We start from the raw sequence: 54,368 nt of genomic DNA on the forward strand, positions 1-54,368 counted from the left end.
GGTGGTCTTCGTCTTGCGTGGCATTCATGCTCCTTGTTGACATGCTATGCCTCACACACAAACTTTCTGACAGGCTCGTGCCTGGGCCAGTTCGTAGGTGCGCTGGGGGTCGTTCTTCAGATAGGTATCCACATCAATGGACATCACCATCGTGCGGGGTGGGTCGCTGACGGCGCCCAGGATGGAGAGCGAGCCAACGATCACGAAGTCTGTGTGGTGAACGATGGCTTTGGCCTGCGTCAGCAGTGCATGAAGCTGTTCGCGGTTCAACGCAATTCCCGCAGCAAGAACGAAAAGGGCGTGTTCTGCATCATTCCCAGCGAGCGGCGCTCCGACGCTTCCAGCACTTTCTGCTTGTAAACAGCACTGTCGCCCGAGCTCACCACACCAGACCAAAACCGGATGTAGTAATCGCTGCACAGGCGGCCCTGTTTCCACAGCCCGATGCGCTGGCGCGCATGTTGCAGGATCTCATCCTTGCGGTCTGACTGCAGCTGCTCGTAGACATAGCGGTGCAAGGACCGCAGCGCTTCGTCCTGCGCTTGCTTGCCTTGGCGTGCTTGCATGTTGGGCGCTTGCATGAAAAACCTTGGGTGAGGGACCGTCTGGAAATGAGATGACTGAATGGTAGCAGGAGGGCTGTCAGAGGGCGTTTGCGTGGAGGCGCCTTGCTGGACAGCGCCCGCAGAACTTGGCGTCGGCGTTGCGCCCGAACAATCGGGGGGAATTTTCAGCGCCAGGAAATTTTTCTCAGAAATGCGGGGATGGGCGATTTATTTCTCAGTTTCCTGGCCGCCGGTTCACTACCCATCTGCCCATGCAAGGGCGCTATGGCGGTCCGTTCTGTTTGTTGCTCATAAGGCGACGATGGTTGCCTTGAAGGCTTCATGCGGCAAGGGGATAGGGTGGGTTTGAAGCAAAATTGGCCTCAAGCGCTTGCTGGATAAGCGCTGGCAGCTACTGAATCAGGAGCATTTGCGCTGCCCGCCAGCCCGCGCACGTCGATCTGGCCGGTGACGGCGGCGGAGATCAGGGCGGTGCGGCGTTCTTGCAGGAGGGTGATGGCAGAGCGGGCTTCGGCGGTCAGGGTGTCGAGCTTGGCGGTTTCTTGCTCCAAAAACACTGTGATCGTCGCTTGCTCTGCCAGTGGCGGCACCGCCATTGCAAAAGTCAGCAAGCTCGACTGGGGCAGGTTGTTCGCCATGCCATTGCCACCGCTCAGAGCGTTCTCGATCTGAATCCGCAATGGGCGCGAGTTGAGTGCCGCAACAAAAAAAGCTGCGTTGACGAACTCTTTCAACTTGAGTCGAAAGATCTTGTCCGAAAGCATGAGCCGCTCTCGGGTGGCTTTGACCAAAGCAGTGGACCCCACCAACTCAGGAGAGCCACTGGCGCGGGACATGAGCACATCGCCAACTCGGACTTCGTATGCCTCTTCTGGAGGCAACTCCGGCGGCAGGGCCTTGTTTTCAGATGGCCGAAAATTTCCGCCATTCAAACAACCGGCCTTGAGCACGCCCCATTCCTGCTCTTCAGCTTCGCGGGCATAGCATTCCGGACTCCAACCTTGTTCGATTGCGGCGATCACGCGGCGCAATGCACAAACCTCCCAGTGCCCCGGCACCTCCCCCAGCCACTCCACGCCCGAGTCCTTCATCGGCACGTTCGGGTCCAGCCCCTTGGTCACGGCGTGGGAGATGACGGCCTGGCGCTTTTCCTGCAGCAGGGCGATCAGCTTTTCCTGCTCGGCCACCAGCGCGTCGATCTTGGCGGTTTCGCGGTCGAGGAAGGTGGCGATGGCGGTTTGTTCCTCTATAGGTGGAAACGGTGCCCGAAACGAGCGCAAATCATCCATGTTCAGCACGCGCTGTGCAGAACCAACGCAGACAAGGTCAACGAACCGTGTGAAGTTGTCAGACGAGAAGACCCACACCAGCCACTGGGGTAGTAGATCTACATTTGGAAGCAGGCGTGCCAGCGCTCTCGATAAATTGATTCCGTCTAGAGCTTCAGGGATGACAAGTGCGGTCCCAATCGTTCCAACGACCGATAGAACAACGTCCCCGCGACGAACGATGGTGCGTTGGAACTCATCGGAAAGGCGTTCGCTGATCGTGGCGAGAGCTGACCTATCGGGAGTCCCATTCGCGAGGTCCATGATCTTGAGCATGGGCACGCCATCTGGATCAAAGTCTGGGACCAAAACTCCGTAGCAAGGAGGTGACTGGAGTCGATGGCCTGTCCCGCAGATGGTCCAATGCGACGGCACCTCCCCCAGCCACGCTACCCCGCTGTCCTTGTACTCCGGGTATCGCGGAAAGCTCATGCCGACAGCCCCTTGATCATGTCCAGGATGCGGTCGGTGGTCTGCTTCAGTTCTGCATCAATCTCGGCCAGCGGGCGCGGGGGCTTGAAGACGTAGAAATGCCGGTTGAACGGGATTTCGTAGCCCACCTTGGTTTTTTCGGGGTCGATCCAGGCGTCGGGGGCGTGGGGCAGCACTTCGCGCCGGAAGTATTCGCCCACGTCTTCGGTGTAGGGCACGTTTTCGGTGTCGCGCAGGCTGGCGTCGGGCTGGGGCTTGCCCTTTTGCTTGCCCTTGACGCCCAGTACCACGTTGCCCGCTTCATCGCGCAGCGGGCGCTCGACGGTGATGGCGTGGTAGCCAAAGGCTTCGTTGTCGAAGATGCGGCTGATGGGGGTGCCGTCGTGCTCGGCCTCGGCAAAGTCGCCAAACAGGCGGGTGATGCGCTCGATGTGGGCGTCGCTGAGTTCTTTGCGCTTGGAGCCGAGGCTCTTGCGCATCTTCTGCCACATGCCGCTGGCGTCGATCAGCTGCACCTTGCCCTTGCGGGCCTCGGGCTTGCGGTTGCTGATGATCCAGACGTAGGTGCTGATGCCGGTGTTGTAGAACATATCGGTGGGCAGACCCACGATGGCTTCACACAGATCGTTCTCCAGCACGTAGCGGCGGATTTCGCTCTCGCCACTGCCCGCGCCGCCCGTGAACAGCGGCGAGCCGTTGAGCACGATGCCGAAGCGGCTGCCGCCCTCTGATGTGGGGCGCATCTTGCTGAGCAGGTGCAGCAAAAACAGCATGGAGCCATCGGACACGCGGGGCAGGCCGGGGCCGAAGCGGCCGTTGTAGCCCTGGCTTTCGTGCTCTTTGCGCACTTCCTTCTCGACCTTCTTCCACTCCACGCCAAAGGGCGGGTTGGACAGCATGTAGTCGAATTTCTTGTTGCCATGGCCGTCGTCGCTGAGGGTGTTGCCAAAAGCGATGTTGCCCACGTCCTGGCCCTTGATCAGCATGTCGGCCTTGCAGATGGCGTAGGACTCGGGGTTGAGCTCCTGGCCAAAGACGGTGAGGCGCGCCTGGGGGTTGTGCTCGGCCAGGTATTCGCCCGCCACGCTGAGCATGCCGCCGGTGCCTGCTGTGGGGTCGTAAATGGTGCGCACCACGCCGGGCTTGCTGAGGATGGCGTCGTCTTCAATGAAGATGAGGTTGACCATGAGCCGGATGACTTCACGCGGGGTGAAGTGCTCCCCGGCGGTCTCGTTGCTGATTTCAGCGAACTTGCGGATCAGCTCTTCAAACACCAGGCCCATCTGCATGTTGCTGACCACCTCGGGGTGCAGGTCGATCTGGGCGAACTTTTCAGCCACCTGGTACAGCAGCCCGGCCTTGGCCAGGCGCTCGACCTGGGTGTGGAATTCAAAGCGCTCGAACACATCGCGCACCGCGGGCGAGAACGCCTGCACGTAGCTGAACAGGTTCTGCGCGATGTGGTCCGGGTCGCCCCGCAGCTTTTGGAGGTCGAGCGTGGAGGTGTTGTAGAAGCTCTGGCCCGCCTTGCGCAGCAGGAAGGGCTCGGGGTTGACGCCCTGTGCCTGCTTGGCGACCAGCTCGGTCAACACGGCGGGCTTGGTCGATTCGAGCACGCAGTCGAGGCGGCGCAGCACGGTGAAGGGCAGGATGACCTTGCCGTAGTCGGATTGCTTGTAGTCGCCGCGCAGCAGGTCGGCCACGGACCAGATGAAGGCGGAGAGGGTTTGTTGGTTCATTGATGGTGGTTATACGCAGATCTCTGAGGCAACTTCGTGTTGTGCCGCAGGGGACGGGTTGTCATTCTTGGTCCGACGTACTGTCTGGGACGTATTCGAACAATTCACCTACCGGAACGCTGAAGTAGCCACACAAGGTGTTGATCGCATCCAGATCAACTCGTGTAGCCGTCTCCTGGTAGAGCAGCGTGATGGTGTTCCTATGGAGACCAGTGTCCCGCGCAAGGTCGCTGATCTTGAGCTTTCGTTCTCCCATAAGCCTGGACAGGTGACACTTGATCAAGACATTCTCCATGTAGAAATATCGCTCAGAACGACAAAAAGTCATTGACAAGGGCGATTTCGCGCTCATAATGCCATCCAGGATGACAAAAAAACGCAGTGCGTGACTTTTTTGAATCCTGATTGTCCACCATTGCAAGGAGAGAGAAATGACATCGTGTACCTATCTGACCACTGACGAGTTGTCAGACCGCATCAAGTACGACGCACGGACCATCCGGGACAGGCTCAAGGACAGCGTCCTACTTGAGGGTCGGCATTACATCCGCCCTTTCGGTGGACGCAAAACTCTCTATATCTGGGAGCACATCGAAACAGACATGACTCAGTATTCGGCCGTATGTGCAGAGGGCATACCGCTGGCCAATGGAGGTGTGATTCATGGGTAGTATCCGCCGCCTGGAAAGTAAAGGGACGCTGTTCCTGGACTTCCGATATGCGGGGCAGCGGCTGCGGGAATACACCACGTTGCCCGACACCTCAGCCAACCGCAAGCGCTTACTGAAGGTGCTGGAGCGCATCGAAGGAGAAATCGCCCTGGGCGCCTTCGATTACCAAAAAACCTTCGGCAAACCCTTGCCTGCCGTGGAGACAGACCCCCCGCAGGAGCCCATGCTTGCCGGGCCTGCACCAGGCGCGTTGAAGCAGCCTCCCAGCACAACCCCGCTGTTTAGCGACTTCGCCGAGGTGTGGTTCGTAGAGGCCGAGGTGACATGGCGGCGCAGCTACAGCATCACGCAACGCGGTGCACTGGACAAATACCTGATCCCCTTTTTCGGGGACAAGGAGGTCGGCCAGATCACCAAGGCAGACGTACTGGCATTTCGGGCTTCACTCGCCAAAGTTCCCGCCCGAAAGTCCAGCAACACCCTATCCAACCGACGCATCAACTCCATCATGAAGCCTTTGCGACAGATCCTTAACGAAGCGGCCGACCGGTTCGAGTTTACGTCCGCCTTCCGCAATATCAAACCCTTGAAGATGAAGCGCAGCGATGTCATGCCCTTCACGCTGGAGGACGTGCAGCGCATCCTGTCCACCGCGAGGGCGGACTATCGCAACTACTTCACCGTGCGCTTTTTCACAGGAATGCGAACCGGAGAGGTGCATGGTCTCAAATGGAAGTACATCGATTTCGAGCGTCGGCTCATCCTGGTGCGTGAAACGATCGTGCTCAACGAGGAAGACGAGCTCAAGACGGATGGCAGCATGCGCGACATCCAGATGAACGAGATGGTGTTCGATGCCCTGCAGGCGCAGTTCAAGACTCGGCACCCTGACTCGGAGTATGTATTCAGCTTGCGCAGTGGCAAGCCCATTGATAACCAGAACTTCCTCAACCGGGTCTGGGCGCCGCTGCTACGTCACCTGGGGTTGGAGCACCGCAGGGCCTACCAGATGCGGCATACGGCGGCAACGCTGTGGCTTGCTGCCGGGGAAGCGCCGGAATGGATTGCGCGACAGTTGGGTCACACCAGCACCGAAATGCTGTTCCGTGTCTACAGCCGGTATGTGCCCAACCTGACGCGCCGGGACGGCTCTGCCATGGAGCGCTTGCTCAAGCAGCACATCTCGTTAGCGTCCGTCACGGGGAACGTGACCCCCGTGATCCTGGCGCTTGAGGCTTCACCGGCAGTGGCAACCACTACCTAACCACATCGCTTTTTTGAACCTACGCCAAGTGCCCGACGCGCAGGGCAGGGCGGAGCCTTGCCTGCGCCCACCCTGTAAGCCCGATTGGCCGAATCTGCACTTCGAGTGCCAAGGAGTTTCATATGACCGCATCACTTCACTTGCATCGAAACCGTAACCGCATCTCCCTCCGCACGCTCATGTCGGAGCGCGTGCAGCAACATGACTGTGACGTGATCACGCAATATCGCGACGAGATCTACGCTCGTATGCCCGATGCTGCACAGGGCGCGCTGAACGCATTCATTCGCAATCTTTTTGGCGATGATGGCCTGGTGCGTGCCTATCTTCATCCCGTGGCAACTCCTGCGGGAGAGCCGGCGACCATGCCTCTGGACCTTTGCGAACGCGCCGCAAACCAAGCGAGCCGTTACCCGAGACTGTTGCACCGCCACGAAAGAGAGTTGGCAGCAGTCGCCGCCTTTGTGCAATCCTGTGGCTACTATTGGTGTGCCTACCAACAAGTCCTGGGGCGGCCTGCTGCCCAGAATGCCGAAACCATGCGCTTCTATCGCAGCCGCATAGCCTCGGCACACAAAGCGTTACTGGAAGAGCCCCTCAGGCAACTGCGACGCTGCCACGCGGATCTGGGATACACACTTGCTCAAGTGCTGGGGATGGAACATGACGACACGGCTGACCCGCAGCAGGTAGCGCGTATACAGGCTGCGCTTGGCAGTGTGATGATGCAGATGCCTTAGCTATCAATCAAGGTGCACAAAATGAGAGTTCATGAATTGATGTCGACACCGTTCGTCGCGGAACTCATTTGCGACCGCTGTGGAACGCAGGCGCGACACGATGAGGGCGATGGCCTGAACAACTTCCTGCAGCTGGGGTTCGACGCGGGCTGGGGATCGCCCCTGGGCGATGGAACGCGGGTGGATATCGATCTTTGCCACAGTTGTTTGAAGGAAACACTGGGTCCCTGGCTGCGCCTGTCGACGTCTGCCTGGGCCTTAGCACCCAAGGGTTGACCAAGGAATCCACATGAGAAATCCGCATTATGAGTATTTGGGTAGGCGCATGCGTGAGTATCACCGCATGCAACAGTGGCGTCTTTCAGATGGCGGTCTGTTCATCCCGCACGCCTACTGGAACATGGGGCCTGAAAGTCTGTCGTATTGGGATGACGTGGGTTTCATCCTCAACGGGCGGCGCATCATCGTCTGGTGGCATCACCCTCGACACATCTATGGGGAGGCTATTTCTTCCATGGCTTGGGACGAGGCGGGTGACGGCCCACGGGATGACTGGCTCTTTGAGGGCGGGACCAAAGGCTACAAGATGGTTGGCAAGTCGAGCAAGCGGAAAAAACTGAGCAGCTTCACCAGCCGCGCACCTTCCGAGGCCCAGACACAGCACTACGCAAAGCTTCAGAAAATTGAAGAACGGCTGACCCGGGATGGGATTGACTTGGAGGTTCGGCCCTCATGGAAATGGGAGCGTCTCAGTTGGGCGATGGGTGTCAGCCTTGTGGCACCGTTTGAAGTAAGAAATGAAAAGGAGCTGGCAGAAGTGGCGCACTTGGCCCGAGAACTCATCTTGCAGAAAACCACCTTGACCCAAGAGTTTCCGGACTTTGTATACGACAAAGCAAGCTGGCTGCGCGAGCGGGCCGTACTGGCTCCCGCCCACCACACTGCCCCTGAAGTGAAGGCCTGAAGAGGCTTGAATGGACAGGGCAGTACCGGCTGTATGGCGAAGTAGTACGCAAGGAATTGATATGACGATTGACCGTGCCAGCTATCCAGGCGTGCCGGATGATTTCCCGGTGACTGCGGTTCCCTCTGCCATTGGAGGCGCCCAGCCGAAGATGAGCCTCGTTGAGGAAGATGGAAAGTTCTATGCGCCAGGTACTTCGCCCTCAGAAGTCGTGGCAGCCTTTCAGATGTGTGACGACCTGGTCTCGCAGATGGTTCCGTACTGCCAGCGAAAGCTGCCCACCTTTGAAGGGGGCCAGGAAGCGACGGTGAAGACTGCGTTAAAAGGTCTTCTGGCCAAGCGATGGTGCACAGATGCGCAGTGCGTATGGATCATGCGCAGGGTTGCGCGAGAGCTGCAGTGGCCAGTGGACGAAAGCGCTTTGGGCGTCTGAACGCTTTGGCTCGTTACCCCGGCGCTGTTGATCGAAGACCATGTGTTGACGCAAGGTGCGCTTCGCGCTGGCACGCTCATGGGATTTACCGACGAAGTGCTCTCCAATGCCATTGGACTGTAGCTCAAGACGATTTTAAGGTTGGACGCAAGACTGCAGGATCTTTGTGCGGGCACTGCAAGTGGGCTCACTTGAAGTCGGCTGTGCAGCGGAGGACTAAACCGCTCGCGCGGTAGACCGCCGCGAAGGCCCTGACGCAAAGTACACATCGCGCCCCTGTCTATGTTGGCGAGTGAGGCAACCCATGCTGGTGCGCAGGCGTTGATCGGTATCGCATGAGATCTGCTTGGCAGTTCTCTACAAGATGAAAGGAATATGCGCCATGGTGGGCTTAATTACCCTATGCCTTATCGGCGGCGTGATTACCTGGTTCGGCATATATGTGGCCACGAGCCAAACGCAACCTTCTGGCCCCTGCGCCGCCAACTACACGTTGGAGTGCATGCGTGACAACGACGGACGGTTTCTGGCCGAGGTTGTCCCGGAGCTGCCGGGAGCACGTGCCTTGGGAGCCACGGCTGAAGATGCCATGGCGAAGGCCCAGGCCGTAGCGTTGCGCGTTCTGGCCGAGCGGTTGGAGCAAGGCGAGGTCACGCCGCGCGCCATCCGCATCGAACTCCGCGTACCCGCAATGACGGTGGATGCCCCTGCCACCCCAACGTAAACATTACCCGAAGGCAAAGGCACAGATTCGAGCGCTCCTCATGTATGTCAACAGTCATCCGGCGATTCAATCATCCTAAGAAAAGACAAATTGACGGTTTGGCCTATCCGATTGACATAGCGGCATGCGTCAACCTCAACGAGTGCTCGTGACTCCATGGATTCCAGGAGAATTTCATACAGAAATGGATGCTCCAGCGGAAGCCAGTGAAGCTGGATCTGCTTGCTCTTGGTCTTCAGTTGTGATCGATGTTCCTTGGTCGGCTCAATAACAGCTTTCTCGCGACCTACCATGTCTACACGAAAGCGAACGGAGACGGGGTCGGGAAGCATTGTTCTTCGCGATTGGTAGATTGAATCCACAGAGATAGTCACGCCATCGCTGGTCCGGAAGCTCGTGGTTTCTTCCCGGTCCGTAAGCAGGCGGATCAATGCTGGCGCAGTGGTGCGTATGGCATCAATGAAGTCATCAGGGCTCAAGCCCGTCGAGGTAGACAATGTTCTCAGGTGCTTCAATGCGTTAGTCGCTTGCATGACTGTTCCAGCGAGAAGCGGATCCTCGGTGGAGGATGCTGAGTAAGGCGCCTTTCTGTCCTCAAAGAGCCTGCGCTGAAGACTGTCACAGCAGGAAACCACTAACCACTGGTCAAGTTTGCACGGGTCTACCTCCAGAGAGTAGTACAGGCGGTCCTGTTCAGACAGCTGCCCCAAGACCGTGTTCATCGTGTTCTGCACGAGCATGATCTCCCGCTGCTCCTTGGCGGGATCTCTGGCCTTTTGCACCGAGTTGATGAACACCCGAAATATTTCTTCGTGCTTACTCATGCGCATCCATTCCAATCATGCCGTGCCATACGGCCATGGAAAACATAAGGCCATGAAAAGATCCCATGCGCAATCTGGCGGAAGGGCAAGGCTTGGATGTTTTGGTGAAAGGCTTTCTTGAGATCAGCATGTAGGGAGGTTGTTCGAGTTTCCGTTGGCGAACCCCTTCAATCGTGACGGAGGTCCCGAAGTACTGTCCTAGCTGATCTTGCGCACTTCTGGCTGAATCACTGCTCACAGTCGTAGCGCGAGAATGAGGATCAGCAACATGCTTCATTGGAACTCGAAGGACAATGCAGCTGCCAGGAACGGAGCCGTCGCTCAGCCAACGCAAAAGGTCGTCGGCCGATCCATCGGGTCGCAATGCAATGCTTTGCCCATCGCGGCAGTGCATCCATGAGCGCACGGCATTGCGCTGTGCAAACGTAGGAGCAATGTTTTGAGGTGCCAACTTTTGCCAGGAAGGTTCATCGGTGACTGTCGGCCGAATATCGCAATCCATAAAGATCTGAAGTAGCCGTGCAAGTTTGATCACCCGCGTGGCATGTTCGAGGATCAGGCAGCGACCACGGACACTTCCCAAGACAAGAAGCTGGTTGGCGATCAATACAGCACGATCGATCACTTCCAAGACGGTGGCCAAAGGGACACTGCAGCGAGAAGCCACAGCCTCGACTGGTATGCCAGTGTGAAGGTCGCAGAGGATCTTGCGTACATGCATCAGGCCGATTGACGCTATTGGTGGCGGCGGCAACGCCGCCAGCAGAGATGGGGGCGGCGCTTGGCGTACAGCCAGCCCAGTGGATGTCTCGAAGAGACAAGACCACAAGAATTCCGCTTTGTTCTCACTGCGTTGTTTAGCCTTTCGCAATGCGGCAGCGGAACGTCCGGTCCAGAAGGCTGCGACTTCAGCGGTAAGTGGCCTCGTCTGCCAATAGCTGTTCAGAGAGCAGCGCAAGGCCATGTCGGGTCGGTGGAAATAGTGCTGCAGGGTTGTCGGAACTTGGGCATGTCCCACCTCAGCGGCAACTTTTTGCAACCAGGAAACGGGGCTTGGACGAGAAGAAGGCTGATCCAGCTGATGGATGATGTTGCGGTTGACCCATGCGTGCCGCAGCGTATGGAAGGAAACTGATTTGTCGCCGCAGACTTGCTTAAGAGCGCGGTTGACCAGTCGGCTGCAGGCGGAAAACATGTAGGTGCGATGGCTGCTGTGGGGATCTCCAAACAGCAGAGCAGACTTGCCATGTCTGCCCTCTTCTTCACTCTTCCTGCGCTTGATCCAGCTGACTACGCACGCCACCCACGCCGGCTCGCCGAAGCTGCGCATCCATCGCTTCGCGCTGTAGCTTTTACCTTGATGCTGCCCTCGCCGAGGGTGGTATCGGAGTTCGATGCCTTCATCAGTGATGACGAAGTCCTCCAGGCGTAGGGCTTGTGCCTCGCCGATACGCAGGGGAAAAATAGCGGCAAGAGCCAGCAGCGCTTGCACACTGGCGCAGATGCGTGCATCGCTGCTGGCAGTGAGGGCAAGTTCCAGGGCCCTGTGGATTTCTTGGGACCAGACCGTGTTGGCGTGCACTACCGTGGTGTTTCCGTCACCCGAAAAAAGTACCTGCGCCATCGGCGGGGCGCCAAATGTCTGGATGCAAAACTGATGGAAGGAGGCAAGGGCCGGGCGTTGTGGGTCGCTGTTAACGGCATGCTTCAGTGCATCGAAGAAGGCGATCCACTGTTCATCGTCCATGTGAACTGCAGAGCACGGGCATTGAGTGTAGTTTTCGGAGATGAGCCCCGCGGCAGCGCTGACGTAGCGAGAGATTGTTGCGACGGAAGGATTCTTCAGGCGCACGCTGCCAACGCTGAGCAGGTGGTGCACCCACAGCAGGACCAGCGCATCGCCTTCTGTGCCTTGGCGTGCAATCAAGTCGGCGGTCATGGCCAACCTGCTGTACAGGCTTGTTCGCCAATGCTGATCAGAAAGCCGGATGTCTGTTGCCTGGTTGGGTAGAGTAAACAGGTCTTGAATCTCCTTCAGGCACCGAGCGCGGCGGTTGATGGGCGCCTCCATCTCAAGGAGTATTTCCAATGCTCCGTCGTGGGAGGGACTGAGAGCATCGTCATCTGCAGCATCCCGCGTTTCCCAGTGCACGTCCTTTTGTCGTAGGTTCCATCGCGTAAGCACATCGCGGGGCAGTGCCGTGATGGGAATACTGCCCGTGAGCATCCCCAGACAAAAATTGGGGATGTGCTGATGTAGCCAGGCCAGCGCGTCGTGGAAGATGAGATGCCAGAGGTCCTTGCCCATCTGGGATTGGGCCATTGGGTAGTTCTTCAGCAATACTTGATGGAAGGAGTCCAGGTCCTTCTTGGGCAACGTTCCACTGGGGACTCGGAACAATGCGATGCGCGTGCGTGGATCGAGCGCCCGGCTATGCAGACGGTCCTGTTCATCGGACCATTGGACGTAGTGGCCGTCACAGGTGGAGTGCGATGACACCAAGGCATGAAGGAAGTTCGATAGCTCTGCGGATGAGCCCATGCCTTCGTAGAGGATGGCGCACAAGATCAGGGCATGCGAAGGCGCGAGTTGGGTCACCAGCCGGTCGGCCGATCGAATAAAGCTGTCGAAGCGAGCGACCCCGCCGGGAGCGCTGAAGGCCGGAATCAGGACTGGATTTCGTTTTGTTGTTGTCCAGGGTTGTGACAGAGATGTCATGGAGCGATTTCCTTGCTCAGGCCGGACCTGGGTCGGATGTTCAGCTCCAGTAGCACTTGGTCGATGCCTGAAATAAGGCGTTCGGTGCTGTGGTACTTGACGCGGTTGGAGTTCAGTTCGTGCGTTGAGATTCCCGGCGAGAAATGGCGGAGCCAGTCTTGGATATCCTCGAATGGCATGCCCGCATCCAGCAAAAGATCCGGCAGAGAATGGCGACCAAAGTCCCGGTTGAGCTGGCTGGCTGGGCCCGTGAAAAGGACATCTGAGCTCAAGGGGACGGGGGCGCCATGCGTGTCCAGCAAAAAAAGCATGGGCAAGTTCTGGAGTTCCCTGATCTGGCGGATGAGTTGAAAGGCGGCCGAAGAGCCGGGGGCTTGCAATTTCAATAGCCGCTTATCCAGCGCGGCGATGTGCGCGTGCCAAAGCTTGAGCTGCTCGGAGAGCGCTGCTGGGATGGGGATCGGTGTCGTGCCTCGCGTGGCACTCAAGGGCTTGTCTTCCATCAAGCCGAAGGTCGTGGTGCTGCTCCAAACGCTCGCACGAAAGTCGATAAGGCGGCGGTCGCGGCCTCCAACGACAAACTGCATCAAGAGGCCGACGTAGCGCGCACACGCGTTGTGGTGCTCGATCAATGATGGCAACGAGTACCTGCGACCACACTTTTTCGCGAGCAGTTCATCGCCAGCGCTTGCAAATACTTCTTTGATCCAATCCGCCGATGGTGTCAGGCGGGAGCCGATGCGGACGTTGGAGTTGCCACCACTTTGCGGTACTGCTGGCCCCAGGCCGACGGCGTCATAGAAGTCGGAGCAGGCCTGCCAGATCTCGCGCTCGCGTGGGCAGACGTAATGGAGATCGGATTTGTTTACCAGTTCAAGGGCAAGAGTCGCGTAGGCAGAGATATCACGCCTGTCGGTGGTCTCTAATGAAATCGATCGCGCGGAGTTCATCAGTCCGGCCAACGAAGCGCTGTGATGAACCCCCAGCAACGAGATTTTTTTGCGGCTGGTTGGTTTGTTAATGCACAGATCGGCGAGCGTGCGCAACTGGCTGTTTTGCGTGTGAGCCTCTCGCAGCATGGTGGCAACACCCTGCGGCAGGGGGCGCTTCAGGATCAGCGTGGACGCTTGATGCCGCGGGCTTGAACGTTTACCAAGACCTGCCAGTGCGAATGACAAGTCCACGTATGTTGAGCCTGCAACCGGATCGATCCAGGCCATCCAGCCTTGTCCGCTTTCGCCCGAAACCAGTGGTATTCGCTTGCCGAGGTTTAGGCCGAGGCCAACGCATAGGCAGATGAGGGTGACCAGGTCATCAGAGTGACCCTGCTGTGCGTGGTCGAGAAGAAGGACGACGGTGCGTGTGAGCTCGTTGCGGCGGAGTGTTTGGCCGGTATCTACGGCCTGGCGCTCGGTTTGACGTAGGGAGCTCAGTCGATTGGAAAGGCAGGAGGTCACCGCTGCGTTAAATGACAGTTGCGCGCTGTTCGTGGAGCAGGAGTTCAACGCCAGCAACTGCAGGAGCTTTTGATGTGCTTGCCCTTCAAGCTTGGTGACCTCCGCTTCGAACTGCTGGTTTGTCAGGATCTCGTCGTGAGATTGTTTGATGAGCTTGCGCAGTTTTTGAACGAAGCTCTTTTCTATGGAGGCTTCTTTCAGGAGGGCCGCGGCCAAATGCTTGCCGACCAAGCTCTGGAGTCGATGCGCGCAAGGAAAACTGGCCGATACGAACCAAGCCCAGGCTGGGTAATCGCTCGCGAGGCCGAGCATTGCATTCGGATGAGCAATGCAGGCGCCTGAATCGTCGCTCAACTTGTTGAGCAGCGAGATATGTTGCGCGAGATGAGATCCGGCAGCGGGAACTTCGATCAGCAGTGCCGTCAGGCAGGTCAAGGCATTTTTAGCGACTAAGCCGATGCCCGGTTGATGCGGTGGCGCCGGAATGATGCTCAAAAGCAGTCGCGCAGCATCAGGCCCCTCCACGGCAACGGAGGTTTGAGCGAAAACGAAGGACGCCGGAATAGTCATAGCAACTCCATAGAAAAAGCCGGGCCGAGAAAGGGGGGAAGGGCCATGTAGGCGCGCGCGGATGCACCTCGATCGGCGCCAGCCGAGGTGTCGGGCATCAAGGGGGGCGGCGTGACGCCGCTCGTGATGTGGCTGCGCCGGCCCGAACGTGGTACGCGTCAGGCGGGCAGCATTGAAGGGGCGCGCGTGAGCGCGCCGCATTGATAGCCCCTAATCAGGGCAACTTTTGGGGCTTGGCTTTGCTGGCCTAATTTCCGGACATCGGAGATCGTTCAGTCGAACGCCCTCCACTGAGGTACAGGACGACCTCAAAGAGACTTTTGGCAAAAAAGCCATCGCGAGCAAAAGCCCACGAAATTTTTATCTGGGCAAGCAGAAATATCCGGCCTAGGGGCCTTTTGCTGGGATCGGGCCCAGCTTGTTCAGGGGCCCGCAAGTATTTTTGGTGCGGCGGGCTCACACCAGCAGGCCATAAAGCTAGCTCGCGCTAATCTAGCGGAGCTGATGGCTCTTTGTCAATGCCCATTGAGCGCGTCCGATCAGAAGCTGACTGCCCGGTAACTTTATGCATGTGATCAGCAACTGGTCGATGGGACAAGAGGGCTGTTCCCTTCTGCCCTGTATTCAATCATCATCAAGGGGCAGCACGCCCTGTGGCGGTGTGGGTGGCCACTTTCCTGCGCCGCCGCGCTTTTCAAACCAGCGGTGCATGGCCACGTCTTCTAGCGCGTATTCACCGCGGGCCGACTTCCATACCAACGCGGGCATACGCTGTCGCAAACCCTCCAGCGCCCGCTGAACTTGGGTAGCGTTTACTGGGTGGCCAGTTCTTTCCCGGTAAAAGCGCAGTGCTTCGGCATCGTAAGGGCGGTATCGTGAACCTTGCGTCAGCATGCGCCACAGCACGGCCTGCTCGGTGGGCTTCAGCCCCAGGTAGTCCGACTCCATCTGCGCTTCGTCGTGGGTTTGTTGTTGTTGAGCCGCATCCAGCAATGCCGATTCAAAGCGCCCGGTCAGGGCAGCGAGGGGACTGAGCACCTGGCCCAATGCGGCCATGAAAAATTGCGGACGGAAGCCGAACACTTCAAATGCCTGTTGCAGCAGGGTCTGATCCACCGGTTTGAGTTCGGGCCGCTGCGCCTCGATCAACGCTGCTATGTGGGCAATGAAGTCAGGCCCCAGGGGCGGCATGCGCTGAATCTGTGAGCCGTAAAACGGTGCACCGGCCGTGTTGACCAAGCGCAGCAATTTGTCGCGGTCTGAGCCTGACATCACCAGCATCAGGTTCACCACGCCGGGCTGATTGAGTTGGTCGCGGGCTGATTTCAAGGCAGTCATGGCTGCCTCGCCGGCTTCGCTGGTAAGGGCGTGCTGCGCTTCGTCGATGATCAGCGCGATCGGCTTGCCGGCGTGGTCATGCAGCAGGCGCAGCGCATCGGTCAGGGTGAGTCCATCGATCTTGCCGATCTTGCTGGTGTCCACCTCTAGCCCGCCCACCTTCACCTTGTCCAACCCCGCCTTGCGGGCGGTTCGGGCCACAATGCCCAATTGGGGTTCCAACGCGCGAGCAATGGCTTCGGCGATCAGTCCACCCGGGTCACGTCGCGTATCGGCCCACAGATCCACATACACCACGACCACATCGGCTGCTTCCAGCGCGGGTCGTAAGTCACCTTGCAAAAAGGTGGACTTGCCGGTGCGGCGGGGGGCGGCCAAGAACAGGCCGTTGTGGGCGTCTCCCAGCAGGGCTTTGCCTTGCAGGGCGGCGACTAACTCTTGGGCGAGTGCGGCGCGTGGGAAAGCGATCATGTCAATTATCGGAAATTATCTTGAAAAAGATATTTTATCGTATTTTCGATAAAATAGCATAATTAACGGTGTTCTTACAGTGGCTTTGTTGCACAAGCCCAATTGTGCGAACTGGTATCAGCGCACCGGCGAAGGGCGCAATGAGCGAGTGGCGCTTGCATTTGAAGGCTGCTTCAGGCTGACGACGGTCGTTCGATTTCTTGGAGCCAATGGCCGCTCCGGCCCATACCGTGGCGGAAAGACACTAGCCTGGGGCGCATACACTAAAGGCAACGTTTGCCCTAGGGGAGCGAAACATGCAGGTAGTCGCTAGTCATTTGCAGGATGAGGCGGTCCGGAGAAGTCCGGGGCCAGACGCGGACCAGTTCGCGCGCTCTGCGTTCAACCGCTACTATTACGCGACCTTCTTGGAAGTCAAAGCCAAGCTGGCTACTTTGCGACCCGAGTGGGCCAATGAGATGCAGCACGCCGCCATGCCAGAGATTCTGCGAGGGAAGGTTAAGACCGCCCTGACTGCCGGGCGGAAGCAAGCGTCTCGAGCTGATGACCACAAGGTTGCTCAGTTGTGCCAGGACGCCTGCCGTGCCGCTGCGGAGTTAGCTGAGCTCCTTGACGAAGGGCGTGTGACCAGAGTGACTGCGGACTACCATCCTGACATTCCAGTGGACTTCGTCCATTCACCAGACTTCGAGCTCAACAAGGTGGGCGTGAAGGTCGCTCGACACTGGCCGCAGAGGGCCAGAGTGCAGATGCACCTGATTGGCAATGCTTGGAGGCAAATTCATGCCTGACTTCCAGGTCGAGCTGCTCGCAAGACTGCAAGAGGATGGAATTCCAGTAGTCGGGTCGATCATCGAGGACTCTGATGTCAATGGTTTCCACTACGTCAGAGTCGCGGTAACTCGCGACAGCAACAACCTCCAGCAACCCAGCAACCGACGCCTCACCGACCTCAAGGCAACCCTCGCTGCAGAGGGGCGACGCGTCGAGTTTCTTCTTCACGACGCCTCTGGGCTAGACTTGGAAGCAGGCTTGAGAGCAACGCTGCTCTACGCCTTTCCGAATGACCTGCGCAATGTGTTTCTTTCAGCAGACGGGCCAAAGGCTCGCGTTTGGGTCGAACCCAAGCATGCATTGAACGATGAAGAAGTCAAAAGAATCGAGCAGAAGGCTAGAGACTATCTCGAGGTCCTGGGTGTCCAACTGCACAAGCTCGTTGCGACTGGTGACGAAAACCTACCGAGCAACTTCGCGTGCCTTCGAGTTCTTAGGCAGGTCGCCCCGGCATCCTTCGATGAACTGAAGGTGGAGCTGGCGAAGAGCTTCACCATTCCCTCTGAGGACTGGCTAAAGCGACGGCTCGACATGCTACGTCGGACGGGCAAGGTAGTCTGGATTGCAGGTGGCTCCTACGCCTGTTCGCTTGACGCCCTGCGAGGACTTGGCTCAGCTCGCGGGAAGAATAGCCCGGACGTCAGGCGTCTTCTTGCATTGGCTCGCGGTGGCCGTTAAGCTACGTTCTGCGGGAGTCTCAGGCGCGGGTGTGTATCATGCCCATTTGCCAAGACCACGGATAGAAGGAGGCCTGAGAACTGGCTGGGGCTCCTTCGAATCCCCAGCCAGTTCTCAGGCCGCATTACGAAAGCTTTGCTTTGCTAAATGAGACTCCCGCAACCTCTTCTTGACTCTCAGTTCTTCCAATTCTCAAGCTTGGCCGAGCTGCTGAAAGCGACGGGCGAATTGGTGCCTCCGTCGGAACAGGTGCAGATGCGCCGAATGGTCGATCGCGGGCTTCCGCCCATAACCTCGCGCGCTGCGCTCTCAGCTATGCTGGGCATCAATCCAGGGCTTACGCACGCGTTCATCACATGGCCGCAGCGCTATTACCGGACCTTTGAAATTCCGAAGGGTAGGAGGGGCATCCGTCGAATCGACGCTCCCCGGGTTGGCTTGAAGATCATTCAGAAGTGGGTCGCCGAGAGGCTGCAGAACTGCTACGAGAGGCCAGAGCACGTATACGGCTTTGTGCCCGGCCTTTCGCATGTGCATGCGGCCGCGCAGCACTGCGAGGCGACGTGGACCTTCGGCGTTGACATCAAGGACTTCTTTCAGACGACGCCGATCAAAGTTGTTGTGAAGTGCCTCTTGCGAATCGGCTTTGACGAGAACGGGGCCGGTGTTGTCGCGAGCCTGTGCTGTCTTAACGGCGTTCTTGCGCAGGGCGCTCCTTCCAGCCCAGTGCTTTCGAACATCTGCTTCTTGCACGTCGACCAGAGACTCACTGAGCTCGCAGCCGAGTTTGGAGTTCGTCTGACGCGCTACGCAGACGACATCGTCTTCTCTGGAATGGGTGAATTCCCCGAGCGCCTGCAGACGGAGTTGTTTGCCATCTTCAGCTCTGGACCATGGCGCCTTTCTGAACGGAAGACCAGATTAGATAAGTTGCCCAATAGGCTCAAGGTACATGGGCTCTTGGTCCACGGGGAACGAGCGCGGCTGACTAAGGGCTACCGGAACAGGTTGCGTGCCTATGACCATTTGGAGAGGACGAAGGGTGAAGATGTCGAAGACGCCGATGTCATTCGAGGCCACCTGAGCTACGGGAAGTTTGTCGAATCGCTCTGAGATGTGTGCGTGATGCGCTGGTTTGCGGGCTCGAACATCTGGTTGACCGGATTGTGGCGGTCAGCGTGAATTTGTCTGCGGCTGCCGAGAGACTGGAACCGCTGCAGAGCGGCTCTACGATCTGGCTGCTTCAGGCTGTGTACAGACGATCAGCTTGCAGCGATCGAGCGTTCGCCCAAGACTTCAAAGCGACCGATCACCGATCGGCCACTACGCTAACTTGGCTGCAACCTCGTCGCAGACGGTACCACCACTTCGTAAAGGAATGAGTTGCTGTCTGGGGAAGGCGTGACGTCAGGAATCAGCGCAACGCCCTCGTGGATGTGTCTGCCGATGATCGAGGAATGCCTGTAGCTAGAACCACGACCAAACTGGTTAAACGCCGACTGCCATTCCCGGCATCCGCTCGGCCCGAACGCGGCTGGTGGCGATGTCCAGCGTCTTGGCGGACAGAGAGTTGGCTAGGTCTTCAAAAACCTGCTGTTTGTGCGCGTCGTCGGTCGGCTCGGCGGGGTCCCACCGGCGCGGGTTCTGCAGCAATACTTGGAGAATGGCGCGCGAATTTTCTGGCCGCAGTGTCAACTAAGGTGTAAACTGACAACTGAACTGTCAACCAAGAGAAGATTGGAGCTTACCAGTGAGCGAGAGGATGTCGAACGCGCCGGTGTACTACGCGCTCGCGCAGGCGCACTTTAATCCTGTCGCAGCGATGTCCAAGTACGTGGATCAGATCCAGGATCGTCTGCGGCGCGAGGGATATCCGTTGTTCGAGCCGCAACAGGTCACGCACCTGGTTGTGCCGGGCCCTGGCCAAGCGCAGCAAGCAGAGCCGCAGATTACGCATACGGTCTCCTGGCTCATCACGCGCAGCGACCGTACAGCCGGCTTCATCCTAGCGCCGTCTGCAATCACGTACCACACGACCCACTACGACACGCACAACGAGTTCATACCGGAGCTACTGCGCGGCTTGGCGGCCGTGCACGAGGTGGCCACCCTCGATCATGTCAGTCGGTTGGGCCTTCGCTACCTAGATGCCGTGTTGCCTCGCGCCGGAGAGAGCGTGGAGCAGTACCTCGTCGGTGGATTGCACGGCATTGAGTTCAATGCAACGCAGCGGTACAGGCTGACGGAATCTGTCTTTGGGACGGACACCGGCCCACTGGTGCGGACCGGGACGCTCGTGACACGGGTGCATAGGATGACCGCGCCTTTGGGGTTCCCGCCAGACATGCAGCCCAACGGCTTGATGATCAATCCGAAATTCGAGGTGAAGGAGGCCCGGGCGCATGCGGTCATCGATACGGACCACTTTGTCGAAGGCAGCATGCCTATTGATATGGACATCCTAGATAAGCAGGTGCTCTCGCTGCATGCGACCATCAAGTCTGTCTTCGGAGCGACCACGACGGATAACGCGCGCGATGCATGGGCCTAAACCAGCCGAAACCGACGCCATGTACACCGCGACACTACCTACTTACCGACCGATGCCGTTCGCCGCGCCGATTGGCGCTGCCGCCACTGCAGCCTTTGCGTTGCTTGGCTCGGCCCTTGCGGTCGGTGGCACGGGCAGCGTCTTCGACATCTCTCGCGCAGGTGACTGGCGCAAGATGTTGGAAGCGCGAGTTCCCTTTCACGTCGACGTCGAGATGGCTGATGACAGCCAGGAGCAACGCCCTGATCTGCGATCAGCATCTGACCACCTCGGCAACATCCGCCAGGTGTTGAATCCGGCCATCGCTGATCTGGCCACGGTGTTCGGCGTCTCCAGACAGGCAATCTACAAGTGGATCGGCGGAGAAGCGACGCCAGAGCCTGACAAGTTCGAGCGGATTCACGCCCTGAGCCATGCAGCCGACGCTTTTCGAGATGCTGACATCACTCGTGCGTCTTCCATGCTGAAGATGAAGGCATTTGAGGGCCGGTCCTTGATGGATCTCGCTGCTGCCGGTCAACTCTTGCCATCGCACATCCAGTCGCTGATCGCCGAATCCCAGGCGATGGATGCAGCTTACGACCGATCAGGCTTGGCGAAGTCGAAAGCGAAGCCCTCGGAAGATTGGCGTACCGAGGTGTCCATTCCCGGATCCCCCGAGCGATAGGTCGGGGGGCGATAGATGCTGGCGCGCGATACGGACTGGCGACAGGGTGATCTTATAACTTGCCAGGCAGCTGCTGCATTGGGTTTGGTCGGCGTGACCCACCACGGACACCGCGTCATTGTCATCACCCATGACTGCGACTTGCCGCATGCAAGCGAGCACCGCGTCGAGGTCATCGTCGCCGAGTTGGTTGTCAAGGACCCAAAGCCTGACCCGCAGCTCTCCTACGCCAAGAACCCGCGACGACTCCACCTCGCCTACGCGGGCGCCGACGCTGCACCGTTGATTCTTGAGCTCCGGCATGGTGATCGCCGAAGCGTACCGAAAGGTGACTTCGCCGAGCGCGCAGTCAAAGACAACAGTCTCACACTGCCGGTTGACGCGAAGCGTGCCCTGAAGCAATGGCTTGCCGCGCGATACGGCCGACCGGTCTTCCCCAATGCTTTCGAGGAGCGGCTGCGCAAGCTATCTGGCAAGCGTACCGTCGAACAGCTGATCGCCAAGATTCTGGAACCCGACGCGAAGTACCTGGTCGGGCTGTTCTTCGATCTGGGCAAGCACCGGGGCGCAGAAGCCGTCGAAGGGGAGCCATACGCCCTGTCAATGTCCATTGTGTACGACGCAACCGAGGGCGGCATCAACGCGAGGCTGTCGGCTGAGCGGGTCGCCGGGCAGCTGCGCGAGCTGTTCGAGAAGACCTACGGCATGCCCGACTTAGCCACGGAGATCGCGCTCGACGCTTGCGAAGCCGTGGCAGACACCCACCTGACACTGGCTGATCTACGCCGCGTGGATCAGTGGCGCCTGGAGTTCATCAGCCTGCGAGATGATGATCAGGGCGACTTCCTTCCGGTTGGTGAAATACCGGCGTAGGGGCAAGGGGTAGCCGCGTCATAGAGATGGTTGCTACAGCGGCACTCCACCAGAATCGCGGTGAGGCACTCCAATCACCGATATGTGACCAATACGGTGTGAATCAGTCGCTTCAGGGCGAACTACCGCTATCGCTGCAGAGCAGCCGGTCAGGCGCCAGGAGTGAAAGATCGCTGAGTGTCACAAGCGGTTCGTTACGACCGTCCGTAATCGGGCTGGCTGTCAGCGGCCCGGCGGAGGTCCCAATGTGCCATTTGTCTGGAACGGATTAGGAGCGCGCGCCGCCACCTTGCGTTCAACGCGACATTCGCGGGATACGCGCCGAGCCTGTGAGTACCAGGAACCGAATTGACCGCACAGATAGCCGAAAACGCGAAGGGGCCTGATGGTCCCTTCGTTATTTATGCGGCGTGTACTTGATCTGTGCCTTCGCGGACTCAGGCAGCGCCTTCAGGATCGTCGGCACGATGTCGATGTCATCGACGGTCTTCCACACAAGCATCTTCAATGGGGCGGGAACTCTGTCGTCTGAGCCGCCATGTTGGGCCAACACGATAGGGATGACCCTGAACCCGTCGGCACGCATCGTCTGTTCGTGGATCGCTCGGTCGATCTCGCGTTGAATGACGCCTGCGTCAACGAACTGACTTGACAGGAAGAATACCGCTGCGGAGCACTCCGCGAAGGCGTTGTCAACGCCGCGCACCAGCGGGTCGCCCGCGGAGAGGTCATCGCGGTCAAACCAAGTCTTGAGGCCCAAGAGCCTGAGCGCCTGATCGACCTTGTCGATGAGGGGCTTGTTCGCCCCCTTATGGCTCAAGAAAATCCGCGAGTTCTCCATTGCGTGTCTCCATTTCTGCGCCCAGGCAATCATGAGTTGGGCAACAGCGAGGCCAGCGGCCTCCTTCTTTGCCTTGGACGTGTCATCGTACGTCCCCGCAGGGAATATGCCAGCCGCACCGAAGCCCTCGGTGAACTGCATCGCCTGGAACATCTCCTTCGTTGTCTGAATCTCACTGATGTCAACGAAGTCATCCATCGGGCCAAGCAGGTCATGGCCTTCCTCGCGAAGCTTCGGCAGGTGCTTCGTTTCCATGCCTCTGGCGGGAAGATGTCCACGCTTCTCCGGAGATACCAAGAGCATGAACTTGTCGCCGTCCCAGGTGAAGAACAGGTCAACATCCATCATTTTCGGAACGTAGTTCTTCAACTCGGGATGCTTGAAGACCATCTCGTGAAGCCGCGCTTGAACCAGCCCCAAAAGATCAGCGTACGGGAGAAAACAGCCGTCGGCAATCGAGAGGTGATCACCTCGAACAAAACCTAAACCATCCATCGCGATTCCCTGAGACTTGTTCACGCACGATGGTACAGGCATCCTCGACCAGAGGGGTTGCGCGCGTCCGCTTCGGAGCGCCCAATCTCGAGATTTCTTCGCCTGCTTAGGGTCGGGTGCGTGAGTTCGGCGCCTTGAGGAGCAGTCATCGGGCCGACCGAAGCGGCGCTGCCTGGGCATCGACCGCTGACGATGTCAGCACTGCCGTCGAAACCGGTCATTCCTGTGGCCTCAGGCGCGTTGGCCGATTGACCGCAATGTGGCCAAGACCGTGAGTGCAGTGCCTGACCGGCAACAGCAGCAATCGCTGCAGTTCTGTCACTAACGCGAGTGTGCAATTACCCTCTCTCGGTTCGCCATCTAATGCCCTAGCAAGCCTGCCGCTGAAGACAAACTGGCAGCGTTTGCTCATTCGCGAGAAATCTTCATAGCGCGGTGCGGGACAGATGGTTTCAACACTGCGAGGCCATACAAACCGCGTCAGGCCATCTCAAGCGTTAAGCGAGAGAGGTTTCCATGGGCCAGCGGGCCAATAGTCAAAAAATCCTAAAAGTTGCCAACTCCACACTGGTGCTGGGCCACGCGTGGGCCATAGATGGGCCATAAAGTTCTGCGCATCCAGCACCACGACCATGGGCCTCGGTGGCTGGATAGCCCACAGAAGGTGCAATTTTCAGAGTTGGGGAGGTTGGGAGACGACTACGTGGGCCATGAAAAATCCACGTAAGTCATTGATTTTGGTGCGGCTGGCGGGGATCGAACCCACGACCCTCGGCTTCGGAGGCCGATACTCTATCCACTGAGCTACAGCCGCAACTCTTAAAAGACCAATACTCAAAATTCCGCTGGCAGCCCGAATGACTATAGGCTTCGGAGGCCAATACTCTATCCACTGAGCTACAGCCGCATGAGATGCACTGAACCAATCCTGCGATTATTGCACGAGCAAGCACTCGAACACCCACAAATCCATTGCGGAATCATGCGCTGCGGGCACCCAATCGCAACAACAAGAGGCCAGAGGCGCCGACACATCGTCGCGCCTGCGGCTCCTCTGTCGCGGGCCTGTGAGCTCGCTTGTGCCACCCGGAGTCTATGCACCTCCATCGAAGGCGTCGCAGTCTGCACTGGCAATAGATCATCACATCTATAATCGAAGGTTGATTTCATCAAGCCCCCGATACCCTGAGGACGTCATGAGCGATAACAACCATCACGAAGAAGCGCATACCGGCCCGATCAAAAACCCCAAGCAGCTGCTGGTCGCGGTCATTTTCTCGTTTGTGATTCCTATCTTCGCCATCATTGGCCTCGTCCTGTATGTCACTTCCGACAACAAGACGGCGGCGGGCTCGGCCAATCCCGAAAAAGCCATTGCCGAGCGCATCCAGAAGGTGGGATTGGTGGAAATCCGCGACGCCAACCGCCCACTGCGCGGTGGCGAGGATGTCTACAAGGGGCAATGCGCCGCCTGTCACGCCACGGGCGCAGCAGGCGCTCCCAAGCTCGGGGATGCTGCCGCCTGGGGCCCACGCATCAAGACGGGCCTGGACGCACTGGTTCAGTCCGCACTCAAGGGCAAGAATGCCATGGCACCACAGGGTGGTGGCGAGTTCAATGACACCGAGATAGCCCGTGCGGTGGTCTACATGGCGAATGCTGCTGGCGCCACCTTTGCAGTACCAGCGGCCGCAGGTGCTCCTGCGGCTCCCGCAGCTCCAGCCACTGCCGCTGCCGCGGCACCGGCGGCAGCCGCAACCACCACGGCATCGGCCAATGGCGAGAATCTGTACAAGCAGGCTTGCCAGGTGTGCCATGGTGCCGGCATCGCAGGCGCACCCAAGTTTGGAGACAAAACCGCCTGGACTCCTCGCCTGGCTGCTGGCATGGATGCGGTGTATGCCAATGCCGTGCAGGGCAAGGGCGGTATGCCAGCACGCGGCGGCACCCAGGCATCGGATGCAGACCTGCGTGCTGCCGTGGATTACATGGCTGCTGCGGCCAAGTAATCCCAGCTCCTGGACCTGAGCCGACCCGTGGGGTCGGCTTTTTTGTGTCCGCAATGGGCGGCACCCCCACCCAGACGGACGCGTCAGCGCTGCGAACTGTGCGCCTTGGGACTCAACACAAAACCGTACCGGCCCGGCAGTTCGCTATTGAGCGCCGCTTGCGGCGACCAGATCCCCTGGTCCACGGCGTCCGCCACCAACCCCATGTCCAGGGTGTGAACCAGGCCCACTCCGATGGCAGAGGTCAAAAAAATCCGACCGAACTCATCCTGCAAACAGTCCAACGCAACGGCTTTGGCGCCCGTGTGGGTTCGTAGCGAAAAGTCTGGTTCGACCCGCCACACCCAGGGCGCGCATTCCAGCTCAACGTATACCCGCTGTGGACCATTCTGAAAAAACCACTGCCCCTGGGCGTCCTGCTCGTAGTTGCGCTCAATGAAGTCGATGAGTTTTTCGTGCTGCAGCAAGGAGCCCCGACTCTGGGGGAAAGGCCCTGCCGCCTGCACGGCATCGTCACGCAGGTACCACCGCCCGCGCGTATCAAGACCTAGCCAGCCGTAGCAAGCGGGCACATTGGGCCACTTGGCAAGGGCCTGTTTGACGATGTCATCCATGGGCCGATTGTGCTCCGTTCAGCGCCACGCCTGCGTCCGGCGATCCATGGGCATGCTGGTGCAGCCACATCGCCACCGCTTGCGGCATGGCACGCACATGCCCTGGCAGGCAGCCCTGTGCAAAACCCACATGCCCGCCGTGCAGCGGCTGCCACAAACGGACATACGGCCCCACCTCGCTGGCGGTCGGCAAGCTTGCTGCCGGCACAAAGGGATCATTGCGGGCATTGACCGCCAGCGCGGGGATGCGGATGCGGTGGAGCAAGGGCTTGGCAGAGGCGCGACACCAGTAGTCCTCTGTGTTTCTGAAGCCATGCAAGGGCGCGGTGAACACGTTGTCGAACGCATACAGATCACGCGCCCGCAGCAGCGTATCACGGTCAAACAGACCCGGATGCTGCGCCAGCTTTTGCAGGGCTTTGGGAATGAGCGTACGCATGAACATGCGTGTGTACACCTGCCGATTGAACCCCCGACCAATCGCCCTGCCCCCGGCCGCCAGATCCAGCGGCGAGCACACCGCTGCCACGGCATCAGCACAGCGCCCTGCCTGCGCTCCGGCCTCTGCTGCCCACCGCAACAGTGCGTTGCCGCCCAGCGAGACACCCACCGCCAGCAGCGGCCCACGGTGGGCCGAACGCAGGCGCTGCAGAATCCAGCCCATCTCTTCGTAATCACCCGAATGGTAGGCCCGGGGCGCTCGGTTGATTTCACCGCTGCAGCCGCGAAAATGGGGCAGCGCACAGGCCCAGCCGCGTTCGCGGGCCACATCGGCAAAAGCCTCGCCGTAGTGGCTGCGGGAAGAACCCTCCAGGCCATGGAAGACCACCAGCAACGGCCGCTGCATGCCCGGCGGCACGCCGTCTGCGAGGTAGTCCACGTCCACAAAATCTGCGTCGGGCGTCGTCCAGCGCTCGCGCCGGTAAGGCAGCGGCACCCCCGCCACACGCCGCGAATACAGTGCCGGCCAGATCGTCTGCAGCTGCCCTCCGGGCAACCAGCGTGGTGCCACATAGTTCAGGGATTCCTGGGCACATTCAGCAGGTTTTTCAGGCATTTTTTCTCCCTGCACAAGCCATTCCGGCCACCCATTGCTGACGCGCCTGGCAAGTCGCCGCTTCAAAGGGGACTGCAGGGGCACGCTGGGTGGCGGCATCGCTGTCTGCACGGGTCATGGGTTGGGGTGGCGGTCGCAAGACTGGTATTGTGCGTTGTCCCGGACGGCGCCAGCGCTGCCCGGGTCTTGGGGCCACGCCCGCCTTGCGGCAGAATTCGAAGGCACTTGGCTCTTTGCAATCCCGCTTCTTCAGACACAGGCCCGCCACCATGAAACGTCTTTTTGCCCTTCTCACGGCTGCACTGCTCTTGTCAGGCTGCGGCTACAACGATTTTCAGCGCCTGGATGAACAGTCCAAGGCCGCCTGGAGCGAGGTGCTCAACCAGTACCAGCGCCGCGCCGATCTGGTGCCCAACATCGTCGCCACGGTGAAGGGTGAAGCCAGCTTCGAGCAGGATACGCTGACCAAGGTGATCGAGGCCCGCGCCAAGGCCACCTCCATTCAGGTGACGCCGGCAACCCTCAATGATCCCGCCGCTTTCGCCAAATTTCAGGCCGCGCAGGGAGAGCTATCGGGTGCACTGTCACGGCTGATGGTGGTGGCCGAGCGTTACCCTACCCTCCAGGCCAACCAGGGTTTTCGGGATTTGCGCGTGACGCTGGAAGGCACGGAAAACCGCATTACCGTAGCCCGCAACCGATACATTCAGACGGTGCAGGAATACAACGTGCTGGCGCGCAGCTTCCCCACCAACCTGACCGCCATGGCGTTCAGCTACGCCCCCAAACCTGTTTTCAGTGTACAGAACGAGGCGCAGATCACGACGCCCCCCGCGGTGGATTTTTCGGCATCCAAACCCTGATATGTGATAATTTATGCCTTTAGCGCTTATCCGCATTGCGCTATTAGCTATATTATTTATAGCGATTGACTGGAGCGATGCCCGCGCCGACACGCTGCAACCTGTTCCGGCACTCACCGCCCGCGCGCTGGACCAGACCGGCACCCTGAACCCTGGCCAGCTGCAGGCGCTGGAGCAGCAACTGGCAGCCCTCGAACAATCCAGAGGCGCGCAGGTGGTGGTGCTGATGGTGGCCACCACGGCCCCCGAAGACATCGCCAGCTATGCCAACCGCGTCGCCAACGACTGGAAAATCGGCCGCCGCGCGGTCGGTGATGGCGTGCTGGTGCTCGTGGCCAAAGACGACCGCAAGATGCGGCTGGAGGTCGCCAAGACGCTGGAAGGGGCCATTCCTGACATCGCCGCGGCCCGCATCATCGACACCGCCATGAAGCCGCGCTTTCGCGAAGGCGATTTTGCCGGCGGCCTGCAAGCCGCTGTCACGCTGATTGCCGCCCGCATCGCCAACGAAGGCCTGCCCGAACCGCCATCGCCGGCGCGCACGTCAGCCCAGAACGACGCCATCGACTGGGGTGAATGGACCATCTTCCTGTTTCTGGGCGTCACGGTGGTTGGCCCCGTGGTTCGCGCCCTGCTCGGCAATGCCGTGGGCACGGTGCTGACCGGGGCCTTGGCGGGGGTCGTGGCTTATGTGGCCACGGCCAGTGTGCTGCTGGCCGGCCTGGCAGGCCTGGCCGCGCTGGTCTACACGTTGCTCAGCGCCTCCTCCCGTGCCATGTCCGGGCACGGGCGTGGCGGCGGCTGGGGTGGAGGCACCGGTGGCGGTGGTGGCTGGAGCGGCGGATCTTCCCGCGGTGGCGGTGGTTTCAGCTCGGGCGGTGGTGGCGATTTTGGGGGCGGTGGCGCCTCGGGAGACTGGTGAACATGGCTGGACCTTTTTCCTGGATTGGCGCCCTTGCCCGCCTGTTGCGGCACCGTTGGAATGATCCGTTCGTACGCCGCGCGCTGCCGGAAAGCGCCCTGCAGCGCCTGACTGCCCGCATCGCGGCCAGCGAACGGCGGCATACCGGTCAGATCCGCATCTGCGCCGAAGGCGGCCTGCCCTGGAGCTATCTGCTGCGCCAGGCACCCGTTCGTGAGCGCGCACTGATGATGTTCAGCAAGCTGCGTGTGTGGGATACCGAGCACAACAACGGTGTGCTCATCTACCTCCTGCTGGCGGAACACTCGATCGACATCGTGGCCGATCGGGGGCTGCACGCGCATGTCGCCAGCAGCGAGTGGCAGCAGATGGTTGCCCGCATGTCATCCGCCTTCCGCGCGGGCCATTTCGAACAGGGTCTGGATCAGGCCGTGGACGAGGTGACAGCACTGCTGTGCCGCCATTTCCCCACCTGCGCCAGCAGGGATCGCCCCAACGAATTGCCCGACGAACCGCATATCCAGTGACCTGGGTGCATCACGGCATGCTTTGCCGTGGATTGCAAAGTGCCCATGAAAAAACCCGGCCAAGCCGGGTTTTTTCATGGGCGATCAACCGAAAGGTCAACTCACCGCTTCTGGCGGAACTTGCGCAAGGCGGCGATCTGCGCGGCCATGACGGCCAGTTCGGATTGCGCCTTGGCCAGATCGATCTCGCTCTTGGCGTTTTTCAGGGCTTCTTCTGCAGCAGCCTTGGCAGCATTGGCCTTCTCGTCGTCCAGATCCTTGCCACGGATGGCGGTGTCGGACAACACGGTCACGCAGTCGGGCTGAACTTCCAGAATGCCGCCGGCCACGAAAACAAACTCTTCGCTGCCATCGGCCATTTCAATGCGCACCGAGCCGGGCTTGATGCGCGTGATCAGCGGAGTGTGGCGTGGGTACACACCCAGTTCGCCCGCTTCGCCGGGCAGCGCAATAAAGCGCGCTTCACCGGAGAAGATGGACTCTTCGGCACTGACCACATCGACGTGGATGGTGTTCATCATTGCTCCTGGGAAAAGAGGGTTGGCAGGATTAGCGAAAGGCTGGCCGGCCGGAACCGGTCAGCCATTGCGCAATCAGGCCACCTTCTTGGCCTTTTCGAAGGCTTCGTCAATGGTGCCGACCATGTAGAACGCCTGCTCTGGCAGGTGATCACACTCACCATTCACGATCATCTTGAAACCACGGATGGTTTCCGACAGCGGAACGTACTTGCCAGGCGAACCCGTGAACACTTCGGCCACGTGGAAAGGCTGCGACAGGAAACGCTGGATCTTGCGCGCACGGGCCACGGCCAGCTTGTCTTCAGGCGCCAGTTCGTCCATGCCCAGAATGGCGATGATGTCGCGCAGTTCCTTGTAGCGCTGCAGCGTGCCCTGCACGGCGCGCGCCGTGGTGTAGTGGTCTTCACCCACGACGTTCGGGTCCAGCTGGCGGCTGGTGGAGTCCAGCGGGTCCACGGCGGGGTAGATACCCAGCGAAGCGATGTCGCGCGACAGCACCACGGTGGAGTCCAGGTGGGCAAACGTTGTGGCTGGCGAGGGGTCGGTCAAGTCATCGGCTGGCACGTAAACGGCCTGGATGGAGGTGATCGAACCGACCTTGGTGGACGTAATACGCTCTTGCAGGCGGCCCATTTCTTCGGCCAGCGTAGGCTGGTAGCCCACGGCGGAAGGCATACGACCCAGCAGAGCGGACACTTCGGTACCGGCCAGCGTGTAGCGGTAGATGTTGTCCACGAAGAACAGCACGTCACGGCCTTCGTCACGGAAGGATTCCGCGATGGTCAGACCGGTCAGGGCCACGCGCAGACGGTTGCCTGGGGGCTCGTTCATCTGGCCGTACACCATGGCAACCTTGGACTCTTCGAGCTTCTCCAGGTTCACCACGCCGGAATCGGCCATTTCATGGTAGAAGTCGTTCCCTTCGCGGGTACGCTCGCCCACACCAGCGAACACCGACAAACCCGAGTGGGCCTTCGCGATGTTGTTGATGAGTTCCATCATGTTCACGGTCTTGCCCACGCCGGCGCCGCCGAACAGACCCACCTTGCCGCCCTTGGCGAACGGGCAGACCAGGTCGATCACCTTGATGCCGGTTTCCAGCAGCTCTTGCGAAGGCGACAGCTCGTCGTACGCAGGGGCCTTGCGGTGGATGGATGCGGTCAGGTCTTGGCTGACAGGGCCCCGTTCGTCGATGGGCGCGCCCAGCACGTCCATGATGCGGCCCAGCGTCGCCTTGCCCACGGGCACGGTGATGGGGTTGCCGGTGTTGGTCACCATGATGCCGCGGCGCAGACCGTCGGAAGAACCGAGCGCAATGGTACGCACGATGCCATCGCCCAGCTGCTGCTGCACTTCCAGCGTCAGGGACGAGCCTTCGAGCTTCAGAGCGTCGTAAATCTTGGGCATCTGGTCGCGGGGGAACTCAACGTCCACCACAGCGCCGATACATTGAACAATCTTGCCTTGCACTTGAGCCATTTTTCGCTCCAATTTAGATGTTGGTTGAGCTGCTTACACAGCAGCGGCGCCGGACACGATTTCCGAAAGTTCTTTCGTGATCGCTGCCTGGCGCGTCTTGTTGTAGACCAGCTTCAACTCGCCAATGACGCTGCCGGCGTTGTCGGTGGCGGCCTTCATGGCCACCATGCGTGCCGACTGCTCGGACGCCATGTTTTCCGCAACCGCCTGGTAGATCAGGGACTCGACATAACGGACCAGCAGCTCGTCAATGACGCTCTGCGCATCGGGCTCGTAAATGTAGTCCCAGCCATGCTCCGTCTTCTCGGCATGCATCTGCTCGGACGACAGGGGGAGCAACTGCTCCACCACCGATTCCTGCTTCATGGTGTTGATGAACTTGGTGTAGCTCAGGTACACCGCGTTGATCTTGCCTTCTGCATAAGCATCGAGCAGCACCTTCACCGGACCAATCAGCTTGTCCAGATGGGGCGTGTCGCCCAGACCCGTCGCATGCGAAACCACCTTGGCGCCGACACGGTTCAGGAAACCCAAACCCTTGTTGCCAATGGCCACGGCCTCGGTGGACACGCCAGCGCTCTGCAGCTCACGCAACTTGGTCGTCACGGCACGCAACACGTTGGTGTTCATGCCGCCGCACAGGCCCTTGTCGGTCGTCACCACAATCATGCCCGCCACCTTGGCATCGTTCACTTTCATGAACGGATGCACGTATTCGGGGTTGGCGTGGCCGAGGTTGGCTGCAATGTTGCGGATCTTCTCGCTGTAGGGACGGGCGGCACGCATCCGGTCCTGCGCCTTGCGCATTTTGGATGCAGCCACCATCTCCATGGCTTTGGTGATCTTCTTGGTGTTTTCCACCGATTTGATCTTGCCGCGTATTTCCTTGCCTGCTGCCATGATGGCTCCTCGTCCGGTTTAAGCGAACGACTTCTTGAACGCGGCGATCGCTGCGGTCAATTCGGCTTCTGCGTCCTTGTCCATGGCCTTGGCCTGTTCCAGCTTGGCCAGCAGTGCGGCGTAGCTGGTCTTCAGGAACTGGTGCAGGCCGTGTTCGAAGTCGAGAACCTTCTTGACATCGATGTCGTCCATGAAGCCCTTGTTCACAGCGAACAGCGTGGCGGCCATCAGCGAGATGGACAGCGGGCTGTACTGTGCCTGCTTGAGCAGTTCGGTCACGCGGGCACCGCGGTCGAGTTGCTTGCGGGTGGCTTCGTCCAGGTCGGAAGCAAACTGCGCAAACGCGGCCAGTTCACGGTACTGGGCCAGGTCGGTACGGATACCGCCGGACAGGTTCTTCACCAGCTTGGTCTGGGCAGCACCACCCACGCGCGACACCGAGATACCGGCGTTGATGGCGGGACGGATACCGGCGTTGAACAGGCTGGTTTCCAGGAAGATCTGGCCGTCGGTGATCGAAATCACGTTGGTAGGCACGAAAGCGGACACGTCACCCGCTTGCGTTTCGATGATCGGCAGTGCGGTCAGCGAACCGGTCTTGCCCTTCACGGCGCCCTTGGTGAAGGCTTCGACGTAGTCGGCATTCACGCGAGCAGCACGCTCCAGCAGACGGCTGTGGAGATAGAACACGTCGCCAGGGTAGGCTTCACGGCCTGGTGGGCGGCGCAGCAGCAGCGAAACCTGGCGGTAAGCCACGGCCTGCTTGGACAGGTCGTCATACACGATCAGCGCATCTTCGCCACGGTCACGGAAGTATTCACCCATCGTGCAACCCGAGTAGGCCGACACGTACTGCATGGCAGCCGATTCGGAGGCCGACGCGGCCACCACGATCGTGTATTCCATGGCACCGGCTTGTTCCAGTGCGCGCACCACGTTCTTGATCGACGAAGCCTTCTGACCGATGGCAACGTAGATACAGGTCACGCCCTGGCCCTTCTGGGCAATGATGGCGTCGATGGCCACTGCCGTCTTGCCGGTCTGGCGGTCACCGATGATCAGCTCGCGCTGGCCTCGGCCCACGGGCACCATGGAGTCGATGGACTTCAGGCCGGTCTGCAGGGGCTGGTCCACCGATTTACGGGCGATCACGCCCGGAGCCACCTTTTCGATCACGTCGGTGAGCTTGGCATGGATGGGACCCTTGCCGTCGATAGGCTGACCCAGGGCGTTCACCACACGGCCGACCAGCTCGGGACCCACCGGCACTTCCAGAATGCGGCCCGTGCACTTGACGGTGTCACCTTCGGAGATGTGCTCGTACTCGCCCAGAATCACGGCGCCGACGGAGTCGCGCTCGAGGTTCAGGGCCAGACCATAGGACGGCTGGCCGTCAGCGGTGGCGGGGAACTCCAGCATTTCGCCCTGCATCACGTCCGACAGGCCATGGACGCGCACGATACCGTCAGACACGGACACCACGGTGCCCTGGTTGCGGATGTCGCTGCTGGCGGCCAGCCCTTCGATGCAGCTCTTGATGAGTTCAGAAATTTCTGCGGGATTGAGTTGCATGACTCTTTCCTTCTTTCTTTGGTTCGCGAAGACCTCACCGCGTTATGCGGTGAGGGCCGCTTTCATTTGTTCAAGACGGGCCTTGACCGAAGTGTCCAGCACCTCGTCACCCACCACTACGCGAATGCCACCGATCAGGGATTCATCCTGCTGCACGGTGAGATTGAGCTTGCGGCCGAAACGCTTTTCCAGCGCAACGCCGACCTCAACCAGTGCCGCACCATCCATGGGGAAGGCGCTGTACACCACGGCATCCGAAGAGCCGCTGCGGCGATTCACGAGGGCGCGAAACTGCGCAGCCACTTCGGGGAGCGCATTGAGACGCCCGTTGTCGATGACCGTGCGCAGGAAATTCTTCGCCATGTCGGGCAGCGCAGACCGCGCCACACCCGTGAAGACGTCAAATACCTGGTTCGCCGTCACCTTGGGGTTGTCTGCCAGCTGGCGCAACTGGGGGTTGGCGGCAATCGCCGCCAGTTCATCCACCCAGGCAGCAGTGCTGCCCAGATCGACGCCCGCACCCGCCGTAGCAGCCTTGAACAAGGCATCGGCGTAAGGGCGTGCAATGGTGGCGAGTTCAGCCATGATGTCCCCTTACAGCTCGGTCTTGAGGCGGTTGAGCAGATCGGCATGGACACCGGCATTGACTTCCTTGCGGAGAATCTGCTCGGCACCCTTGACGGCCAGTGCTGCCACCTGCTCACGCAGGGATTCGCGGGCTTGAACCGTTTGCTGCTCGGCTTCGGCGCGGGCAGCAGCAACAATCTTGTTGCCTTCCTCGGTGGCGCGGGCCTTGGCCTCTTCCACGATGGCCTGGGCACGACGGTCGGCGTCCGCAAGACGCGAGGCCGTTTCGTTGCGCGCCTGCGACAGCTCCTTCTCGACACGCTGGTTGGCAGCGGTCAGCTCGGATTTGGCACGGTCGGCAGCGGCGAGGCCATCGGCGATTTTCTGGGCTCGCTCATCCAGCGCCTTCGCGATCGGTGGCCACACGAATTTCATCGTGAACCACACCAGGATCAGGAAGACAATGGCCTGAACGAACAGGGTCGCATTGATACTCACGGCAACACCTTTCTAGAGTGGCGTTGAACGGGACTTACTTGGGCAGGTTGGCCAAGAACGTCGAAGCGAAGGGGTTGGCGAATGCGAACAGCAGAGCGATAGCCACGCCGATCAGGAAAGCCGCGTCGATCAGACCAGCCAAGATGAACATCTTGGTTTGCAGTTCGTTGATCAGTTCGGGCTGACGGGCCGACGATTCGAGGAACTTGCCGCCCATCAGTGCGATGCCGATGGAAGCGCCGATAGCGCCCAGACCAACGATCAGACCACAAGCCAGAGCGACGAGACCGAGAATGTTTTCCATGATGACTCCTGAGTTAAGAAAGAAAAGTTAAGGGAAAGAAAAACGAAAGGGAAACTTAGTGCGCGTTGTGCGCCTGACCAAGGTAGATCAGTGCCAACATCATGAAGATGAATGCCTGCAAGGTGATCACCAGAATGTGGAACAGCGTCCAGATGGTGCCAGCAATGACGTGGCCCACAGGCAGCAGCACACCCGACAGCGACAGCGCAGCCGCACCACCCATCAGGGCAATCAGCATGAACACCAGTTCGCCAGCGTACATGTTGCCGAACAACCGCATGCCATGGGAGACGGTGTTGGCCACATATTCAATGATCTGCATGAGCAGGTTCACCACGCCCAGGATCAGGGCGAAGATGGGATTCTTGCTGGTACCGAACGGAGCGGACACCAGTTCGTGCGCCCAGCCGCCCGCGCCCTTGACCTTCACGCTGTACCAGAAGCGCAGGACCAGCACGGCAAAAGCAAGACCAAGGGTGGTGGACAGATCGGCGGTCGGGACGACGCGCAGGTAGGCATGGCTTGGATCGTGACCGGCCGCACCGTAGATTTGGGCCCAGAGGGCGGGCAGCGCATCCACAGGCAGCATGTCCATGAAGTTCATCAGGAAGATCCAGACGAACACCGTCAGACCCAGCGGCGCGATGAACTTGCGGCTTTCGGCGTTGTGGATGTTGGCCTTGGCCTGGTTATCCACCATCTCGACCAGAATTTCCACGGCCGCCTGAAAGCGACCAGGAACACCGGAAGTCGCCTTGCGGGCGGCCGACCAGAGAATCAAAAGCGTGAGAGCACCCAGAACCAACCCCACGATGATGGAGTCATAGTTGAAGACGGTGAAGTCGACAATCTTGGTCTGGTTGATGTTTTGAAGATGCTGCAGGTGGTGAACGATGTATTCACTTGCAGTCGGAGCGTGCGCTTCTGCGGCCATCGGACAACTCTTCTCTCTATCAATCGGTTTTTCGGACACCGGGCCGCACCCAAAGTGCCACCCAGTACGTTTTCATTGTGATCACCATGCCCACCAGCAAGGCAATCCAGCTCAATCCCGGCACCAGCCGGGGGGCCGCTGCCAGCAGCGCCACTGTCAACACGATCTTGGCGATTTCCCAGCCAAAGAACGCCACCATGGCCGCCCGCGGATTGGCGGACGCCTTGCGGCGAAACACACCACGGGCAAACAGCGCAGCCGGAACCACCACCGCCAAGGCACCATAGGCCGCAGACCAGCCCACTGACGCCCTGCCCGTCAAAATCCAGGCCCCCAGGGCCACCAGCATTCCAACCAGCGCCTGACCCGCCACCACCCTCCCCACCGAAATGGGAGGATGGCGACTGCGCCACTGTTCAGCCTCTTGAGCCGTCAGGGGCTTGAAGTCAGATGCTTCAGCCTCAGATTCAGTCTCTGGCGCGATTGTTTTCATTGTTCAATGACGCCCGCGTTAAAGACCAGAAATTTACAAAGCCTCTAATTATAAGTAAAAACCCGTGAGGCAAGACAAAAAACCTGTATCCCGGGGCCAGGATCGATGCTGGGTGCGCGCCGTTGTGGTGATGCACCAACGACCATGCCTGGACTCGCCACACCTTGCGCGCGCCCAACCGGCGCAAATTCGACCAACCATCCTTATGCCCTTGCGAGGCATGTAGCGCACAATGCCAAAGCGCTGCCAGCTATTGAATCCGCAGCAGAAACCACGATCCTCAGCACCATGACATCTTCCACCCTACCGCCCGCAAACGGCATCGACCGCCAGACCAACGATCCGCGCAAAGACTCGCTGATTGAATACCCCTCCAGGTTTCCGATCAAGGTCATGGGCGCCAAGGTGGACGGCTTCGTGCATGCAGTCACCGAGCTGGCCCGCCAGTTCGACCCGACCTTCGACGCCGCCACGATTGAACTGCGCGACAGCCGCGCCGGCAATTATCTCGGCGTCACCATCACCATCACCGCCACCAGCCGCGAGCAGCTCGATGGCCTGTATCGGGCCCTGTCGTCCCACCCCCTGGTCAAAGTGGTGCTGTAAGGCATGGCCATCGACATCCGCAGGCTGGGCCGGGTCGATTACACCGCTACCGTGCAAGCCATGCAGGACTACACCGCCTGCCGCACCTCCGAGAACCCCGATTTGCTCTGGATTTGCGAGCATGATCCGCTTTACACCCAAGGTATTGCAGGAAAAAACGATCACATACTCCACCCGGGCGATATTCCGGTGGTGGCAACCAATCGCGGCGGGCAGGTCACCTTCCATGGCCCAGGCCAGGTGGTGGCGTATCCGCTGATCGACCTGCAGCGCGCCGGCTACTTTGTCAAGGAATACGTCTTTCGCATGGAAGAGGCCGTGATCCGCACGCTGGCGCATTTTGGCGTGACGGGCCACCGCGTGGGCGGCGCCCCCGGGATCTATGTGCGCCTGGATGACCCGCACAGCCATGCGTTGCTGCCCCAGCGTCCGCAAAAGCGCACCGGCAACGCCCCCCCCGTGCCCGACTTCGATGGCCTGGGCAAGATTGCCGCCCTGGGCATCAAGGTCAGCCGGCACTGCACCTACCACGGCGTGGCGCTCAATGTGGCGATGGATCTGGAACCCTATGAACGCATCAACCCTTGCGGTTACGCAGGATTGAAAACCGTCGACCTTTCTACAATCGGGGTCCACACCACCTGGGAAGAAGCCGCGCAGGTGCTGGGCCAGCAGCTCAGCATTCGCCTCGCTCCCTGACCTCCACACGCTGTCCACACGCCATGAGCACCCCTGAAGTCGTTCGCGAAGCACAATCCACCGAAGCCTACAACCCTCTGGCCAAGCAGAAGGCTGCAGCCAAGCTGTCGCGCATTCCCATCAAGGTGGAACGGGGTGAAGTGCTCAAGAAGCCCGAGTGGATCCGGGTGAAAGCCGGCAGCCCGACCACGCGCTTCTACGAGATCAAGGAGATCCTGCGCGAGCACAAGCTGCACACCGTGTGCGAAGAGGCCTCGTGCCCCAACATCGGCGAGTGCTTTGGCAAGGGCACGGCCACCTTCATGATCATGGGCGACAAATGCACGCGCCGCTGCCCGTTCTGCGACGTGGGCCACGGCCGCCCCGACCCGCTGGACAAGGACGAGCCTTTGAACCTGGCCAAGACCATTGCCGCACTCAAGCTCAAGTACGTGGTCATCACCAGCGTGGACCGCGACGACCTGCGCGACGGCGGCAGCGGCCACTTCGTGGAGTGCATCCAGCGCATCCGCGAGCTCTCGCCCGCCACGCAGATCGAGATCCTCACGCCGGACTTCCGCGGCCGCGACGACCGTGCGCTCGAAATCCTCAAGGCCGCACCGCCCGACGTGATGAACCACAACCTGGAGACCGCGCCCCGCCTGTACAAGGAAGCCCGCCCGGGCTCCGACTACCAGTTCAGCCTGAACCTGCTCAAGAAGTTCAAAGCCCTGCACCCCCATGTGCCGACCAAGAGCGGCATCATGGTGGGCCTGGGCGAAACCGACGAAGAGATCCTGCAGGTGATGCGCGACATGCGCGCGCACAACATCGACATGCTGACCATCGGCCAGTACCTGGCGCCCAGCAACAGCCACCTGCCCGTGCGCCGCTACGTGCACCCCGACACCTTCAAGATGTTCGAGCAAGAGGCCTACAAAATGGGTTTCAGCCACGCTGCCGTGGGCGCCATGGTGCGCAGCAGCTACCACGCGGACCAGCAGGCGCACGCCGCCGGCGTGTAAGTACGGCACCAGAACGCAGCCCCGCCGGGCTCGCATTCTCTCGGCGCCGCCAAGCATTGCAGCACCTCGCACCGCCTATAGTCGGTGCATGCAAGCCAATCTGTATGCCCTGGGCGCCATCGCGCTGTGGGCCTCGCTCGCCTCGCTGGGCGTGTCGCTCACCCATGTTCCACCGTTTCTGCTCACGGGCATCGCGCTCATCATCGGCAGCGTGCCCGCGTGGCCGCTTGTGCTGCGCGACCCGTCGCAGTGGCGCATTCCTGCGCGCACGCTGGCGCTGGGGGTGTATGGCCTGTTTGCCTACCACTTCCTGCTGTTCATCGCGCTGCGCCACGCGCCGCCGGTCGAGGCCAACCTGGTCAACTACCTGTGGCCGCTGTTCATCGTGGTGCTGGCGCCCGTGGTGCTGCCCGGCGTGGCGCTGCGCCTGCCGCATGTGCTGGCGGCGCTGCTGGGTTTTGGCGGTGCGGCGATTGCCATCGTGGGCGGGCGCGAGCTGAGCGGCACACTGGCCTGGGGCTACCTGCCCGCGCTGGCGGCGGCATTCATCTGGGCAACCTATTCGCTGCTGACCAAGCGCGCGGCCGCCTTTCCGACCACGGCCATCGGTCTGTTTGGCCTGGTGTCGGGCGCGCTCTCGCTGCTGTGCCATGCCGTGCTGGAGCCTGCCGTGGCGCTGCAGCCGCGGGACTGGGCACTGCTGGCAGTGCTGGGCCTGGGGCCGCTGGGGGCCTCGTTCTTTCTGTGGGACAAGGCGCTCAAGCTCGGGGATGCACGGCACATCGGCATCCTGAGCTATATCACACCGCTGGCATCCACCGCGCTGCTGCTGGTGGTGAGCGGCCGCCCCTTCAGCTGGAGCATTGCGCTGGCCACGGTGATGATCATCGGCGCGGCGGTGATGGGGATGCGGTCGCGCTGACCGGGCATTTCAAGGGAAATTGGCCTCTCGCACCTATCCGCAAAGCGCTAGCCGCTATATGTTCGATAGCCGATGAAATGCGCTATGACACCAGCAGCGCGGCGGGCTCGTCGCCTGCGAGCACCTGCTGCGCCCATGGTGCCAGCTTGCGGGTGTCGGCCCGCAGGATTTCCTGCTTCACGGCCAGGATCTGCGCCGGGTGCATGGAGAAGCTGCGCAGCCCCAGCCCCAGCAGCAGGCGCGTCATGGTCACATCGCCCGCCGTTTCGCCGCACACGCACACGCTCTTGCCCTGGCGCTCGCCCTCGGCAATCACATCGGCCACCAGGCGCAGCACAGCGGGGTGCAGCGGGTCATACAGGTGGGCCACGGCCTCGTCGGTGCGGTCGATGGCCAGCGTGTACTGGATGAGGTCGTTGGTGCCGATGGACAGGAAATCGAAATATTGGAGGAAGCTGCGCACCATCAGCGCGGCCGCCGGCACCTCGATCATGGCGCCCAGCTGCACCGACCCGTAGGGCACGCCCCTGGCGTCGAGTTCGGCGCGCGCCAGTTCGACCTGGGCCAGCGTCTGCTCGATTTCATGGCGGTGCGCCAGCATCGGAAACAGCAGCTTCACCTGGCCATAGGCCGCCGCGCGCAGCACGGCGCGCAGCTGGTTGCGGAACATGGACGGATCGGCCAGGCTCCAGCGGATGGCGCGCAGGCCCAGCGCAGGGTTCAGGTGCGTGTCCTTGCCCCCCTTGTCGAGCGGTTTGTCGGCGCCCACATCGATGGTGCGGATGGTGACCGGCAGGCCCTGCATGCCGTCAATCGCCTCGCAGTACGCGCGGTACTGCTCGTCTTCACCGGGCAGGTTGCCATTTTTGCCCATGAACAGGAATTCACTGCGAAACAGGCCCACGCCCACGGCGCCCGCGCGCACGGCAGCGGCGGCATCACCGGGCTGCTCGATGTTGGCCAGCAATTCGATCTTGTGGCCATCGATGGTGATGGCGGGCGTATGGCGCAGGCGTGCCAGGCGCTCGCGCTCCAACGCCACCTGGCGCTGGCGAAAGCCGTATTCGGCCAGGATGATGGGTGATGGGTCGACGATCATCACCCCGGCATCGCCGTCGATGATGACCCAGTCGTCCTGGCGCACCAGCTGGCTGGCCGCACGCGCCCCCACCACGGCCGGGATGTCCATGCTGCGCGCCACGATGGCGGTGTGCGAGGTCTTGCCGCCCACGTCGGTCACGAAGCCGGCGAACACGCTCTGCTTGAATTGCAGCATGTCGGCCGGGGACAGGTCGTGCGCCACCAGCACCAGCGGCACATCGACCGTGTCGTCGAGCAGCAGGTCCTGCGGGGTCTTGCGCGGGCTGCTGACAGGCGGCGCCACGGGGCTGGCCACGCCCTTCATGTAGCGCAGGATGCGCTCGACAACCTGTTCCAGGTCGGCCTTGCGTTCGCGCAGATAGTCGTCCTCCATCTCGTCGAACTGGCGCGCAATCAGTTCGAACTGCGTGGTCAGCGCCCATTCGGCGTTGTACAGGCGCTCGGAGATCCAGTGCTTGACCCCGCCGGTGAGCATCTCGTCCTGCAGCAGCATCAGGTGCACGTCCAGCAGCGCGGCCAGCTCGGGTGGCGCATCGTGCGGCATGTCGGCCTGCAGCCGCTGCAACTCCTCGGCCACCGCGTTGCGCCCCTGGCGCACCCGCTCGATTTCCGCCGCCACCTGCTCGGGCTGGATGAAATAGTGCGCCACATCCACGCGGCTTGACGCCACCAGCACGGCCCGGCCGATGGCGATGCCCCGTGCAACTGCAAGACCGTGGACGGAAAACGTCATCGAAGATCCTTTTTTGGCAAGCGTTCAACCACCGCGTCAGCCCTCGCGCACCCCGGAGGGACCGCCTCCCGCGCGATCAGGGCGCAGGGGGCCCACCGTGTCATTCCCCTTCGCCAAACTTGTCGGCGATCAGCGCGAGCAACGCATCCATGGCCTCCTGTTCGCGCTCGCCAATGGTCTCGATTTCAATCTCGGTGCCCATGCCCGCGGCCAGCATCATCACGCCCATGATGCTCTTGGCATTGATGCGGCGATCGCCCCGGCTCATGAAAACATCGCAGGGAAAGCTGCCTGCCAGCTTGGTCAGCTTGGCAGACGCCCGGGCATGCAGGCCCAGCTTATTGTTGATGGTCGTGCGGGTCTTGGTCATGGGTGTTTCGTCGAGTCTGGTTCTGCGGCGCTGCAATGGCCACCTGCATCACCCCCTGGGTGCCGCCCACGACAGCGCGGGCCACCACGGCATCGAGGGGCTCAGCGCGGTAGCTCACGGCACGCAGCAGCATGGGCAGGTTCACGCCCGCGACAAGGCGCGAGCCCACGCCGTCCACCAGGCGCTGGGCGATATTGCAGGGCGTGGCGCCAAACAGGTCGGTCAGCACCAGCGTGGAATGGGTGCCCAGCTGCTCCAGCAGGCAGCGTGCCTGGGCCAGGCTGGCTTCAGGCGCCGCGTTGGGCTGTACGTCCAGCGCCGCCACACTGGCGCCACAATCGGCAAACACGTGCAGCGCACATTCACGCAAGGCATGGGCCAGCGGGGCGTGGGCAATGATGAGAATGCTGGTGCTCATGGTGTGATGGTTTGCCTTGCATTATGGCGGGCCGAAAGGAGCCCACCACGGTCAGCCCGATGGCAGCGCGCAACGGCATCGGGCCGACAGTCAATTCAGGCCGGCAAATAGGGCGCTGGCCACATCCGGCCGGGGCTGGGCGGTGTACACCACCGCGTGGTACAGCCGTACCTGCGGGCCCACCGCGCGCGCAAACCACACGCCCTGCACCGTCACCGCCGAGCCATCCGCGCGCCTGCCCTGCGCCACCAGGCGCACCGAGGACGGCAATGGCAGCGTGCCCGCGAACGCAAACGGCTGCTCGGAGAGCACGGTAGCGGCCTCCAGGCGCGCCAGCACCGCTGCCCGCCAGTGCACCAGCGCGGCATCGGCGCGGGCGGGATCGGGCAGCGCGGTGTGCGAGATGGCAAACGTGGCACTGTCGGCTTCGCAGCCTGCCATGGCCAGTTCCACCGACGCACCGGCCATTTCCACGGTGCGCGTGGCGTGGTCGGGCTTGCACGGCAGGGTCGCCGTGAGCGCAGCGCCGGCTAGCGGCACGCTGCGCCAGTTCAGGGCGGGGCTGCATGCCGCCAGCAGCAGGGCCGCAGCCCAGGGCAATGTCCGGTTCATGGCCCGATTATGGGCAACAGCGCATGCTCGCAAGGCGATTGCGCGCCAGGAGGTGCGAACTTTTATGGCGCGACGCGGTCTATCTTCCAGGGTCATAAAGGGCTGCGGAGTTGTCGGTGCAGGCAGTCCTGCACAATGCGGGCTTGGGCGCTTGCCCACCGCTTTTTGGATGAGGATGTCATGGGTATCAAGCATTGGGCAGTCGGCGCCGCATTGGTGGCTTTCGCGGGCGTGGGCGCATGGGTGTATCTGGACGCCGGGCGCTCCGTGGCACCGGAATCCACGTTTGTGCTGCTGGACGGCTCCCGCCAGACCACCGCCGATCTGCGCGGCAAGGTGACGCTGGTCAATTTCTGGGCCACCAGCTGCACCACCTGCGTGGCGGAAATGCCCGAAATCATCGCCACCCACAACAAATTCCACCCCCAGGGCTTCGACACCCTGGCCGTGGCCATGAGCTACGACCCGCCCAGCTACGTGGTGAACTTTGCCGAATCGCGCAAGCTGCCGTTCAAGGTGGCGCTCGACAACACGGGCGCGGTGGCCAAGGCCTGGGGCGATGTGCGCCTGACGCCCTCGACGTTCATCGTGAACAAGCGCGGCGAGATCGTGAAGAGCTATGTCGGTGCCCCTGACTTCCCAGAACTGCACCGGCTGATCGAAAAGCTGCTGGCCGAGACCTGATCCGGCACGGGTTCCCACGCCAGACGCCAAAGGCCTGTTTCCATCCAACAGGTTTTTGCGCATAAAGGGCAAGCGCAAGACGCTATATATTTTATAGCTTTCAGCATCCTGACCTGTTCATCACCCTCCCGCAGTCTGGCATCTACGGCAGGAGTATGGCGCCATGGCCCTGGGGGTGGCGGCATTCGCCGTCCTGACCTTGGGTGCTGGTGCCGCGCGGGATGTCACGGCCGCATGAGGGGTGATGGGTGAAAAGGTGGCTTCGGGAGGTGCCGCTACACTGTTCCTTTGAATCAGCCAGCCTGCGTTGTGGAAAAGCTACCTGTCACCCTGCTGACCCCGTCCCTCCCCCATGAGCTGGATGCGGTGCGCGCCATCTTCCGGGAATATGCCGATAGCCTCGGCATCGACCTGTGCTTTCAGGATTTCGAGACCGAACTGGCGCAGCTGCCAGGTGAATATGCCCCACCGCGCGGGGAGTTGCTGCTGGCCGAGGTCGATGGGGCCATTGCCGGCTGCTGCGCATTGCGTCCGCTGGACGCGGCAGACTATCCCAATGCCGCTGAAATGAAACGCCTGTATGTGCGCAAGGCGTTTCGGGGTTTTGGCCTGGGCCGGCAACTGGCCGAGGCCACGCTGGATGCGGCCCGGGCAAAAGGTTATGCCTGCGTGCTGCTCGACACGCTGGACGACATGGAATCCGCGCGGGCCCTGTATGCCGACCTCGGCTTCGAGGACATTCCGCCCTACTACCACAACCCCATTGCCGGGGCCCATTACCTCAAGGCGAATATTCTTTGAGGAAAATAGACTGCCAGCGCTTATAAATCGGCGCTGGCAGCTATTGACTTTATAGCGACCCTCAACCCTTGGCTTGCGCCAGCAGCGTGTCGGCGTCGCTCACGGCAAACTGGCCAGGCGCTTCGATATTGAGCGTGACGACCTTGCCGTCGCGCACCAGCATCGAATAGCGGTTGCTGCGCAGCCCCAGGCCCTTGCCCGTCAGGTCCAGCGTCAGGCCCGTGGCCTTGGCGAAGGCGGCATCACCATCGGCCAGCATGCGCACCTTGCCGCCGGTCTTTTGGTCGCGGGCCCAGGCGCCCATCACAAAGGCATCGTTGACGCTCACGCACCAGATCTCGTCCACGCCAGCCGCCTTGAACTCGGCGGCTTTCGCCAGATAACCGGGCACATGCTTGGCCGAGCAGGTGGGCGTAAAGGCACCAGGCAGGGCAAACAGCGCAATGGTCTTGCCGGCAGTGGCCTTGTCCACGGGTACGGGGTTGGGGCCAATGCTGCAGCCTTCGCCCTCGACTTCCGCGTATTCCATCAGGGTGGTGGCAGGCAGGGTATCACCGACTTTGATCATGTTCATCTCCAAGAAACTGGGACAGTCCGCCGGGGTGCAATGTGCACCCTACAAAGCAAAACGACCCACATTGTGGGTCGTTTTGAAGGTCCTTGCAGGCTTGCGCCGTTAGGGCTTAGAGCAGGCCGGCCTTTTGCACCAGACGGGTCGCAACCCAGTTCTTGGTCTTGGAGAGCGGACGGCTCTCGGTGATTTCGATCACGTCGCCGAGATGGAAGTCACCGTTTTCGTCGTGGGCGTGGTACTTGCTCGACTTGGCAACGATCTTGCCGTAGAGCTCGTGCTTCACGCGGCGCTCGACCAGCACCGTCACGGTTTTTTGACGCTTGTCGCTGACCACCTTGCCAATCAAGGTGCGCTTGAGGGATTTTTTAGGTTCCGTCATGATGGCTCCTTACTTGGCGGCTTGCTTTTCAGCAAGAATGGTCTTGGCGCGAGCGATGTCGCGACGGGTGGTACGCAGCGTGTTGGTGTTACCCAGCTGTTGCGTAGCCTTCTGCATGCGCAGACCGAAATGGGCTTTTTGCAAAGCCTTGATTTCGGTTTCGATGCCGGCAACGTCTTTTTGGCGCAGTTCAGTAGCTTTCATTGCATGTTCTCCTGAATTACGAGCCAATCAGGCGGCTGACAAAGGTGGTGCGCAGCGGCAGCTTGGCGGCAGCCAGGCGGAACGCTTCACGGGCCAGTTCTTCAGGCACACCCACGATTTCAAAAACGATCTTGCCGGGCTGGATTTCAGCCACGTAGTACTCGGGGTTGCCCTTACCGTTACCCATACGCACTTCTGCGGGCTTGGTAGAGATTGGCTTGTCCGGAAACACGCGGATCCAGATACGGCCGCCACGCTTGACGTGACGGGAAATCGCACGGCGTGCAGCTTCGATCTGGCGGGCCGTCAGACGGCCACGATCGGTGCACTTCAGACCGAAATCACCGAACGCAACGGAGGCACCCCGCGTTGCGACACCGGTATTACGGCCCTTTTGCTCCTTGCGGTATTTGCGGCGAGCAGGTTGCAGCATCTTTATTCTCCTTTGCCGTCCGCTGCTGTAGCGGGCGCGTCAACTTTACGAACGCGCTTAACGGCGGTTGCATCGGCGCCACCGGCGCCGACGGGCTTGTCGCTGCCATCGGCAGGGGCGCTGTTGGCGCCCATGGGACGGCGGGGACCACGGCCTGCACCTGGACGGTCGCCACCTGGGCGGCCATCACGGCGCGGACCACGCGGGCGACGCTCTTCTTCCGGACGTGGGGTTTCCACGGCAGGCAGATCGTTGCGGCCCAGGGTGTCACCCTTGTAGACCCAGACCTTGACGCCGATCACACCATAGGTGGTCTTGGCTTCGGAGGTACCGTAGTCGATATCGGCACGCAGGGTGTGAAGTGGCACGCGGCCTTCGCGGTACCACTCGCAACGCGCGATTTCGATACCGTTCAGACGACCGGACGACATGATCTTGATGCCCTGGGCACCCAGACGCATGGCGTTCTGCATGGCGCGCTTCATGGCGCGGCGGAACATGATGCGCTTTTCGAGCTGCTGCGTGATGCTGTCGGCGATCAGCTTGGCATCGATTTCAGGCTTGCGCACTTCTTCGATGTTCACTGCGACCGGCACGCCCAGGCGCGACGCGAGTTCCTTCTTGAGGTTCTCGATGTCTTCACCCTTCTTGCCGATCACCACGCCCGGACGTGCCGAGTAAATGGTGATGCGGGCGTTCTTGGCAGGACGCTCGATCAGGATGCGCGACACGGCGGCGTTCTTCAACTTGGCCTTCAGGTACTCGCGCACCTTGATGTCTTCGGCCAGCATGCCCGCGAAATCGCGGTTGCTGGCGTACCAGCGGCTGGACCAGTTGCGGCTGACCGACAGGCGGAAGCCGGTAGGATGGATTTTCTGTCCCATAGTCTTCCTTGGCCTCAGTTACCAACCGTCACGTACACATGGCACGTGGGCTTGCTGATGCGGTTGCCGCGGCCTTTGGCGCGCGCGGTGAAGCGCTTGAGCGTGGTGCCTTGCTCGACGTAGATGGTCTTGACCTTCAGTTCGTCGATGTCGGCGCCATCGTTGTGTTCGGCATTGGCGATCGCCGATTCCAGAACCTTCTTGACGATGCCCGCAGCTTTTTTCTGCGTGAACGTCAGGATGTTCAGGGCCTGGTCCACCTTCTTGCCGCGGATCAGATCAGCGACCAGACGGCCTTTGTCGACCGACAGACGGACGCCCCGGAGGACTGCACGTGTTTCAGACATGGTCGTTCCTTATTTCTTCTGGACTTTTTTGTCCGCGGGGTGACCCTTGAAGGTGCGCGTCAGGGCGAATTCGCCCAGCTTGTGGCCCACCATCTGGTCGGTGACGTAGACAGGTACGTGCTGTTTGCCGTTGTGCACGGCGATGGTCAGACCGATGAACTCGGGCAGAACCATGGAGCGACGCGACCAGGTCTTCACTGGCTTCTTGTCCTTGGTGGCGACGGCTTTTTCAACCTTGGCCAGCAAGTGATGGTCAACAAATGGACCCTTTTTGAGAGAGCGAGTCATCTGTTACCCCTTACTTCTTGCGACGCGACACGATCATGATCTGTGTGCGCTTGTTGTTACGGGTGCGATAACCCTTGGTCAGATTGCCCCAAGGATCGACTGCATGGCGGCCTTCGCCGGTGCGGCCTTCGCCACCACCGTGAGGGTGATCCACCGGGTTCATGGCCACGCCGCGAACCGTAGGACGAATACCCATCCAGCGCTTCACACCGGCCTTGCCCAGTTGGCGCAGGCTGTGCTCTTCGTTGGCCACTTCGCCAATGGTGGCGCGGCATTCGATGTGGATCTTGCGAACTTCACCGGAACGCATGCGCACCTGGGCGTAGATGCCTTCACGGGCCAGCAGCGTTGCCGAAGCACCTGCCGAGCGGGCGATCTGGGCACCGGCACCGGGCTTGAGCTCGATGCAGTGGATGGTCGAGCCCACGGGGATGTTGCGGATAGGCAGCGTGTTGCCTGCACGGATCGGAGCTTCCGAACCGCTCATCAGCGTTGCGCCGGCTTCCAGACCACGGGGAGCGATGATGTAACGACGCTCGCCGTCGGCATAGCACACCAGAGCGATGTGGGCCGTACGGTTCGGATCGTATTCAATGCGCTCCACCTTGGCGGCGATGCCGTCCTTGTTGCGCTTGAAGTCGACCACGCGGTAGTGGTGCTTGTGACCACCGCCCTTGTGGCGCGTCGTGATGTGACCGTTGTTGTTACGACCGGCCTTCTGGAACTGAGGCTCCAGCAGGGGGGCGTACGCTTCACCCTTGTACAGGTGGTCACGCGTGACCTTCACCACAGCACGTTGGCCGGGCGAAGTGGGTTTCATCTTGATGACAGCCATGATTACGCGGCCTCCCCAGACAGGTTCAGCTCTTGACCTGGCTGCAGCGTGACGTATGCCTTGCGAACGTTGTCGCGGCGGCCAACGGTCTTGCCGAAGCGCTTGGTCTTGCCTTTGGTGTTCACCACAGAAACGCCCTTGACCTCGACCTTGAACATCAATTCCACAGCGGCCTTGATTTCTGGCTTGGTAGCGTTCTGCAGCACCTTGAACGTCACAGCATTGGACTTCTCGGCAACCATGGTGGCCTTTTCGGACACGATGGGAGCGACCAGCACTTGCATCAGACGACCTTCGTCAAACTTGAGCGTGCTCATGCGAACATCTCCTTGAGTTTGTCGATTGCACCCTTGGTGACGAGCACTTTCTTGAAACGGACCAGCGACACGGGATCGGCATAACGGGGCTCGACGACGAGCACGTTCACCAGATTGCGCGAAGCCAGGTACAGGTTTTCGTCGACTTCATCGGCGATCACCATCACCGATTGCAGGTTCATCGCCTTGAACTTGTCGGCCAGGACCTTGGTCTTGGGCGAATCCAGCTTCAGCGAGTCAACCACCGCCAGACGACCTTCACGGGCCAGCTGCGACAAGATGGCAGACATACCGGCGCGGTACATCTTCTTGTTGATCTTCTGCGTGAAGTTTTCATCAGGCATGTTCGGGAAAATCCGACCACCCCCGCGCCACAGAGGCGAGGAAGTCATACCTGCACGTGCGTTACCCGTACCCTTTTGCTTGAAAGGCTTCTTGGTCGAGTGACGGACTTGCTCGCGGTCCTTCTGGGCGCGAGTGCCTTGGCGTGCATTGGCCTGGTAGGCCACGACGATCTGGTGCACCAGATCTTCGTTGTATTCACGACCGAACACGGTTTCGGGAACATCCAGCTTGGATGCACCTTGGCCTTGGTCATTCAGGAGTTCGAGCTGCATTAGTTCGCTCCTTTGGAAGATTTGGCCTTGATGGCGGGACGCACCGTCACGAACCCACCCTTGGAGCCCGGAATGGCGCCCTTGATCAAGAGCAGTTGACGCGCTTCGTCGATGCGGATGACATCGAGGTTTTGCGTGGTCTTGGTGACGTCGCCGAGGTGGCCCGTCATGCGCTTGCCGGGGAACACGCGACCGGGGTCTTGTGCCATGCCGATGGAACCAGGCACGTTGTGCGAACGGCTGTTACCGTGCGATGCGCGCTGCGAGGCCATGTTGTGGCGCTTGATGGTACCGGCGTAGCCCTTACCAATGGAAGTGCCTTGCACGTCGACCTTCTGGCCCACTGCAAAAACATCAGCCACAGGCACTGCAGCACCGGCGGCATACTTGCCGGCGGTTTCTGCGGTCACGCGGAATTCCTGGATGATTTCACCGGCTTCCACACCTGCCTTGGCAAGGTGGCCGGCTTCTGGCTTGGTCACGCGCGATGCTTTGCGCGAACCGAACGTGACCTGCAGGGCCACGTAGCCATCGTTCTCTTGGGTTTTGACCTGGGTAACGCGGTTGTTGGACACATCCACCACCGTGACAGGCACTGCGTCCCCATCATCGGTGAACAGACGCATCATGCCCACTTTGCGACCCAGCAACCCGAGGGAGTTGCTCAGACTCATTTGTTTCTCCAAAACTTCCACCGCCACAACTTCAATTGGCTGCGGCGTTCGCACTCGCGTGCATGAAAGACGGTTAATAAAACTTCACCCGCAGAACACCTTTTGAAGGCGCAAATCGAGCGAAGCCCTAAAGTATAACGCGAACTGCTTTTTCAAGCAAGTTCGCGTTATCGAGACATTGCCCGAGGGGTCACCCCCTCAGGCAACAGCCATTACTGCAGCTTGATTTCGACGTCCACGCCAGCAGGCAGGTCGAGCTTCATCAGGGCGTCAACGGTCTTGTCCGTCGGGTCCACGATGTCCATCAGACGCTGGTGCGTGCGGATTTCGAGCTGGTCGCGGCTGGTCTTGTTGACGTGCGGCGAGCGCAGGATGTCGAACCGCTTCATGCGCGTCGGCAGAGGCACGGGGCCCTTGACGATGGCGCCGGTACGCTTGGCGGTATCAACGATCTCGGCAGCGGATTGGTCGATCAGCTTGTAGTCAAACGCCTTCAGGCGGATACGGATTTTTTGCTGGGACATGGCAAGTTCCTTGTTCTGCTTATGAATTAAGCAATGATCTTGGCCACGACGCCCGCGCCCACGGTACGACCGCCTTCACGGATAGCGAAGCGCAGACCTTCTTCCATGGCGATGGGGTTGATCAGCTTGACGGTGATCGACACGTTGTCGCCAGGCATGACCATTTCCTTGTCGGCTGGCAGCTCGATGGCGCCGGTCACGTCGGTCGTGCGGAAGTAGAACTGAGGGCGGTAGTTGTTGAAGAAGGGGGTGTGGCGGCCGCCTTCGTCCTTGCTCAGAACGTACACCTCAGCGGTGAAGTGCGTGTGGGGCTTGATCGAGCCGGGCTTGCACAGCACCTGGCCACGCTCCACGTCTTCGCGCTTGGTGCCGCGCAGCAGCAGACCGACGTTGTCGCCAGCCTGGCCTTGGTCCAGCAGTTTGCGGAACATTTCCACGCCGGTGCAGGTGGTCTTGACGGTGTCCTTGATACCGACGATTTCGATTTCTTCGCCGACCTTGATGATGCCGCGCTCGATACGGCCGGTCACCACGGTGCCGCGGCCGGAGATGGAGAACACGTCTTCCACGGGCATCAGGAAGGCGCCGTCCACTGCGCGCTCGGGCGTGGGGATGTAGGTGTCCAGGGCTTCGGCCAGCTTCATGATGGCTTCTTCACCCAGCTTGCCCTTGTCGCCTTCCAGGGCGAGCTTGGCGGAGCCGCGGATGATCGGGGTGTCGTCGCCAGGGAAGTTGTATTTGTCGAGGAGTTCGCGCACTTCCATTTCGACGAGTTCGAGCAGTTCTTCGTCGTCCACCATGTCGCACTTGTTCAGGAACACGATGATGTAGGGCACGCCCACCTGGCGGGCCAGCAGGATGTGTTCGCGGGTCTGGGGCATGGGGCCGTCAGCGGCCGAGCACACCAAAATGGCGCCGTCCATCTGGGCTGCGCCGGTGATCATGTTCTTCACATAGTCGGCGTGGCCGGGGCAGTCCACGTGGGCGTAGTGGCGAGCAGCCGTCTCGTATTCCACGTGGGCGGTGTTGATCGTGATGCCGCGGGCCTTTTCTTCAGGTGCTGCGTCGATCTGGTCGTAGGCCTTGGCTTCGCCGCCAAACTTGGCCGACAGCACCGTGGCGATGGCCGCCGTCAGCGTCGTCTTGCCATGGTCCACGTGACCGATCGTGCCCACGTTGACGTGGGGCTTGGTGCGTTCAAACTTACCTTTTGCCATTTTCAGTTCTCCAAAGAGCGATGCCTGTGTAGTGGTTTAACGTCTGCATCCGGTTGCTGATTCACCCTGCACAGGCAACGGGGTGGCACCGGATCGCAGATTGCAAAAAAGATTTGCTATTCAATCAACAGCTACAAGCGCGTACTGAGCAAGCGCTAGAGCCCGATTCAGTCAGAGGGGACAGAGCAGCAGAGCGGGTCCGTCCCCCAGGACTTATTTGGCGCGCGCAGCCATGATGGCTTCCGACACGTTGCGAGGTGCTTCGCTGTAGTGCTTGAATTCCATCGAGTACGTGGCGCGACCTTGCGTTGCGGAGCGCAGCGTGGTCGAGTAGCCGAACATTTCCGACAGAGGCACTTCGGCCTTGATGGCCTTGCCGCCGCCAGGAATGTCTTCCATGCCTTGCACCATGCCGCGACGGCTGGACAGATCGCCCATCACGTTGCCGGCGTAGTCTTCGGGCGTTTCCACTTCCACGGCCATCATGGGCTCCAGGATCACGGGGCTGGCCTTGCGGCAACCTTCCTTGAAACCGAAGATGGCTGCCATCTTGAACGCCAGTTCGTTCGAGTCCACATCGTGGTACGAACCGAAGTGCAGCGTGACCTTGACGTCCACCACGGGGTAGCCCGCCAGCACGCCCTGCGTGACGGCTTCGTTGATACCCTTTTCCACGGCCGGGATGAATTCGCGGGGAACCACGCCACCCTTGATCGCGTCGACGAACTCGATGCCCTTGCCGGCTTCGTTGGGTTCAATCTTGAGCACGACGTGACCGTACTGGCCCTTACCGCCGGACTGGCGCACGAACTTGCCTTCGGCATCTTCCACCGTCTTGCGGATGGTTTCGCGGTAGGCCACCTGGGGCTTGCCCACGTTGGCTTCCACGCCGAACTCGCGCTTCATGCGGTCCACGATGATTTCCAGGTGGAGCTCGCCCATGCCGGAGATGATGGTCTGGCCCGACTCTTCATCGGTACGCACGCGGAACGATGGATCTTCGGCGGCCAGGCGCTGCAGGGCAATGCCCATCTTTTCCTGGTCGGCCTTGGTCTTGGGTTCCACGGCCTGCGAGATCACGGGCTCGGGGAATACCATGCGCTCCAGAACGATCGGCGAATCGATGTCGCTCAGCGTTTCGCCGGTGGTCACATCCTTCAGGCCCACGCAGGCAGCGATGTCGCCAGCGCGGATTTCATCCACCTCGACGCGGTCGTTCGCCATCATCTGCACGATACGGCCGATGCGCTCTTTCTTGCCCTTGACCGAGTTGAAGACGGTGTCGCCCTTGGACAGCACACCCGAATAGACGCGCACGAACGTCAGCTGACCCACGAACGGGTCGGTCATCAGCTTGAAGGCCAGCGCAGAGAACTTCTCGCTGTCATCGGCCTTGCGGGTGACAGGGTTTTCGTCGTCATCGGTGCCCGTGACGTCCGGGATGTCCGTCGGTGCTGGCAGGTAGTCGATCACGGCGTCCAGCATGCGCTGCACGCCCTTGTTCTTGAACGCGGTGCCGCACAGCATGGGGTGGATTTCGGTTGCAATGGTGCGCTGGCGCAGGCCCTGCTTGATTTCCTCTTCGCTCAAGTCACCTTCTTCCAGGTACTTGTTCATCAGCTCTTCGGTGGCTTCGGCCGCAGCTTCCACCATTTTTTCGCGCCATTCCTTGGCAGTTTCCAGCAGGTCAGCCGGAATCTCTTCGTAGCTGAACTTCATGCCCTGGGAGGCTTCATCCCAGATGATGGCCTTCATCTTGAGCAGGTCGACCACGCCACGGAAGTTTTCTTCGGCGCCGATTGGAATCACCACGGGCACGGGGTTGGCCTTCAGGCGCAGCTTCATCTGCTCGACGACCTTGAAGAAGTTGGCACCGGTACGGTCCATCTTGTTCACAAAGGCCAGACGCGGCACCTTGTACTTGTTGGCCTGGCGCCAGACGGTTTCCGACTGGGGCTGCACGCCGCCCACGGCGCAGTACACCATGCAGGCGCCGTCGAGCACGCGCATGGAACGCTCGACTTCAATCGTGAAGTCCACGTGGCCGGGGGTGTCGATGATGTTGAAGCGGTGCTCGGGGTAGGACAGGTCCATGCCCTTCCAGAAGCAGGTCACGGCGGCGGAAGTGATCGTGATGCCGCGCTCTTGTTCCTGCTCCATCCAGTCCGTGGTGGCGGCGCCATCATGCACCTCACCCAGCTTGTGGGTCACGCCGGTGTAGAAAAGAATACGCTCGGTGGTCGTGGTCTTGCCAGCGTCAATGTGGGCCGAGATACCGATATTGCGGTAGCGCTCGATGGGAGTCTTGCGAGCCATGGTGGATCCTTGGATGGGTCGTGTTATTCGGGGGCGGGCCCAGCATTCTGACGCTGCAACCCGTCAATTTTGTGACCGCCTCAATCGCCACAAGGCTGCAGGCAAAAATGCCGGCAGCCTTGCGCTGTGCGACGAGGGCGGTTCGTCGGTTTAGAAGCGGAAGTGGCTGAATGCCTTGTTGGCTTCGGCCATGCGGTGCACTTCATCACGCTTCTTCATGGCGCCGCCACGGCCTTCGGTGGCTTCGAGCAGTTCGTTGGCCAGACGCTGGGCCATCGACTTCTCACCACGCTTGCGGGCCGCTTCCTTGATCCAGCGCATCGACAGGGCCAGACGACGCACAGGACGCACTTCCACAGGCACCTGGTAG

General features: G+C 60.5%; 64 protein-coding genes and 1 tRNA gene (1 of these 65 running past the window's edge). 23 read left to right on the forward strand and 42 right to left on the reverse strand.

Translation table 11 applies throughout. From position 1 onward, the window contains the following. Positions 1-51: 51 nt before the first annotated feature. The 5 genes from AC1RDS_RS08025 to AC1RDS_RS08045 all read right to left on the reverse strand — a co-directional run bounded on the left by AC1RDS_RS08025 (position 52) and on the right by AC1RDS_RS08045 (position 4,417). A complete protein-coding gene (locus tag AC1RDS_RS08025) occupies positions 52-270 on the reverse strand; it encodes a hypothetical protein (protein ID WP_492226746.1) in 219 nt (72 codons plus the stop codon). Further along, positions 267-566, reverse strand: a complete 300-nt coding sequence (locus AC1RDS_RS08030; RefSeq protein WP_139285382.1) for a hypothetical protein — start codon at positions 564-566, stop codon at positions 267-269. The genes AC1RDS_RS08025 and AC1RDS_RS08030 overlap by 4 nt, the downstream gene beginning before the upstream one ends. A 362-nt stretch (positions 567-928) precedes the next feature. Continuing rightward, complete coding sequence (locus AC1RDS_RS08035) at positions 929-2,170, reverse strand: restriction endonuclease subunit S (protein ID WP_157896699.1); 1,242 nt, start codon at positions 2,168-2,170, stop codon at positions 929-931. 152 nt (positions 2,171-2,322) lie between these two features. Continuing rightward, a complete protein-coding gene (locus AC1RDS_RS08040; protein WP_291329181.1) occupies positions 2,323-4,065 on the reverse strand; it encodes a type I restriction-modification system subunit M in 1,743 nt (580 codons plus the stop codon). Positions 4,066-4,126: 61 nt separating this feature from the next. Beyond that, on the reverse strand, positions 4,127-4,417 hold the full coding sequence (locus AC1RDS_RS08045; protein ID WP_333489927.1) for a helix-turn-helix domain-containing protein: 291 nt from the start codon (positions 4,415-4,417) through the stop codon (positions 4,127-4,129). Positions 4,418-4,496: 79 nt separating this feature from the next. Here AC1RDS_RS08045 and AC1RDS_RS08050 point away from each other — a divergent pair, with 79 nt between their 5' ends. The 7 genes from AC1RDS_RS08050 to AC1RDS_RS08080 all read left to right on the forward strand — a co-directional run bounded on the left by AC1RDS_RS08050 (position 4,497) and on the right by AC1RDS_RS08080 (position 8,861). Further along, positions 4,497-4,736: a hypothetical protein gene (locus tag AC1RDS_RS08050; RefSeq protein ID WP_026437435.1), complete on the forward strand. Its 240-nt coding sequence runs from the start codon at positions 4,497-4,499 to the stop codon at positions 4,734-4,736. Then, on the forward strand, positions 4,729-6,000 hold the full coding sequence (locus AC1RDS_RS08055; protein WP_492226747.1) for a tyrosine-type recombinase/integrase: 1,272 nt from the start codon (positions 4,729-4,731) through the stop codon (positions 5,998-6,000). Before AC1RDS_RS08050 ends, AC1RDS_RS08055 begins: the two co-directional genes overlap by 8 nt. A 122-nt stretch (positions 6,001-6,122) precedes the next feature. Next, positions 6,123-6,740, forward strand: a complete 618-nt coding sequence (locus AC1RDS_RS08060; RefSeq protein WP_139285381.1) for a hypothetical protein — start codon at positions 6,123-6,125, stop codon at positions 6,738-6,740. 21 nt (positions 6,741-6,761) lie between these two features. Further along, on the forward strand, positions 6,762-7,016 hold the full coding sequence (locus AC1RDS_RS08065; RefSeq protein ID WP_139285380.1) for a hypothetical protein: 255 nt from the start codon (positions 6,762-6,764) through the stop codon (positions 7,014-7,016). Positions 7,017-7,029: 13 nt separating this feature from the next. Then, positions 7,030-7,704, forward strand: coding sequence for a hypothetical protein (locus AC1RDS_RS08070; protein WP_232476454.1), 675 nt, complete (start codon positions 7,030-7,032; stop codon positions 7,702-7,704). A 61-nt stretch (positions 7,705-7,765) separates the two neighbouring features. Continuing rightward, positions 7,766-8,137 (forward strand): hypothetical protein, encoded by a 372-nt coding sequence (locus AC1RDS_RS08075; protein WP_232476455.1) that lies wholly within the window; start codon positions 7,766-7,768, stop codon positions 8,135-8,137. A 346-nt stretch (positions 8,138-8,483) separates the two neighbouring features. Further along, positions 8,484-8,861 carry a type II toxin-antitoxin system HicB family antitoxin gene (locus AC1RDS_RS08080; RefSeq protein WP_198314746.1) on the forward strand — a complete coding sequence of 126 codons (378 nt, stop codon included), beginning with the start codon at positions 8,484-8,486 and terminating at the stop codon, positions 8,859-8,861. Positions 8,862-8,908: 47 nt separating this feature from the next. Here the strand turns inward: AC1RDS_RS08080 and AC1RDS_RS08085 are convergent, their stop codons facing one another. The 4 genes from AC1RDS_RS08085 to AC1RDS_RS08100 all read right to left on the reverse strand — a co-directional run bounded on the left by AC1RDS_RS08085 (position 8,909) and on the right by AC1RDS_RS08100 (position 16,057). Next, complete coding sequence (locus AC1RDS_RS08085; protein WP_143218386.1) at positions 8,909-9,685, reverse strand: hypothetical protein; 777 nt, start codon at positions 9,683-9,685, stop codon at positions 8,909-8,911. After that, the gene (locus tag AC1RDS_RS08090; RefSeq protein ID WP_492226748.1) at positions 9,678-12,404 is read right to left on the reverse strand and encodes a site-specific integrase; all 2,727 of its coding nucleotides are present in this window, start codon (positions 12,402-12,404) and stop codon (positions 9,678-9,680) included. The genes AC1RDS_RS08085 and AC1RDS_RS08090 overlap by 8 nt, the downstream gene beginning before the upstream one ends. Then, positions 12,401-14,431 carry a hypothetical protein gene (locus tag AC1RDS_RS08095; protein WP_492226749.1) on the reverse strand — a complete coding sequence of 677 codons (2,031 nt, stop codon included), beginning with the start codon at positions 14,429-14,431 and terminating at the stop codon, positions 12,401-12,403. The genes AC1RDS_RS08090 and AC1RDS_RS08095 overlap by 4 nt, the downstream gene beginning before the upstream one ends. Positions 14,432-15,055: 624 nt before the next feature. After that, complete coding sequence (locus tag AC1RDS_RS08100; protein ID WP_348682675.1) at positions 15,056-16,057, reverse strand: ATP-binding protein; 1,002 nt, start codon at positions 16,055-16,057, stop codon at positions 15,056-15,058. Positions 16,058-16,536: 479 nt separating this feature from the next. Here AC1RDS_RS08100 and AC1RDS_RS08105 point away from each other — a divergent pair, with 479 nt between their 5' ends. The 3 genes from AC1RDS_RS08105 (at position 16,537) to AC1RDS_RS08115 (ending at position 18,865) form a co-directional block, all read left to right on the forward strand. Further along, positions 16,537-17,031 (forward strand): hypothetical protein, encoded by a 495-nt coding sequence (locus tag AC1RDS_RS08105; RefSeq protein WP_492226750.1) that lies wholly within the window; start codon positions 16,537-16,539, stop codon positions 17,029-17,031. Continuing rightward, a complete protein-coding gene (locus AC1RDS_RS08110) occupies positions 17,024-17,752 on the forward strand; it encodes a hypothetical protein (protein ID WP_492226751.1) in 729 nt (242 codons plus the stop codon). Before AC1RDS_RS08105 ends, AC1RDS_RS08110 begins: the two co-directional genes overlap by 8 nt. Positions 17,753-17,950: 198 nt before the next feature. Further along, positions 17,951-18,865: a reverse transcriptase family protein gene (locus tag AC1RDS_RS08115; protein ID WP_492226752.1), complete on the forward strand. Its 915-nt coding sequence runs from the start codon at positions 17,951-17,953 to the stop codon at positions 18,863-18,865. A gap of 375 nt (positions 18,866-19,240) precedes the next feature. Here the strand turns inward: AC1RDS_RS08115 and AC1RDS_RS08120 are convergent, their stop codons facing one another. Continuing rightward, positions 19,241-19,405 carry a hypothetical protein gene (locus tag AC1RDS_RS08120; protein WP_204247594.1) on the reverse strand — a complete coding sequence of 55 codons (165 nt, stop codon included), beginning with the start codon at positions 19,403-19,405 and terminating at the stop codon, positions 19,241-19,243. Between the two features lie 97 nt (positions 19,406-19,502). Between AC1RDS_RS08120 and AC1RDS_RS08125 the strand changes: the two genes are divergently transcribed. Genes AC1RDS_RS08125 through AC1RDS_RS08135 form a run of 3 tightly spaced genes read left to right on the forward strand, consistent with a single transcriptional unit; the run spans position 19,503 to position 21,843 of the window. Next, positions 19,503-20,303 carry a TIGR04255 family protein gene (locus AC1RDS_RS08125; RefSeq protein ID WP_236748685.1) on the forward strand — a complete coding sequence of 267 codons (801 nt, stop codon included), beginning with the start codon at positions 19,503-19,505 and terminating at the stop codon, positions 20,301-20,303. Positions 20,304-20,322: 19 nt separating this feature from the next. Continuing rightward, positions 20,323-20,970 carry a helix-turn-helix domain-containing protein gene (locus AC1RDS_RS08130; RefSeq protein WP_086928565.1) on the forward strand — a complete coding sequence of 216 codons (648 nt, stop codon included), beginning with the start codon at positions 20,323-20,325 and terminating at the stop codon, positions 20,968-20,970. 15 nt (positions 20,971-20,985) lie between these two features. Then, complete coding sequence (locus tag AC1RDS_RS08135) at positions 20,986-21,843, forward strand: hypothetical protein (protein WP_492226753.1); 858 nt, start codon at positions 20,986-20,988, stop codon at positions 21,841-21,843. Positions 21,844-22,240: 397 nt separating this feature from the next. On the opposite strand, the gene AC1RDS_RS08140 is transcribed toward AC1RDS_RS08135, so the two are convergent. Beyond that, positions 22,241-23,203, reverse strand: a complete 963-nt coding sequence (locus tag AC1RDS_RS08140; protein ID WP_492226754.1) for a toll/interleukin-1 receptor domain-containing protein — start codon at positions 23,201-23,203, stop codon at positions 22,241-22,243. A gap of 714 nt (positions 23,204-23,917) precedes the next feature. Beyond that, a tRNA-Arg gene (locus AC1RDS_RS08145) sits at positions 23,918-23,993 on the reverse strand. A 382-nt stretch (positions 23,994-24,375) separates the two neighbouring features. On the opposite strand from AC1RDS_RS08145, the gene AC1RDS_RS08150 reads away from it, so the two are divergent. Further along, the gene (locus AC1RDS_RS08150) at positions 24,376-25,188 is read left to right on the forward strand and encodes a c-type cytochrome (protein WP_348682861.1); all 813 of its coding nucleotides are present in this window, start codon (positions 24,376-24,378) and stop codon (positions 25,186-25,188) included. An 83-nt stretch (positions 25,189-25,271) separates the two neighbouring features. On the opposite strand, the gene AC1RDS_RS08155 is transcribed toward AC1RDS_RS08150, so the two are convergent. Beyond that, positions 25,272-25,802, reverse strand: a complete 531-nt coding sequence (locus AC1RDS_RS08155) for a DUF2946 family protein (RefSeq protein WP_348682859.1) — start codon at positions 25,800-25,802, stop codon at positions 25,272-25,274. After that, positions 25,795-26,859 (reverse strand): YheT family hydrolase, encoded by a 1,065-nt coding sequence (locus tag AC1RDS_RS08160; RefSeq protein WP_492226755.1) that lies wholly within the window; start codon positions 26,857-26,859, stop codon positions 25,795-25,797. Before AC1RDS_RS08160 ends, AC1RDS_RS08155 begins: the two co-directional genes overlap by 8 nt. Before the next feature lie 269 nt (positions 26,860-27,128). Here AC1RDS_RS08160 and AC1RDS_RS08165 point away from each other — a divergent pair, with 269 nt between their 5' ends. The 3 genes from AC1RDS_RS08165 to AC1RDS_RS08175 are packed head-to-tail and all read left to right on the forward strand — an operon-like array spanning position 27,129 to position 29,171. Next, positions 27,129-27,722, forward strand: coding sequence for a LemA family protein (locus tag AC1RDS_RS08165; RefSeq protein WP_492226756.1), 594 nt, complete (start codon positions 27,129-27,131; stop codon positions 27,720-27,722). Positions 27,723-27,735: 13 nt separating this feature from the next. Then, complete coding sequence (locus AC1RDS_RS08170) at positions 27,736-28,644, forward strand: TPM domain-containing protein (RefSeq protein ID WP_492226757.1); 909 nt, start codon at positions 27,736-27,738, stop codon at positions 28,642-28,644. Positions 28,645-28,646: 2 nt separating this feature from the next. Then, positions 28,647-29,171: a TPM domain-containing protein gene (locus AC1RDS_RS08175; RefSeq protein WP_492226758.1), complete on the forward strand. Its 525-nt coding sequence runs from the start codon at positions 28,647-28,649 to the stop codon at positions 29,169-29,171. A 101-nt stretch (positions 29,172-29,272) separates the two neighbouring features. On the opposite strand, the gene AC1RDS_RS08180 is transcribed toward AC1RDS_RS08175, so the two are convergent. From AC1RDS_RS08180 to AC1RDS_RS08220, 9 genes are all read right to left on the reverse strand, one after another. Next, the gene (locus tag AC1RDS_RS08180; RefSeq protein WP_092699425.1) at positions 29,273-29,689 is read right to left on the reverse strand and encodes a F0F1 ATP synthase subunit epsilon; all 417 of its coding nucleotides are present in this window, start codon (positions 29,687-29,689) and stop codon (positions 29,273-29,275) included. 75 nt (positions 29,690-29,764) lie between these two features. After that, complete coding sequence (gene atpD / locus AC1RDS_RS08185) at positions 29,765-31,171, reverse strand: F0F1 ATP synthase subunit beta (protein WP_303834395.1); 1,407 nt, start codon at positions 31,169-31,171, stop codon at positions 29,765-29,767. A 33-nt stretch (positions 31,172-31,204) separates the two neighbouring features. Next, positions 31,205-32,071 carry a F0F1 ATP synthase subunit gamma gene (gene atpG / locus AC1RDS_RS08190; protein ID WP_092699389.1) on the reverse strand — a complete coding sequence of 289 codons (867 nt, stop codon included), beginning with the start codon at positions 32,069-32,071 and terminating at the stop codon, positions 31,205-31,207. An 18-nt stretch (positions 32,072-32,089) separates the two neighbouring features. Then, positions 32,090-33,643: a F0F1 ATP synthase subunit alpha gene (gene atpA, locus AC1RDS_RS08195; RefSeq protein WP_492226759.1), complete on the reverse strand. Its 1,554-nt coding sequence runs from the start codon at positions 33,641-33,643 to the stop codon at positions 32,090-32,092. 42 nt (positions 33,644-33,685) lie between these two features. Next, positions 33,686-34,228, reverse strand: coding sequence for a F0F1 ATP synthase subunit delta (locus AC1RDS_RS08200; RefSeq protein WP_303834390.1), 543 nt, complete (start codon positions 34,226-34,228; stop codon positions 33,686-33,688). A 9-nt stretch (positions 34,229-34,237) separates the two neighbouring features. Beyond that, positions 34,238-34,708 carry a F0F1 ATP synthase subunit B gene (locus tag AC1RDS_RS08205; RefSeq protein ID WP_024813794.1) on the reverse strand — a complete coding sequence of 157 codons (471 nt, stop codon included), beginning with the start codon at positions 34,706-34,708 and terminating at the stop codon, positions 34,238-34,240. Between the two features lie 34 nt (positions 34,709-34,742). Further along, positions 34,743-35,012 (reverse strand): F0F1 ATP synthase subunit C, encoded by a 270-nt coding sequence (gene atpE / locus AC1RDS_RS08210; protein WP_007847749.1) that lies wholly within the window; start codon positions 35,010-35,012, stop codon positions 34,743-34,745. Positions 35,013-35,067: 55 nt separating this feature from the next. Further along, positions 35,068-35,946: a F0F1 ATP synthase subunit A gene (gene atpB, locus AC1RDS_RS08215; protein WP_092699395.1), complete on the reverse strand. Its 879-nt coding sequence runs from the start codon at positions 35,944-35,946 to the stop codon at positions 35,068-35,070. A 19-nt stretch (positions 35,947-35,965) separates the two neighbouring features. Further along, positions 35,966-36,439 (reverse strand): ATP synthase subunit I, encoded by a 474-nt coding sequence (locus AC1RDS_RS08220; protein WP_492226760.1) that lies wholly within the window; start codon positions 36,437-36,439, stop codon positions 35,966-35,968. A 288-nt stretch (positions 36,440-36,727) separates the two neighbouring features. Here AC1RDS_RS08220 and AC1RDS_RS08225 point away from each other — a divergent pair, with 288 nt between their 5' ends. From AC1RDS_RS08225 to AC1RDS_RS08240, 4 genes are all read left to right on the forward strand, one after another. Next, positions 36,728-37,045 (forward strand): YbeD family protein, encoded by a 318-nt coding sequence (locus tag AC1RDS_RS08225; protein ID WP_492226761.1) that lies wholly within the window; start codon positions 36,728-36,730, stop codon positions 37,043-37,045. Between the two features lie 3 nt (positions 37,046-37,048). Further along, positions 37,049-37,744: a lipoyl(octanoyl) transferase LipB gene (gene lipB / locus AC1RDS_RS08230; protein WP_303834374.1), complete on the forward strand. Its 696-nt coding sequence runs from the start codon at positions 37,049-37,051 to the stop codon at positions 37,742-37,744. Positions 37,745-37,767: 23 nt separating this feature from the next. Beyond that, positions 37,768-38,748, forward strand: coding sequence for a lipoyl synthase (gene lipA / locus AC1RDS_RS08235; protein ID WP_303834372.1), 981 nt, complete (start codon positions 37,768-37,770; stop codon positions 38,746-38,748). Positions 38,749-38,836: 88 nt separating this feature from the next. Next, on the forward strand, positions 38,837-39,670 hold the full coding sequence (locus AC1RDS_RS08240) for a DMT family transporter (RefSeq protein WP_303834369.1): 834 nt from the start codon (positions 38,837-38,839) through the stop codon (positions 39,668-39,670). 82 nt (positions 39,671-39,752) lie between these two features. Here AC1RDS_RS08240 and ptsP read toward each other — a convergent pair whose 3' ends face one another. From ptsP to AC1RDS_RS08260, 4 genes are all read right to left on the reverse strand, one after another. Beyond that, complete coding sequence (gene ptsP, locus AC1RDS_RS08245) at positions 39,753-41,504, reverse strand: phosphoenolpyruvate--protein phosphotransferase (RefSeq protein WP_348682851.1); 1,752 nt, start codon at positions 41,502-41,504, stop codon at positions 39,753-39,755. 100 nt (positions 41,505-41,604) lie between these two features. Beyond that, positions 41,605-41,874 (reverse strand): HPr family phosphocarrier protein, encoded by a 270-nt coding sequence (locus AC1RDS_RS08250; protein WP_303834365.1) that lies wholly within the window; start codon positions 41,872-41,874, stop codon positions 41,605-41,607. Continuing rightward, positions 41,843-42,292, reverse strand: a complete 450-nt coding sequence (locus tag AC1RDS_RS08255; RefSeq protein WP_303834363.1) for a PTS sugar transporter subunit IIA — start codon at positions 42,290-42,292, stop codon at positions 41,843-41,845. Before AC1RDS_RS08255 ends, AC1RDS_RS08250 begins: the two co-directional genes overlap by 32 nt. A 90-nt stretch (positions 42,293-42,382) precedes the next feature. After that, on the reverse strand, positions 42,383-42,904 hold the full coding sequence (locus AC1RDS_RS08260) for a hypothetical protein (RefSeq protein ID WP_303834362.1): 522 nt from the start codon (positions 42,902-42,904) through the stop codon (positions 42,383-42,385). A 180-nt stretch (positions 42,905-43,084) separates the two neighbouring features. Here AC1RDS_RS08260 and AC1RDS_RS08265 point away from each other — a divergent pair, with 180 nt between their 5' ends. Together AC1RDS_RS08265 and AC1RDS_RS08270 are read left to right on the forward strand one after the other, a co-directional pair. Beyond that, on the forward strand, positions 43,085-43,588 hold the full coding sequence (locus AC1RDS_RS08265; protein ID WP_492226762.1) for a peroxiredoxin family protein: 504 nt from the start codon (positions 43,085-43,087) through the stop codon (positions 43,586-43,588). A gap of 309 nt (positions 43,589-43,897) precedes the next feature. Continuing rightward, complete coding sequence (locus AC1RDS_RS08270) at positions 43,898-44,389, forward strand: GNAT family N-acetyltransferase (RefSeq protein WP_492226860.1); 492 nt, start codon at positions 43,898-43,900, stop codon at positions 44,387-44,389. Positions 44,390-44,450: 61 nt separating this feature from the next. Here AC1RDS_RS08270 and AC1RDS_RS08275 read toward each other — a convergent pair whose 3' ends face one another. The 15 genes from AC1RDS_RS08275 to rpsG form a co-directional block, all read right to left on the reverse strand. Further along, on the reverse strand, positions 44,451-44,957 hold the full coding sequence (locus tag AC1RDS_RS08275) for a peroxiredoxin (protein ID WP_303834358.1): 507 nt from the start codon (positions 44,955-44,957) through the stop codon (positions 44,451-44,453). Positions 44,958-45,072: 115 nt separating this feature from the next. Further along, positions 45,073-45,342 (reverse strand): 30S ribosomal protein S17, encoded by a 270-nt coding sequence (gene rpsQ / locus AC1RDS_RS08280; RefSeq protein WP_092699415.1) that lies wholly within the window; start codon positions 45,340-45,342, stop codon positions 45,073-45,075. Positions 45,343-45,351: 9 nt separating this feature from the next. Further along, positions 45,352-45,546 (reverse strand): 50S ribosomal protein L29, encoded by a 195-nt coding sequence (gene rpmC, locus AC1RDS_RS08285; RefSeq protein ID WP_024813779.1) that lies wholly within the window; start codon positions 45,544-45,546, stop codon positions 45,352-45,354. Positions 45,547-45,562: 16 nt separating this feature from the next. Continuing rightward, the gene (gene rplP, locus AC1RDS_RS08290) at positions 45,563-45,979 is read right to left on the reverse strand and encodes a 50S ribosomal protein L16 (protein WP_005796975.1); all 417 of its coding nucleotides are present in this window, start codon (positions 45,977-45,979) and stop codon (positions 45,563-45,565) included. A 2-nt stretch (positions 45,980-45,981) separates the two neighbouring features. Beyond that, positions 45,982-46,863, reverse strand: a complete 882-nt coding sequence (gene rpsC / locus AC1RDS_RS08295; RefSeq protein WP_303834352.1) for a 30S ribosomal protein S3 — start codon at positions 46,861-46,863, stop codon at positions 45,982-45,984. A 14-nt stretch (positions 46,864-46,877) separates the two neighbouring features. Further along, entirely contained in the window at positions 46,878-47,210 is a 333-nt protein-coding gene (gene rplV / locus AC1RDS_RS08300; protein WP_005796970.1) for a 50S ribosomal protein L22, read from the reverse strand. A gap of 9 nt (positions 47,211-47,219) precedes the next feature. Further along, on the reverse strand, positions 47,220-47,498 hold the full coding sequence (gene rpsS / locus AC1RDS_RS08305; protein WP_005796963.1) for a 30S ribosomal protein S19: 279 nt from the start codon (positions 47,496-47,498) through the stop codon (positions 47,220-47,222). Positions 47,499-47,508: 10 nt separating this feature from the next. Further along, positions 47,509-48,333 (reverse strand): 50S ribosomal protein L2, encoded by an 825-nt coding sequence (rplB, locus tag AC1RDS_RS08310; protein ID WP_303834333.1) that lies wholly within the window; start codon positions 48,331-48,333, stop codon positions 47,509-47,511. A 2-nt stretch (positions 48,334-48,335) separates the two neighbouring features. Further along, on the reverse strand, positions 48,336-48,650 hold the full coding sequence (gene rplW / locus AC1RDS_RS08315) for a 50S ribosomal protein L23 (protein ID WP_007847815.1): 315 nt from the start codon (positions 48,648-48,650) through the stop codon (positions 48,336-48,338). Further along, positions 48,647-49,267, reverse strand: a complete 621-nt coding sequence (gene rplD / locus AC1RDS_RS08320; protein ID WP_008906425.1) for a 50S ribosomal protein L4 — start codon at positions 49,265-49,267, stop codon at positions 48,647-48,649. Before rplD ends, rplW begins: the two co-directional genes overlap by 4 nt. Then, complete coding sequence (gene rplC / locus AC1RDS_RS08325) at positions 49,267-49,941, reverse strand: 50S ribosomal protein L3 (protein WP_348682850.1); 675 nt, start codon at positions 49,939-49,941, stop codon at positions 49,267-49,269. The genes rplD and rplC overlap by 1 nt, the downstream gene beginning before the upstream one ends. 212 nt (positions 49,942-50,153) lie before the next feature. Beyond that, a complete protein-coding gene (gene rpsJ / locus AC1RDS_RS08330) occupies positions 50,154-50,465 on the reverse strand; it encodes a 30S ribosomal protein S10 (protein ID WP_026437399.1) in 312 nt (103 codons plus the stop codon). Positions 50,466-50,491: 26 nt separating this feature from the next. Beyond that, the gene (tuf, locus tag AC1RDS_RS08335) at positions 50,492-51,682 is read right to left on the reverse strand and encodes an elongation factor Tu (RefSeq protein WP_303837647.1); all 1,191 of its coding nucleotides are present in this window, start codon (positions 51,680-51,682) and stop codon (positions 50,492-50,494) included. A gap of 213 nt (positions 51,683-51,895) precedes the next feature. Beyond that, positions 51,896-53,998 carry an elongation factor G gene (fusA, locus tag AC1RDS_RS08340; RefSeq protein WP_303837645.1) on the reverse strand — a complete coding sequence of 701 codons (2,103 nt, stop codon included), beginning with the start codon at positions 53,996-53,998 and terminating at the stop codon, positions 51,896-51,898. 150 nt (positions 53,999-54,148) lie between these two features. Then, positions 54,149-54,368, reverse strand: partial view of a 30S ribosomal protein S7 gene (gene rpsG / locus AC1RDS_RS08345; RefSeq protein WP_092700195.1) — the end only. The gene runs 254 nt beyond the window's last position; only the last 220 of its 474 coding nucleotides appear in the window; its start codon lies off the right edge, out of view; it ends in the stop codon at positions 54,149-54,151.

The sequence above is a fragment of the Acidovorax sp. GW823-FHT02H02 genome (assembly GCF_058797075.1).

Coding starts and splice junctions, on each gene's coding strand:
- AC1RDS_RS08220 (WP_492226760.1), bottom strand. CDS start 36,439: ATGAAAACAATCGCGCCAGAGACTGAATCTGAGGCTGAAGCATCTGAC.
- rpmC (WP_024813779.1), bottom strand. CDS start 45,546: ATGAAAGCTACTGAACTGCGCCAAAAAGACGTTGCCGGCATCGAAACC.
- lipB (WP_303834374.1), top strand. CDS start 37,049: ATGGCCATCGACATCCGCAGGCTGGGCCGGGTCGATTACACCGCTACC.
- AC1RDS_RS08085 (WP_143218386.1), bottom strand. CDS start 9,685: ATGAGTAAGCACGAAGAAATATTTCGGGTGTTCATCAACTCGGTGCAA.
- rplC (WP_348682850.1), bottom strand. CDS start 49,941: ATGAGTCTGAGCAACTCCCTCGGGTTGCTGGGTCGCAAAGTGGGCATG.
- AC1RDS_RS08150 (WP_348682861.1), top strand. CDS start 24,376: ATGAGCGATAACAACCATCACGAAGAAGCGCATACCGGCCCGATCAAA.
- AC1RDS_RS08130 (WP_086928565.1), top strand. CDS start 20,323: ATGTACACCGCGACACTACCTACTTACCGACCGATGCCGTTCGCCGCG.
- rplD (WP_008906425.1), bottom strand. CDS start 49,267: ATGCAGCTCGAACTCCTGAATGACCAAGGCCAAGGTGCATCCAAGCTG.
- AC1RDS_RS08250 (WP_303834365.1), bottom strand. CDS start 41,874: ATGACCAAGACCCGCACGACCATCAACAATAAGCTGGGCCTGCATGCC.
- AC1RDS_RS08180 (WP_092699425.1), bottom strand. CDS start 29,689: ATGAACACCATCCACGTCGATGTGGTCAGTGCCGAAGAGTCCATCTTC.
- AC1RDS_RS08030 (WP_139285382.1), bottom strand. CDS start 566: ATGCAAGCACGCCAAGGCAAGCAAGCGCAGGACGAAGCGCTGCGGTCC.
- AC1RDS_RS08225 (WP_492226761.1), top strand. CDS start 36,728: ATGACATCTTCCACCCTACCGCCCGCAAACGGCATCGACCGCCAGACC.
- rplW (WP_007847815.1), bottom strand. CDS start 48,650: ATGAGCACGCTCAAGTTTGACGAAGGTCGTCTGATGCAAGTGCTGGTC.
- AC1RDS_RS08065 (WP_139285380.1), top strand. CDS start 6,762: ATGAGAGTTCATGAATTGATGTCGACACCGTTCGTCGCGGAACTCATT.
- atpE (WP_007847749.1), bottom strand. CDS start 35,012: ATGGAAAACATTCTCGGTCTCGTCGCTCTGGCTTGTGGTCTGATCGTT.
- rpsJ (WP_026437399.1), bottom strand. CDS start 50,465: ATGTCCCAGCAAAAAATCCGTATCCGCCTGAAGGCGTTTGACTACAAG.
- AC1RDS_RS08060 (WP_139285381.1), top strand. CDS start 6,123: ATGACCGCATCACTTCACTTGCATCGAAACCGTAACCGCATCTCCCTC.
- AC1RDS_RS08265 (WP_492226762.1), top strand. CDS start 43,085: ATGGGTATCAAGCATTGGGCAGTCGGCGCCGCATTGGTGGCTTTCGCG.
- rpsS (WP_005796963.1), bottom strand. CDS start 47,498: ATGACTCGCTCTCTCAAAAAGGGTCCATTTGTTGACCATCACTTGCTG.
- rpsC (WP_303834352.1), bottom strand. CDS start 46,863: ATGGGACAGAAAATCCATCCTACCGGCTTCCGCCTGTCGGTCAGCCGC.
- AC1RDS_RS08075 (WP_232476455.1), top strand. CDS start 7,766: ATGACGATTGACCGTGCCAGCTATCCAGGCGTGCCGGATGATTTCCCG.
- AC1RDS_RS08090 (WP_492226748.1), bottom strand. CDS start 12,404: ATGACATCTCTGTCACAACCCTGGACAACAACAAAACGAAATCCAGTC.
- AC1RDS_RS08275 (WP_303834358.1), bottom strand. CDS start 44,957: ATGATCAAAGTCGGTGATACCCTGCCTGCCACCACCCTGATGGAATAC.
- AC1RDS_RS08165 (WP_492226756.1), top strand. CDS start 27,129: ATGAAACGTCTTTTTGCCCTTCTCACGGCTGCACTGCTCTTGTCAGGC.
- AC1RDS_RS08170 (WP_492226757.1), top strand. CDS start 27,736: ATGCCTTTAGCGCTTATCCGCATTGCGCTATTAGCTATATTATTTATA.
- atpB (WP_092699395.1), bottom strand. CDS start 35,946: ATGGCCGCAGAAGCGCACGCTCCGACTGCAAGTGAATACATCGTTCAC.
- AC1RDS_RS08105 (WP_492226750.1), top strand. CDS start 16,537: ATGCAGGTAGTCGCTAGTCATTTGCAGGATGAGGCGGTCCGGAGAAGT.
- AC1RDS_RS08035 (WP_157896699.1), bottom strand. CDS start 2,170: ATGCTCAAGATCATGGACCTCGCGAATGGGACTCCCGATAGGTCAGCT.
- atpD (WP_303834395.1), bottom strand. CDS start 31,171: ATGGCTCAAGTGCAAGGCAAGATTGTTCAATGTATCGGCGCTGTGGTG.
- AC1RDS_RS08070 (WP_232476454.1), top strand. CDS start 7,030: ATGAGAAATCCGCATTATGAGTATTTGGGTAGGCGCATGCGTGAGTAT.
- AC1RDS_RS08175 (WP_492226758.1), top strand. CDS start 28,647: ATGGCTGGACCTTTTTCCTGGATTGGCGCCCTTGCCCGCCTGTTGCGG.
- rplP (WP_005796975.1), bottom strand. CDS start 45,979: ATGCTGCAACCTGCTCGCCGCAAATACCGCAAGGAGCAAAAGGGCCGT.
- atpG (WP_092699389.1), bottom strand. CDS start 32,071: ATGGCAGCAGGCAAGGAAATACGCGGCAAGATCAAATCGGTGGAAAAC.
- AC1RDS_RS08240 (WP_303834369.1), top strand. CDS start 38,837: ATGCAAGCCAATCTGTATGCCCTGGGCGCCATCGCGCTGTGGGCCTCG.
- AC1RDS_RS08050 (WP_026437435.1), top strand. CDS start 4,497: ATGACATCGTGTACCTATCTGACCACTGACGAGTTGTCAGACCGCATC.
- AC1RDS_RS08260 (WP_303834362.1), bottom strand. CDS start 42,904: ATGAACCGGACATTGCCCTGGGCTGCGGCCCTGCTGCTGGCGGCATGC.
- ptsP (WP_348682851.1), bottom strand. CDS start 41,504: ATGACGTTTTCCGTCCACGGTCTTGCAGTTGCACGGGGCATCGCCATC.
- AC1RDS_RS08200 (WP_303834390.1), bottom strand. CDS start 34,228: ATGGCTGAACTCGCCACCATTGCACGCCCTTACGCCGATGCCTTGTTC.
- AC1RDS_RS08040 (WP_291329181.1), bottom strand. CDS start 4,065: ATGAACCAACAAACCCTCTCCGCCTTCATCTGGTCCGTGGCCGACCTG.
- AC1RDS_RS08155 (WP_348682859.1), bottom strand. CDS start 25,802: ATGGATGACATCGTCAAACAGGCCCTTGCCAAGTGGCCCAATGTGCCC.
- AC1RDS_RS08095 (WP_492226749.1), bottom strand. CDS start 14,431: ATGACTATTCCGGCGTCCTTCGTTTTCGCTCAAACCTCCGTTGCCGTG.
- AC1RDS_RS08160 (WP_492226755.1), bottom strand. CDS start 26,859: ATGCCTGAAAAACCTGCTGAATGTGCCCAGGAATCCCTGAACTATGTG.
- AC1RDS_RS08110 (WP_492226751.1), top strand. CDS start 17,024: ATGCCTGACTTCCAGGTCGAGCTGCTCGCAAGACTGCAAGAGGATGGA.
- AC1RDS_RS08045 (WP_333489927.1), bottom strand. CDS start 4,417: ATGAGCGCGAAATCGCCCTTGTCAATGACTTTTTGTCGTTCTGAGCGA.
- lipA (WP_303834372.1), top strand. CDS start 37,768: ATGAGCACCCCTGAAGTCGTTCGCGAAGCACAATCCACCGAAGCCTAC.
- rplV (WP_005796970.1), bottom strand. CDS start 47,210: ATGTCTGAAACACGTGCAGTCCTCCGGGGCGTCCGTCTGTCGGTCGAC.
- atpA (WP_492226759.1), bottom strand. CDS start 33,643: ATGCAACTCAATCCCGCAGAAATTTCTGAACTCATCAAGAGCTGCATC.
- rplB (WP_303834333.1), bottom strand. CDS start 48,333: ATGGCTGTCATCAAGATGAAACCCACTTCGCCCGGCCAACGTGCTGTG.
- AC1RDS_RS08135 (WP_492226753.1), top strand. CDS start 20,986: ATGCTGGCGCGCGATACGGACTGGCGACAGGGTGATCTTATAACTTGC.
- rpsQ (WP_092699415.1), bottom strand. CDS start 45,342: ATGACGGAACCTAAAAAATCCCTCAAGCGCACCTTGATTGGCAAGGTG.
- tuf (WP_303837647.1), bottom strand. CDS start 51,682: ATGGCAAAAGGTAAGTTTGAACGCACCAAGCCCCACGTCAACGTGGGC.
- AC1RDS_RS08055 (WP_492226747.1), top strand. CDS start 4,729: ATGGGTAGTATCCGCCGCCTGGAAAGTAAAGGGACGCTGTTCCTGGAC.
- fusA (WP_303837645.1), bottom strand. CDS start 53,998: ATGGCTCGCAAGACTCCCATCGAGCGCTACCGCAATATCGGTATCTCG.
- AC1RDS_RS08255 (WP_303834363.1), bottom strand. CDS start 42,292: ATGAGCACCAGCATTCTCATCATTGCCCACGCCCCGCTGGCCCATGCC.